Raw genomic sequence first — 57671 nt, forward strand, 5'->3', positions numbered from 1 at the left:
TTGACCGATGACCCCGGTTCAGGTTTCACCACCGTGTGGAACGCGGTTGTCTCCGAACTTAACGGCGACCCCAAGGCTGACGGCGGACCCGGCAATGGCGCTACCCTCACCACTCCGCTGACCCCCCAGCAAAGAGCCTGGCTCAATCTTGTCCAACCGCTGACCATCGTCGAGGGGTTCGCTCTGCTGTCGGTGCCGAGCAGCTTCGTCCAAAACGAGATTGAACGTCATCTGCGTACCCCGATTACCGACGCGCTCAGCCGACGACTCGGGCACCAAATACAACTCGGGGTCCGCATTGCTCCCGCCTCGACCGACGAAACCAGCGACGGCGCGTTCCCGCCAGCCGACCCACTGTCCGAGGATCCCGCCGTCGCGTCACCGGACACAACCAACGACGTCGACGAGATCGAGGACAACGGTGCACCCCTCGATGGTGCTCAGCAGAGTTGGCCGAGTTACTTCACCGAACGTCCGCACAGCACCGATTCAGCCACACCCGGCGGAACCAGCCTGAACCGTCGGTACACGTTCGATACGTTCGTCATCGGCGCCTCCAATCGATTCGCACATGCCGCGGCCCTGGCAATCGCCGAGGCACCTGCCCGCGCCTACAACCCCCTGTTCATCTGGGGTGAGTCCGGGCTCGGCAAGACGCACCTCCTCCACGCGGCGGGGAATTACGCCCAGCGACTCTTCCCGGGCATGCGGGTCAAGTACGTCTCCACCGAGGAATTCACCAACGACTTCATCAACTCGCTGCGCGACGACCGCCGGGTTGCCTTCAAACGCAGCTACCGCGACGTCGATGTGCTGCTCGTCGATGACATCCAGTTCATCGAAGGTAAAGAGGGTATCCAGGAAGAGTTCTTTCACACCTTCAACACGCTGCACAACGCCAACAAGCAGATCGTCATCTCATCCGACCGCCCGCCCAAACAGCTCGCCACCCTCGAAGACCGGCTCAGGACGCGCTTCGAGTGGGGGCTGATCACCGACGTACAGCCCCCTGAGCTGGAGACCCGCATTGCCATCCTGCGCAAGAAGGCACAGATGGAGCGACTCGCGGTGCCCGACGATGTCCTCGAACTCATCGCCAGCAGCATTGAACGCAATATCCGCGAACTCGAGGGCGCGCTGATCCGAGTCACCGCGTTTGCCTCATTGAACAAGACGCCGATCGACAAGGCGCTGGCCGAGATCGTGCTTCGCGACCTCATCGCCGATGCCACCACCATGCAGATCAGCGCGGCCACCATCATGGCCGCCACCGCCGAATACTTCGACACCACGGTCGAAGAGCTCCGCGGGCCGGGTAAGACCCGAGCACTGGCTCAGTCACGGCAGATTGCGATGTACCTGTGCCGTGAGCTCACCGATCTCTCGTTGCCCAAGATCGGCCAGGCGTTCGGCCGCGATCACACCACGGTCATGTACGCCCAACGCAAGATCCTGTCCGAGATGGCCGAACGCCGTGAGGTCTTTGATCACGTCAAAGAACTCACCACTCGCATCCGCCAGCGCTCCAAGCGCTGAACGAGATCTTCTTCCGAACAATTTTCCAAAAAACTTCTCTCTCTCAAGTCACACCAGCCACGCACGCGCGTTGTGGGCACCACTGTGCACAAACCACCCGACAACTCCTACCGCCCGGGTAGTTCCGTGCACACCCGGTTCTCATCCCCACAGTCCCAACACCCACCCCCACAAGCATCTGCACCGTCATCCACAACCGCGACCCGCGCCAACCTGCACCAAGACCGGGTTGTCCCCAGATTGCACATGCCCTAATACGGCTATTGAGATCTCTTCATTGTTTGTTCTTTGAAGCACAGCGCTGGGGAACACCCCGCTACGCATCGCCCGCCAACCTCGCTGCGCCTGACTTGTCACCGTCAACGACTAGCTTTCAAGTTGACGTGAGAAGCTCTACGGTTGTTGTTCGACTGCCGTTGCGGTCGTCGTGGCGGGTCATGCGTCATCGGCGTTCGTCGCTGGGAGTCCCCACGCTAGCGGGGCGCTAGCCACTGGATTCGAACTCATCGTGAGGTGAAGGGGCGCAATGGACGCGGCTACGACAAGAGTTGGCCTCACCGACTTGAAATTTCGTTTGGTCCGAGAGTCTTTCGCAGATGCGGTGTCCTGGGTTGCCAAGAACTTGCCGGCCAGGCCCGCGGTGCCGGTGCTCGCCGGAGTGTTGCTGACCGGCTCGGATGACGGCTTGACGATTTCCGGGTTCGATTACGAGGTTTCCGCGGAAGCACAGATCGCCGCCGAAATTGCCTCTCCTGGAAGCGTTTTGGTCTCCGGCCGGTTGCTATCCGACATTACCAGAGCATTGCCGAACAAACCCGTCGACTTTTATGTCGACGGCAACCGGGTCGCATTGACCTGCGGTAGCGCCAGATTTTCGCTACCCACGATGGCGGTCGAGGATTACCCCACACTGCCGACGTTGCCGGAAGAGACTGGATTGTTGCCTGCGGAATTGTTCGCCGAGGCGATCAGTCAGGTCGCCATCGCGGCCGGTCGTGACGACACGCTGCCTATGCTGACCGGCATACGGGTCGAGATTTCCGGTTCGACCGTGGTTTTGGCCGCTACCGACAGGTTTCGCCTGGCAGTTCGTGAACTGACCTGGTCGGCGTTGTCGCCGGACGTCGAAACAGCGGTGTTGGTGCCGGCCAAGACGTTGGCCGAGGCCGCGAAAGCCGGTATCGACGGCACCGAGGTTCGGCTGTCGTTGGGCGCCGGGATGGCGGTCGGCAAGGATGGGCTGCTCGGTATCAGCGGTAACGGCAAGCGCAGCACAACGCGACTTCTCGATGCCGAGTTCCCGAAGTTCCGGCAGTTGTTGCCGACCGAACACACCGCGGTGGCCACCATGGACGTGGCGGAGTTGACCGAAGCGATCAAGCTGGTTGCGTTGGTGGCAGACCGCGGTGCGCAGGTGCGCATGGAGTTCGCCGACGGCACCCTACGGCTGTCTGCGGGTGCCGATGACGTAGGACGAGCCGAGGAAGATCTTGCCGTCGATTACGCCGGTGAACCGTTGACGATCGCGTTCAACCCGACCTATCTGACGGATGGTTTGAATTCGTTGCGCTCGGAGCGAGTGTCCTTTGGATTCACTACCCCGGGCAAGCCGGCGTTGTTGCGCCCAGTGTCGAAGGACGATGACGGTGTTGCTGGCTTAGCCGACAGCAAGGGCCCCTTCCCCGCGGTGTCGACAGACTACGTCTATTTGTTGATGCCGGTTCGGTTGCCGGGTTGAGCACCGTGGCGCCAGGGTAGGTGTACGTCCGTCAGTTGGGGCTGCGCGACTTCCGGTCCTGGGAATGCGCAGACCTGGAGTTGCATCCAGGGCGGACGGTCTTTGTCGGTCCCAACGGGTTCGGAAAAACGAATCTCGTTGAGGCACTGTGGTATTCGACGACACTTGGCTCACACCGGGTGGGCACCGATGTACCGTTGATCCGGGTGGGCGCTGACCGTGCGGTGATCTCGACGATTGTCGTGAACGATGGCAGGGAATGCGCCATCGATCTGGAGATCGCAGCGGGGCGGGCCAACAAGGCGCGGTTGAATCGGTCGCCCGTCCGAAGCACACGCGAAGTGGTCGGAGTCCTCCGTGCGGTGTTGTTTGCGCCGGAGGATCTGGGGCTGGTTCGGGGGGATCCCGCCGAACGGCGGCGCTACCTGGATGACCTGGCAGTTGTCCGTAGACCCGCTATCGCTGCGGTACGGGCCGACTATGACCGGGTGTTGCGGCAGCGGACGGCGCTGTTGAAGTCGGCGGCCGGTGCGCGGTACCGGGGTGATCGGGGTGTGTTGGACACCCTCGACGTCTGGGACGGCCGGTTGGCGGAACATGGTGCGGAATTGATGGCTGCTCGCATCGAGTTGGTGAACCAGTTGGCCCCGGAGGTGGAGAAGGCATATCAGCTGCTAGCACCGGAGTCGCGGCCGGCGTCGATCGGCTACCGCGCCAGCATGGATGCAACGGGTCATATGGGTGTTGACCGGGAATCTCTGGAAACGGGGTTGTTGGCCGCGCTAACGGCGCGCCGGGACGCCGAACTTGAGCGTGGGGTCTGCCTGGTTGGTCCGCACCGTGATGACCTGGCGTTGCGACTCGGCGACCAGCCCGTCAAAGGTTTTGCCAGCCATGGGGAATCGTGGTCCCTGGCGGTGGCACTGAGGTTGGCGGCCTATGAATTGCTGCGGGCGGACGGCAGCGAGCCGGTGTTGTTGCTCGACGACGTGTTCGCCGAACTGGATGCCATGCGCCGTCGAGCCTTGGCGACGGTCGCCGAGTCCGCGGAGCAGGTGTTGGTGACCGCGGCGGTGCTGGAGGACATCCCCGCGGGCTGGGACGCTAGGCGGGTGCATATCGAGCTGCGCGACGGCGAGACCGGACCGGTGTCGGTGGTACAGCCATGACGGATGCAGCCGACCGGCCCGAGGGTCGAGGTGAGCGATCCGGCGAGCCACCGGGTGTTGACTTGGTCAGGCGCACCCTGGAAGAGGCTCGTGCTGCCGCCCGCGCGCGGGGACAGGACGCCGGTCGCGCTCGGGCGGCGCTCCCCGCACCGCGCCGCGTCGCCGGACAGCGGCGAAGCTGGTCGGGCCCGGGACCCGATGTTCGTGATCCGCAACCGCTGGGCCGGCTGGCGCGTGAGCTGGCAAAGAAACGCGGGTGGTCCCTCCACGTCGCCGAGGGCATGGTGCTCGGTCAGTGGTCGTCGGTGGTCGGCGAGCAGATCGCCGAACATGCGACCCCAACGGCCCTGAATGACGGGGTGCTCAGCGTGACCGCCGAATCGACGGCGTGGGCCACGCAGTTGCGGATCATGCAAGCCCAACTGCTGGCTAAGATCGCGGCCGCGGTTGGCAACGGTGTGGTGCGATCGCTGAAGATTGCTGGTCCGGCGGCACCATCCTGGCGCAAGGGGCCGCGTCACATCGCCGGCCGGGGGCCACGCGACACCTATGGGTAGGACATCGAACCACCGGGACGAGGCCGCGGCGGCCGGGGCCTGAAAGCCGCCAGGACGAAATGGACCCCTATGTCGGACGTCGGGACGCGCCGGGAAGAAAGATATTGAGCGCACGGCGCGCCCAGATGGGTAGAAACGCGCACAGAAGATCGGTCCCAACAGGCGATGACGGTAGAGTGGGGTGCGACCCGCTGCGGTGACTGAACCGCTCGCATGCAACCCCGAGGAGAGTATTCGGACCGTGGCTGCCCAGAAGAAGAAGGCCCAAGACGAATACGGCGCTGCATCCATCACCATTCTCGAAGGGCTAGAGGCTGTCCGCAAACGCCCCGGTATGTACATCGGCTCGACCGGAGAGCGCGGCTTGCACCACCTCATCTGGGAGGTGGTCGATAATGCGGTCGACGAGGCGATGGCCGGTTTTGCAACCACGGTGCAGGTCGTCATGCTCGAAGACGGTGGCGTCGAGGTCACCGACGACGGCCGCGGCATCCCGGTCGCTATGCACGCCTCCGGGATACCCACCGTCGACGTGGTGATGACGCAACTGCACGCCGGTGGCAAATTCGACTCCGATGCCTATGCGATATCGGGTGGCTTACACGGCGTTGGTGTTTCAGTGGTCAACGCGTTGTCCACGCGGCTCGAGGTCGAGATCAAGCGCGATGGGTACGAGTGGTCGCAAGTCTATGAAAAGTCGGAGCCCCTGGGCCTCAAGCAAGGGGCGCCGACCAAGAAGACCGGGTCCACGGTGCGGTTCTGGGCGGATTCCGATGTCTTCGAAACCACCGAATATGACTTCGAAACCGTGGCTCGCCGGTTGCAGGAGATGGCATTCCTCAACAAGGGGTTAACCATCAACCTGACCGACGAGCGGGTGACCCAAGCCGAAGTCGTCGACGAAGTGGTCAGCGACGTCGCCGAGGCACCCAAGTCGGCAAGCGAACGGGCAGCCGAATCCGCTGCACCGCACAAGGTCAAGAGCCGCACCTTCCACTACCCCGGTGGCCTGGTCGACTTCGTCAAGCACATCAACCGCACCAAGAACGCGATCCATGCCAGCATCGTGGATTTCTCCGGCAAGGGGACCGGGCATGAGGTCGAGATCGCGATGCAGTGGAACGCTGGGTATTCGGAGTCGGTGCACACCTTCGCCAACACCATCAACACACACGAGGGCGGCACCCACGAAGAGGGATTCCGCAGCGCGTTGACTTCGGTGGTCAACAAGTACGCCAAGGACCGCAAGCTGCTCAAGGACAAGGACCCCAACCTCACCGGCGACGACATCCGGGAAGGTCTGGCCGCAGTCATCTCGGTGAAGGTCAGCGAACCGCAGTTCGAAGGTCAGACCAAGACCAAATTGGGCAATACCGAGGTCAAGTCGTTCGTGCAGAAGGTCTGCAACGAACAGCTCACGCACTGGTTCGAGGCCAATCCGTCGGACGCGAAGGTGGTCGTAAACAAGGCGGTGTCCTCGGCACAAGCCCGGATTGCAGCCCGCAAAGCGCGAGAGTTGGTGCGGCGTAAGAGCGCCACCGATCTTGGTGGGTTACCCGGCAAGCTGGCCGACTGCCGTTCGACCGATCCACGGAAGTCGGAACTGTATGTCGTAGAGGGTGATTCGGCGGGCGGTTCGGCAAAGAGTGGCCGTGATTCCATGTTCCAGGCGATTCTTCCACTGCGCGGCAAGATCATCAACGTGGAGAAGGCCCGCATCGACCGGGTGCTGAAGAACACCGAAGTTCAGGCAATCATCACCGCGCTGGGCACCGGGATTCATGACGAGTTCGACATCACCAAGCTGCGCTACCACAAGATCGTGCTGATGGCCGACGCCGACGTGGACGGCCAGCACATCTCCACGCTGTTGCTGACGTTGTTGTTCCGGTTCATGCGCCCGCTCATCGAGAACGGCCACGTGTTCCTCGCGCAGCCGCCGCTGTACAAGCTCAAGTGGCAGCGCAGTGATCCGGAATTTGCCTACTCAGACCGCGAACGCGACGGTCTGCTCGAGGCGGGGCTGAAGGCCGGCAAGAAGATCAACAAGGAAGACGGTATCCAGCGTTACAAGGGGTTGGGCGAGATGGACGCCAAGGAGTTGTGGGAAACCACCATGGATCCGTCGGTGCGGGTGCTGCGTCAAGTCACCCTCGACGACGCCGCGTCCGCCGACGAGCTGTTCTCCATCCTGATGGGCGAAGACGTCGATGCGCGGCGAAGCTTTATCACCCGTAATGCCAAGGATGTTCGGTTCCTGGATGTCTAACGCGTCTTGCGTTGCGATTGCGAACGAGGAATAGATGACAGACACGACGCTGCCGCCTGACGACTCGGTCGATCGGATCGAGCCGGTCGACATTCAGCAGGAGATGCAGCGCAGCTACATCGACTACGCGATGAGCGTGATCGTCGGCCGCGCGCTACCGGAAGTGCGGGACGGTCTCAAACCGGTGCACCGCCGGGTGCTGTATGCGATGTATGACTCCGGGTTCCGCCCGGATCGCAGCCATGCCAAGTCGGCCCGATCGGTGGCCGAGACCATGGGCAACTACCACCCGCACGGTGACGCGTCGATCTACGACACCCTGGTGCGCATGGCGCAGCCGTGGTCGCTGCGCTACCCGCTGGTCGACGGTCAAGGAAACTTCGGCTCGCCGGGCAACGATCCACCGGCGGCGATGAGGTACACCGAGGCCAGGCTCACCCCGCTGGCGATGGAGATGTTGCGTGAAATCGATGAGGAGACGGTCGATTTCATACCGAACTACGACGGCCGGGTGCAGGAGCCGACGGTACTGCCCAGCCGGTTCCCCAACCTGCTGGCCAACGGTTCGGGCGGGATCGCGGTCGGGATGGCCACTAACATCCCGCCGCACAACCTGCGCGAGCTTGCCGAGGCGGTGTTCTGGGCCCTGGACAATCACGACGCCGACGAAGAGGCGACGCTGGCCGCCGTCATGAAGCGGGTCAAAGGCCCCGACTTCCCCACCGCCGGGCTGATCGTCGGGTCCCAAGGCATCGCTGATGCCTACAAGACGGGTCGCGGTTCCATCCGGATGCGCGGAGTTGTTGAGGTGGAAGAAGATTCGCGCGGCCGGACATCGCTGGTCATCACCGAGTTGCCGTATCAGGTCAACCACGACAACTTCATCACGTCGATCGCCGAACAGGTTCGCGACGGCAAGCTGGCCGGCATCTCCAACATCGAAGACCAGTCCAGCGACCGCGTCGGTCTGCGAATCGTCGTCGAGGTCAAGCGCGACGCGGTGGCCAAGGTCGTGCTCAACAACCTCTACAAGCACACCCAGCTGCAGACCAGCTTCGGCGCCAACATGCTGTCAATCGTCGACGGGGTGCCGCGCACGCTGCGGCTGGACCAGCTGATCCGCCACTACGTCGACCACCAACTCGACGTCATCGTCCGGCGCACCACCTACCGGCTGCGCAAGGCCAACGAGCGGGCCCACATTCTGCGCGGGCTGGTCAAAGCGCTCGACGCGCTGGACGAGGTCATCGCGCTGATCCGGGCCTCACAAACGGTCGACATCGCCCGGGCCGGGCTGATCGAGCTACTCGACATCGACGAGATCCAGGCCCAGGCGATCCTGGATATGCAGTTGCGGCGACTGGCCGCCCTGGAGCGCCAACGCATCGTCGACGACCTGGCCAAGATCGAAGCCGAGATCGCCGACCTGGAAGACATCCTGGCCAAACCCGAGCGGCAGCGTTCGATCGTGCGCGACGAACTCGCCGAGATCGTGGACAAGCACGGCGACGACCGCCGTACCCGGATCATTGCGGCCGACGGGGACGTCAGCGACGAGGATCTAATCGCCCGCGAGGACGTCGTGGTGACCATCACCGAAACCGGATACGCCAAGCGCACCAAGACCGATCTGTACCGCAGCCAGAAACGCGGGGGGAAGGGCGTGCAGGGGGCAGGTCTGAAGCAGGACGACATCGTCCGGCACTTTTTCGTGTGCTCGACCCACGATTGGATCCTGTTCTTCACCACCCAGGGCCGGGTGTATCGGGCCAAGGCCTATGACTTGCCCGAGGCGTCTCGCACAGCGCGTGGGCAGCATGTGGCCAACCTGTTGGCCTTCCAGCCCGAGGAACGCATCGCCCAGGTCATCCAGATCCGCGGCTACGAGGATGCCCCGTACCTGGTGCTGGCCACCCAAAACGGGCTGGTGAAGAAGTCTAGGCTGACCGACTTCGACTCCAACCGCTCGGGCGGGATCGTGGCGATCAACCTGCGCGACAACGACGAGCTGGTCGGCGCCGTGCTGTGTTCGGCCGACGACGACCTGCTGCTGGTGTCGGCCAACGGTCAGTCGATCAGGTTCTCGGCGACCGACGAGGCGCTGCGGCCGATGGGGCGGGCCACCTCGGGTGTGCAGGGCATGCGATTCAACACCGACGACCGGCTGCTGTCCCTGAACGTGGTGCGGGAAGGCACCTACCTGCTGGTCGGCACGTCCGGCGGCTATGCCAAACGCACCGGGATCGAGGAGTACCCCGTGCAGGGCCGGGGTGGCAAGGGCGTACTGACCGTCATGTACGACCGCCGGCGCGGCCGGTTGGTCGGGGCGTTGATTGTCGACGACAACAGCGAGCTGTACGCGATTACCTCCGGGGGTGGCGTTATCCGTACCGCGGCGCGCCAGGTCCGCAAGGCAGGGCGGCAAACCAAGGGTGTTCGGTTGATGAACCTGGGCGAGGGCGACACACTGTTAGCCATCGCGCGTAATGCCGAAGAAAGCGCCGACGACAATGCCGGGGACGGCAACGGCGCGGAGGAACCGGACAATTAGACTCAGCCCGATGACGATGCGGGTCGCATCGCGATCCGAGGAGGAATCGGGCAAACAGACCCAAGCCCGATGACGATGCGGGTCGCATCGCGATCCGAGGAGGAATCGGGCAAACAGACCCAGCGGCCGGGTACACAAGTTAGGAGTCGGGGTTGACTTCACCGAACGAGCCGGGCGCCCTCAACAAGGGCGACGGCCCGAATGGGGATAGTTTGGTCGACCGTGCCGGTGCACACCGGGCAGCGACCGGACCGGGCCGGCTACCGGATGTCGGGGATTCGCCGCCGTGGCAGCGTGCTGGGGCCCGGCCCGCCCAAGCACCACATCGTCAGTCGCCAGAAGCGCACCCGGAGGGGCGCCCAGCCAGCCCACCCGCCGCCGCCGACGCCCGGCTGAACCGCTTCATCTCCGGCACGTCGGCACCGGCGGCCGGCCCAGCCAGCTCCGTCCGGACCCCGCCGCCCGAGCCCGACCCGCCGGTGCGCGGCAACGGTCCCACCGCCGAGGCCTACGCCAGCGAGCTGCCCGATCTGTCCGGCGCAATTCCGCGGGCCGCGCAGCGCCCGCCCGCGCCCGACCGTCCCGCGGATGCTGGATCGAGAGCCGGTTCGGGCACGGGCCGGTCAACCACCTCCGAATCCCGGGATGCCCGTGTTCAGGTGTCGTCGCGGCGCACCCGTGGTCCAGTCCGGGCCAGCATGCAGATCCGGCGAATCGACCCGTGGAGCACGTTGAAGGTGTCGCTGTTGCTGTCGGTGGCGCTGTTCTTCGTCTGGATGATCACGGTCGCGTTCCTGTATCTGGTGCTCGGCGGCATGGGCGTGTGGGCCAAACTCAACAGCAACGTCGGTGACCTGTTGAACAACGCCAGCGGCAGCAGCGCCGAACTCGTCTCCAGCGGCACCATCTTCGGCGGCGCGATCCTGATCGGTTTGGTCAACATCGTCCTGATGACCGCACTGGCCACCATCGGTGCGTTCGTCTACAACCTGACCACCGATCTGATCGGCGGCATCGAAGTGACCCTGGCCGACCGGGACTAGTGTTTTGAGAGTCGGGCGGCGATTGCGGTAATCTCGTCGCTCGGCCGTACGCGAGTACGGGCCTATAGCTCAGGCGGTTAGAGCGCTTCGCTGATAACGAAGAGGTCGGAGGTTCGAGTCCTCCTAGGCCCACGACCATGTGCCCGTCCAGACGTTGGGTGAGAATCGTGTTGCCGCTGGCCGTGATCGCGGTGGTGGCGGCCGTAGCGCGGTCGCGACGCGGTGTCGAAGTCTGGCACGTGGCGGCCGATCCGACCCCTGGTCACATGGCGAGCTGTGAAGAGGGGCCTTAGCTCAGTTGGTAGAGCACCGCCTTTGCAAGGCGGGGGTCAGGGGTTCGAGTCCCCTAGGCTCCACTTCTGTTGCGCCGAACGCCCCGCCAGCGCGACGTTCGGGTCCGAGCGTGACGCCGGTGTGGCGTTTGAAGCGGCAACCGATGAATGTCTAGCGGTGGTGGCCGACGGGCCCGCGCCTAGGGACGTGGTTGCACGTCGACGCTCGGTGGGCGCGGCGACGGGTCCGGGCGCGTCGAGCGCCGCACCAGGCTGAATGCGACGGCGCCGCCGGCCAGGACCGCGACCGCGACGGCGACTGCGGCGATGATCCACGGGCGGTGCTTGCCGCGACGTTGGGTCCGGCGCGCGTCCTGCAGTGCCTGAGGCAGGTTGCTGACCACCTGCTGCGCCGCGGCTAACTCCTGAGCGAGCGTTTCTTGGGCGGCAGCGACTTCACGGGCCAACCGGCCCTCCCGGTAGCGGCGACGAAGCTCCGCCGCGGTCGACTGCCCGGAGTGGACCCCGAGTCCGACCAGGCCTCGGGTCACGTCCGCGGGCCCCACCGCAGAGTAGGTCAGGCCGCGGGTTAGTCGCTCCCGTGGAGTCAACCGGGTTTCCGCCTTCTCGCTCATCTGCCGCCTTCCTGTGTCCGGGCCAAGGTCGAGCTCAGGGCCACTCACGTACCTCCACAGACTGCCATCATTAGCCCGCTAGCGGGACCATCGCGGGTACGGCGTGCCCGGCCGTCCAATCCAGGCACCCGGTGCGGGCAGGCCCGGACGCAATGGCAGACTGTGACTCCGTGACCAACAGCCCCATTGCGACCGCTACCGCCACGCTGCACACCAACCGCGGAGACATCAAGATCGCCCTGTTCGGAAACCACGCGCCGAAGACCGTCGCCAACTTCGTTGGCCTTGCTCAGGGCACCAAAGACTATTCGACCCAGAACGCATCAGGCGGTCCCTCCGGCCCGTTCTACGACGGAGCGGTCTTTCACCGGGTAATCCAGGGCTTCATGATCCAGGGTGGCGATCCGACCGGGACCGGTCGCGGTGGACCCGGCTACAAGTTCGCCGACGAGTTCCACCCCGAGCTGCAGTTCGACAAGCCCTACCTGCTCGCGATGGCCAACGCCGGTCCGGGCACCAATGGCTCGCAGTTCTTCATCACCGTTGGCAAGACTCCGCACCTGAACCGGCGCCACACGATTTTCGGTGAAGTGATCGACCCCGATTCACAAGGAGTCGTCGACACGATCTCCACGACGACCACCGACGGTAACGACCGGCCGACCGACCCGGTCGTCATCGAGTCGATCACCATCTCCTAAAGCGGGCGCCACGACTCCTCGTTTGTTTCACCTTTGGTGGCGACCGGCGTAGCCGGCGGCGGTCAACGCGTCGAGCACGTCCAGCGGATCGGTGCCGAGATCCCAACGGGACAGGATCACGAGCCCCCCGTTGACCGTTTCGATCTCGAGCAGCCGGACCCGGCGGCCGTAGCGGCGAAACTCGGCAATCCGAATGATCTTGATCTCGGGGCGCCGCAATAGCTGCGTCCGGAACCAACCCCGGACGGCCAGGCCGTCGGGGGCAATTGCCAGCTTTGGACGCGCGCGCCATGTGGCGCCCGCAAACAAGATCAGACCCACTGCGGCAATCCCGGTCAGGACCCGCCCAGGCGCGTCTGTGACCAAGGTCACAGACGCGATAGCCATCACCACCCCGGCGGCTGCGCAACCTGCGATTCCGGCCGGGTGAGGTGCCCACTCTGTTTGCTGCATGCTCCCCCTAGACCCTCCGACCACTGCAGACACTGTTATCCACAGACGCTATCAACAGTGGGGATGAATCACACGCATGTGATTGAGTCACCAAAAAGTTGCTGGGGCAGTAACGACCCGACCAGAATATGAATTCATATTTCCGCCGACCGATATCAGTGCCAGCGCATCGTGAGCAACAAACCGGTGATCATGAAAGCGAACGCGATCGCGTAGTTCCACGGACCGAGTTGCGCCATCCAGTTGAGCGCCACGGGGGCCTGGCTGCCGACCGCGGCCAACTGAAACACCATCAACCAGACAAGGCCGATCAGCATCAGACCGATGAACAACGAGACGAACCACACACTCGAAGGTCCGACCTTCACCTTCATCGGAGTGCGGCTCACCGCGGTAACGGTGAAGTCGTTCTTCTTACGGACCTTGGACTTGGGCATTGTTACCTCGGGATATCTCGGGACTAGCTCGACAAGACGGTGAGCGGCATGGGGTGCAACGATAGCGGTTGCAGCTGCAGGCATACCTTGTTTGGGGGCTTGGCTACGAGACTAACCCACCTACCACCCCGCCCGGGAAACGGAGACACGATGATCGATCCACGCCGCTCACCGTGGCGTTTCGGTGTCCCGCTGGTGTGCTTGCTGGCGGGGCTGCTGCTGGCCGCCACACACGGGGTGTCCGGCGGTGCCGAGATCCGCCGCAGTGATGCGCCGCGGCTGGTCGACCTCGTTCGTCAGGCCCAGGCATCGGTGAACCGTCTCAACGCGCAACGCGAAGTGCTGACCAACAGAATCGACTCAACGCACGGCCGATCTCCGGATACCGCGTTGGCGGCCATGCAGCGGCGGTCCGCCGAGCTGGCCGATGAGGCGGAGATGAACCCGGTCCATGGGCCGGGCCTGGTGGTAACCCTTCAAGATGCGCAACGCGACGCCAACGGCCGCTTCCCGCGCGACGCGTCCCCGGACGATCTGGTTGTGCATCAGCAAGACATCGAGGCCGTCCTCAACGCGCTGTGGAGTGCAGGTGCGGAGGCGATCCAGATGCAGGACCAGCGCATCATCGCAACGTCGACAGCGCGGTGCGTCGGGAACACGTTGCTGCTCAACGGGCGTACCTATAGCCCGCCCTACACGATCACCGCGATCGGAGATGCGACCGCCATGCAGGCGGCCCTGGCGGCCGCTCCCCTGGTGACCCTATACAAACAGTATGTGATCCGATTCGGCCTCGGTTATCGCGAAGAGGTCAAGCCGGATGTACAGATCGTCGGCTATTCCGATCCCGTCCGGATGCATTTCGCGCAGCCTGCCGGCCCCCTCGGCTACTGATGCCTATCGCAGCGGCTGAGCGGCTGGCGGACTGGATTGGGCGGTAGCCTGTCACGATGCGGATCCTGGTTGTCGACAACTACGACAGCTTCGTGTTCAACCTGGTGCAGTACCTTGGCCAGCTGGGCGTCGAGGCCGACGTGTGGCGCAACGACGACACCCGGCTATCCGAAGGGGCCGCCATCGCCGCCCAGTTCGACGGTGTGCTGCTCAGTCCGGGTCCGGGCACCCCGGAACGTGCCGGCGCGTCAGTCAATCTGGTCCGCGCGTGCGCCGCGGCCCGCACCCCGCTGCTGGGCGTCTGTCTGGGGCACCAAGCCATCGGCGTTGCGTTCGGCGCCAAGGTCGACCGCGCGCCCGAGTTGCTGCACGGCAAGACCAGCAGCGTATTCCACGCGAATATCGGTGTGCTGCAAGGCCTTCCGGATCCATTCACGGCTACCCGGTATCATTCGCTGACAATTCTGCCGGCGTCGCTGCCGGCGGTGCTGGAGGTCACGGCCCGCACCCGCAGCGGTGTGATCATGGCCGTGCAGCACACCGAGCTGCCGATCCACGGTGTCCAATTCCATCCGGAGTCGATCCTCACCGAAGGTGGGCACCGGATGCTGGCCAACTGGCTCACCTACTGCGGATGGGTGCGCGATGACACCGTGGTACGCCGACTGGAAAACGAGGTGCTCACCGCGGTCCAGCCGCACCTCCCAACTTCAACCGCCAGCAGGGCCGGAACTACTGACCGAACCTCAGCGTGATGATGCCGTCCCGGTTGACCCCGGTCCCGGCCGGCGGGTTCTGATAGACGACCCGGTTGTGTTGGGAGCCACCGGCATCGACGTCGGCCCCTTTATCGAGCATCCCGGTCCAGCCCAGCGCGCGTAATCGCGGTTCGGCGTCGCTCCAGAACATGCCGGATAGGTCGGGCATGACGAACTGGTTGCCCTTGGACACCTGCAGCTCGATGACCGAATCGACTGAAACTGTGGTGCCGGCGGGTGGATTGGTGCCGATCACCTCACCGGCCGGACGGGGGCTGTCCACCGAGGCCTGGCTGAACTTGGCAAAGCCGTAGACGTTGAGGTTTTTTTGCGCCATGTCTACGGTCTGGCCCGCGACATCGGGAATCTCCTTGGTCGCCGGACCGGAGCCGACGATGATGGTGATCACGTTGGTGATGGCCGACGTTTGGTTCGCCGGCGGGTTGGTCCCGATGACCTTGCCCACCAGTTCCGGAGTGGACGGCGAGTTCGCCTGCTTGAAGCGGCCGAATCCGGCGGCAGTGAGCTTCTTGACCGCTTCGGCGTAGGTCAGCGAGGAGACGTCGGGCACCTCGCGCTGTTCGGGTCCGGTGGACACATTGATCGTGATCTCGTCGCCCGCACTCACCGACGTGTTGGCGGCCGGGTCGGTACCGATGACGTGGTCGGGCGGGATCGTCGAGTCGGGCTTCTGCAGCGTACGAGTTTTGAAGCCGCGGTTCTGCAGTGTGGCAATGGCGTCGGCGGACGCTTGACCCCGGACATCGGGGACTTGGACGTCGCGGGTGATGCCACCGAATGTGTTGATGACGATGGTGACGACGACGGTCAGCACCGCCAACACGGCGACCACCGCGACCCAACGGCCCACCGAACCGGTGCCGCGGTCACGGTCGGTGTCGTCTAGGTCCTGGCGCGGTAGCGGATCGGTGCGTGGACCGCCAAGGTTCCCGGTTGCGGACGACAGCAGCGACGTCCGGTCGGCGTCGGTGAGCACCTTGGGCGCCTCGGGCGGTTCACCGTTGTGCACCCGGACCAGGTCGGCGCGCATCTCGGCCGCCGTCTGATAGCGGTTTTCCGGGTTCTTGGCCAGTGCCTTGAGGACGACGGCGTCGAGGTCGGCGGAGATGCCTTCGTGGCGCGCCGAAGGCGGGATCGGGTCCTCGCGGACATGCTGATAGGCAACCGAGACGGGCGAGTCGCCGGTGAAAGGGGGCTCCCCGGTGAGGACTTCGTAGAGAACACAGCCCAAGGAATAGACATCGGATCGGGCGTCGACGGAATCACCCCGGGCCTGTTCGGGCGACAGATACTGCGCCGTGCCGATCACCGCCGCGGTTTGGGTCACGCTGTTGCCGCTGTCGGCAATGGCGCGGGCAATGCCGAAATCCATCACCTTCACCGCGTTGGTCGTGCTGATCATGATGTTCGCCGGCTTGACGTCGCGGTGGATGATTCCGTTCTGATGACTGAAGTTCAGCGCCTGGCAGGCGTCGGCAATGACCTCGATAGCGCGTTTGGGCGGCATCGGACCTTCGGTGTGGACGATGTCGCGCAGGGTAACGCCGTCGACGTATTCCATGACGATGTAGGGCAACGGCCCGGCGGGCGTTTCGGCTTCGCCGGTGTCGTACACCGCGACGATCGCGGGATGATTCAGCGCCGCGGCGTTTTGCGCCTCACGCCGGAAGCGTAGATAGAAGCTGGGATCGCGGGCCAGATCAGCACGCAGCACCTTCACCGCAACGTCGCGGTGCAACCGAAGGTCGCGGGCCAGGTGAACTTCGGACATGCCTCCGAATCCGAGGATGTCGCCAAGTTCGTAGCGATCGGACAGATGCTGAGGGGTGGTCATTACCGTATCTCGTATCGGGCCAGCGCCGCGCGCGAATGCGGTGGCAGCGGTGCCAGCGGGAAAACCCAACTGGCTTCGATCGCCCTGCTCCTCCTCGGGCCGTTGCGGCCCGCATCGTCGACCGGGTGGAGTCCGGGTTGGTTGCGCTGTAGTCCAGAATGACCCGCTTGCCCGTGTTGCGTCCAATCGAGTCGCGGGCCCGGACCACTCCCGCTGGGGGTCTGGCCGGCCGGCGAGGTCCGGGTGTTGGTCACGGTCGACGTAGGCGCCTGCTGTGGGCCGTTGTCCGCACGAGAGTTGATGACGATCAACACGGCGATGATGATCGCCAGTGCCCCGAGCACACCGGCGGCCCAGAGCAATGCGCGCTGCCCAGACGAAAACGTACGCCGGGCGGGCGTCGGTCGGTGATCACCGGTAGCGGGGCGAGATCGACGGGACGGCGTGGTCCGGCCGGAGGGGTTGGCCGCCACTCTGGTCGGTGTTCCCGACGGTATCGCCGCCGGAGCGGCCCGGCCGGGAGGCGGTGTCTGGCTGGGCCGCGGGGGCCGGCGGCCGGCGCGTACCGCGGCCACCGCGTCGGCGAACGGTCCGCCACTGCGATAGCGCATAGCCGGGTTCTTCACCAGGGTTATCTCGATCAGTTCTCGCACGTTGGGCGGCAGGTCGGGGGGCAACGGCGGCGGTGGCTCCTTGATATGTTTCATCGCCACCGTCAGGGCACCGTCGCCGGTAAACGGCCGTTTCCCCGAAACGGCTTCATACCCAACAACTCCCAACGCATAGACATCGCTGGCCGGGCTGGCGTCGTGACCCAGGGCCTGTTCGGGCGCAATGTATTGAGCGGTACCCATCACCATGCCGGTCTGGGTCACCGGCGCGGCATCGACGGCCTTGGCGATACCGAAGTCGGTGATCTTTACCTGCCCGGTTGGGGTGATCAAAATGTTGCCCGGTTTCACGTCGCGGTGCACCAGGCCGGCGGCGTGCGCGATCTGCAGTGCGCGGCCGGTCTGTTCGAGCATGTCTAGTGCGTGCCGTAACGACAGCCGGCCGGTGCGCTTGAGCACCGAGTTCAGCGGCTCGCCATTGACCAGCTCCATGACTAGGTAGGCCGTTCGGCCCTCCCCGTTCATCTGGCTTTCGCCATAGTCGTGCACGCTGGCAATGCCCGGATGGTTCAGCATCGCGGTGGTGCGCGCCTCAGCCCGAAACCGTTCGATGAACTCCGGGTCGGAGGAGAACTCGCTCTTGAGCACCTTGACCGCGACGCGACGGCCCAACCGGTTATCGACGGCCTCCCAGACTTGGCCCATGCCACCGGTGGCGATGAGGCGCTGCAGGCGGTATCTACCCGACAGCGTGACACCAACGCGGGGACTCATGGTCCCCCCTGCAGTGCGGCTTCGATCACCGCCCGCCCGATCGGCGCAGCGAGCGCACCGCCGGTCGCGGACAGACGATCGGCCCCGTTCTCCACCAGCACCGCGACAGCAACCTTGGGAGCCTGTGCGGGAGCGAAGGCGATGTACCACGCGTGCGGTGGAGTGCGACGAGGATCGGTGCCGTGCTCAGCGGTACCCGTCTTGGATGCGATCTGCACGCCGGGAATGGCCCCTTTCTGCTGTGCGACCTTCTCGGCGCCGACCATCAGCTCTGTTAGCTTAGCGGCGACCTGCGGCGACACCGCGCGGCGCTGCTGATATGGGGCGGTGGTCCGGATGTTGGCTAAGTCGGGCCCCTTGAGGCTCTCGACCAGGTAGGGCCGCATCGTGATGCCACCGTTTGCAATGGTCGCAGCTATCTCGGCGTTCTCCAGCGGGGTGAGCGCAACGTCCTTCTGCCCGATGCTGGACATCCCCAGTGCGGCGCTGTCCGCGATGGGCCCGATGGTTGATTCGGCTACCTGCAGCGGAATTGGGCTCGGCGCGCTGTCGATACCGAACGACTGCGCCATGCGGCGCAGGGCGTCGGCGCCGGTGAGGATGCCCAGCTGTACGAAGGCGGTGTTACAGGACTTGGCGAAGGCCTCACCCAGCGACACGGTTGGTTCGCCGCCGCATGGCGCGCCGCCGTAGTTCTCCAGCGTGGCCGTGCTGCCGGGCAACGGAATTGTGGGCGCCGCGGTGAGCTGTTCGGTCTCGGTGGCTCCAGCCGCCAGCGCGGCCGCGGTGGTGATCACTTTGAATGTAGAACCCGGTGGATACGTCTCCGAGATGGCACGGTTTGTCAGCGGGGAGTCGGGGTCGTCACGAAGTTGTTGCCAGGCCTTTGCCTGCGCCTCGGGGTGGTGCGACGCCAGCAGGTTGGGGTCGTAGGACGGCGAGGACACCAGCGCCAGAATCCTGCCCGTTGACGGTTCGAGGGCGACCACCGCTCCCCTACAGGGCCCGTCGCAGCCTTGCTGCATCGCGTCCCAGCCGGCTTGCTGAACGCGCGGGCTGATCGTCGTATCGACATTGCCGCCGCGCGGATCACGACCGGTGAAAAAGTCGGCCAGCCGGCGGCCGAACAGGCGCTGGTCGGACCCGTTCAATAGCGGATCCTCGGCCCGCTCCAGGCCGGTACTGGAATAGCGCAGCGAGTAGAAGCCGGTCACCGGGGCATACACGTCGGGGTTGGGATAGACCCGCAGGAAACGGAATCGGCTGTCGGTGGCCACGGAGTAGGCCAGCAGTTGCCCACCAGCGGTGATCTGGCCGCGTTGCCGCGAATACTCGTCGAGCAACACGCGCTGGTTGCGGGGATCGGCACGCAGCCCGTCGGCGGTGAACACCTGTGTCATTGTCGCGTTGAGCAACAGCAACACGATCAACGCCATCACGGTCACCGAGATTCGGCGTAGGGAGGCGTTCATACGCGCTCGATTACCTCGGTGCCAGCCGCCGCGATCGGCGACTTCCTTCGTGGGCGGGTGCGCAGTGGCCGTCGCGCGCCATGCGAGATGCGGGCCAGGATGGCCAGCAGCATGTAGTTGGCCAGCAGCGACGACCCGCCGTAGGACATCCATGGTGTGGTCAACCCGGTCAGCGGAATGAGGCGGGTCACGCCGCCGACGACAATGAACAGTTGAAGGGCCAGCGTCGACGCCAGCCCAGCGGCCAGCAGCTTGCCGAAGCTGTCGCGGATGGCGATCGCGGTGCGCAATCCGCGGACGATGACGATGGTGTAGAGCATCAATATGCTGGCCAGTCCCACCAGCCCGAGCTCTTCGCCGAACGCGGCGATGATGAAATCGGTCGACGCCGCGGGCACGGTATCGGGTTGGCCGTTACCGAGCCCGGTGCCGAAGATGCCGCCGGTAGCAAAACTGAAAAGTGACTGCACGATCTGATATCCGCTGCCGTCGGGATCGGCGAACGGGTCCAGCCAAGTCTGCACCCGGACCCGGACGTGATCGAAAATGAAGTACGCCACAACGCTTCCCGCCGCGAACAGAATCAGGCCGATGACGACCCAACTGAACCGCTGGGTGGCGAGGTAGACCACCACCAGAAACGACGAATAGAGCAGCAGCGAAGTGCCGAGGTCTTTCTCGAAGACCATCACACCCACCGAGATCACCCAGGCCGCCAACAGTGGCGCGAGGTCTCGCGGGCGGGGCAGGGTCATGCCCATCAGATGTTTACCCACACTGGTGAACAGGCCGCGTTTGGCGACCAGTACCGCCGAGAAGAAGATCAGCAGCAGAATCTTGGAGAACTCGGCCGGCTGAATCGAGAAGCCGGGCAAGCGGATCCAAATCTTGGCGCCGTTCTGCTCGGACAGCGCTGCCGGTAGCAGGGCGGGAACAGCCAAGAACACCAGACCGGTGAGTCCACATACGTAGCCATAGCGCGCGAGCTGTCGGTGGTCCTTGAGCAAGGTCACCACGAGCGCGAAGGCGGCCACGCCGACCAACGTCCACAGCATCTGCTGGTTCGCGCTGGGGTGCCGATGCTGGCCGATCTCGCTGTCGACCAGGTCGAGACGGTGGATCATCACCAGGCCAAGTCCGTTGAGCAGCGCCACCACCGGCAGCAGTAGCGGGTCGGTGTAGGGGGCGAAGCGCCTGAGGGCCAGGTGCGCGGAGCCGAACAGGGTTAGGAAGGCCAGGCCGTAGCTGGTCAGGTCCCAGTTCAAGCCACGCTCTTGGTTGGCCTCCACGATCAGCAGCGCAGCGATCGTGATTACCGCGGCGAAGCACAACAGCAGCAGTTCAGCGTTGCGCCGGGTCGGCAACGGGGGTGTCACTGCCACCGGTGCCTGCAGCTGTGTCGTCATGCCGCCGCCCGGCAGTCGATGCCCGGCTGGGGTGGGGGTGGCGGCAGTGCGGTCACCGTCGGCGAACTGGTGGTGGGCGGGGTCGGCGGTGGCGACGCGGGCGCTGTCGGAGAGGTATCGGCGGGGGTGGTCGGCGTAGTGCCGGTGGCAGGGGTGGGGGCCGACGGGGAGGTGGTGGGTGATGTGGTGGCAGGTGGGGCGGTGGTGGCTGGGGAGGACGTGACGTTTGGTTTGGTTGTCTCGCTGGTGGTGGGCGGGGCCGAGGGACCGGGCGGAGACGTGGCCCGAGGCGCCGGGCAGGGCGGCAACAGCGAGTTGGCGGCCAGTTCGCGCAGCTGCCCGATCGCGTCATCGAGGGTGCCGGCCGGGAGGCCGGCCTGAACCTGCGCGCGCTCCGGGGGGCGCAGATCCTCCAGCTTCATCAGGTGACAGTCGAGCTGCCCTCCGGATTGGCTGTAGCTGATCTGCGATAGTTCATTGCGCGCGCTGAGGCAGCCCATCAAATAGGGCTGGTGCAGGGACATCCCCAGCAGCGACCCCTGAATCCCCCGCATGATGGACACGGTGCCGTCGTACTCGGCGACATAGTAGTTGTCGCGAATGATCGCACGGCCGATGAGCAGGCCCGCGATCACCAGCACGGTCACCAGTGCGATGACGAACGCAAGCCGTCGGCGCGACCAACGTGGTCGACTGAGTGTATCGGCTTGTGGCGGAACGCGTTTGACGACCTCTTTGCGCTGGCTGATGGCAGAGGCACGGCCGGCAGCGGTGTTGGGCAGGGTCAGTTGGTCGTCGTCACCGGATACCGCCCCGGCCAGAATCGGTTGGGTCTGGCCGTAGTCGTAGTCAACGACGTCGGCCACAACGACAGTCACGTTGTCGGGGCCGCCGCCGCGCAGCGCCAGTTCGATGAGGCGGTGGGCGCTCTCGGCAACGTCGGGGATCTGCAGCGCCTCGAGGATGGTTTCGTCGCTAACCGGATCGGACAACCCGTCCGAGCACAGCAGGTAGCGATCACCGGCTCGGGCTTCCCGCATGGTCAGTGTCGGTTCGACCTCATGACCGGTCAACGCCCGCATGATTAACGAGCGCTGCGGGTGACTGTGCGCCTCCTCCGCGGTGATCCGGCCTTCATCGACCAGCGTTTGGACGAAGGTGTCGTCTTTGGTGATCTGAGTGAGCTCGCCGTCGCGCAGCAGGTAGCCGCGTGAGTCTCCGATATGCACCAACCCGAGCCGGTTGCCCGCGAACAGGATTGCGGTGAGCGTGGTGCCCATGCCCTCGAGATCGGGTTCCATCTCGACTTGGGCCGCGATGGCCGAGTTACCGGCCCGCACCGCGGCTTCGAGTTTGGCCAGCAGATCGCCGCCGGGCTCGTCGTCGTCCAGATGGGCCAATGCGGCGATCACCAACTGGGACGCCACCTCGCCGGCCGCGTGGCCGCCCATGCCGTCAGCCAAGGCCAGGAGGCGTGCACCGGCGTAGACCGAATCTTCATTGTTGGCGCGCACCAGGCCGCGGTCACTGCGGGCCGCGTATCGCAGGACCAGAGTCACGAGCGCCACTCTCCCCCGCAAGCGGGCGGTACCCCCACGATCCCGGCTCGAAAACCTACCGAGCCGGCATCATCGTCGTCGGCTGCGGTTGCGGCGCCGCACCTCCTCACCCGCTGCGCGGCAGCATCGTCGTCGGTGCGGGTCACGGGCGCAACTCGATTGCAGTCTTGCCGATCCGAACCGGCGTTCCGATAGGAACTCGTACCGCAGTCGTCACCTTCGCCCTGTCAAGGTATGTGCCGTTGGTCGATCCTAGATCTTCGACATACCATTCGGATCCGCGCTTGGACAGCCGGGCATGCCGCGTCGAGGCGTAGTCGTCGGTCAGCACCAGGGTCGAATCGTCAGCGCGCCCGATCAGCACCGGCTGCCCGCTCAGCGTGATACGTGCCCCCTTCAATGCGCCTTCGGTCACCACCAAGTAGCGCGCAGCGTACCTGCGCTGGCGCGACGGCAAGATCGTCCCTCGCAGCGCCAGGCCGCGGCGCACCATGACCGCGCCGGTCGGCGCATAGATGTCGGTCTTCAAGATCCGCAGCACGGACCAGATAAACACCCATAACAACATCAAGAATCCGGCACGCGTCAGTTGCAGTACCAACCCCTGCATCTGGCGTCCTTTCCGTCCTGCATGTCCCGCCCCCGGCCCGTGCTGCCGAGTACCTCAGCGAAGTCACGATACTTTGACGGTGATCGCGCGGGGTCAACCTCGGCAGCTTCGGGCCCAGTGGGGTCAGTGAATGCGGACGATGATCTCGGAGTGGCCCAGGCGGATCACATCGCCGTCGGCCAATTGCCACTCCTGTACCGGTGCGTTGTTAACAGTGGTGCCGTTGGTGGAGTTCAGGTCCGCGAGCAATGCGACCTGCCCATCCCACCGGATCTCCAAGTGACGGCGTGACACGCCCGTATCGGGCAAGCGGAACTGGGCGTCCTGCCCGCGACCGATGACGTTGGAGCCCTCCCGGAGCTGGTAGGTGCGTCCGCTGCCGTCGTCGAGCTGCAAAGTGACCGACGTTCCGGCGGACCCATAGCCGCCCTGTCCGTAGCCGCCGCCCGCCGGCTGACCGTAGTCGGGAGCGCCCGACTGGCCGTACTCGTAGTCGCGGCCGACGGGCTCGCCGTACCCGCCGCCCTGAGGGGGGTATCCCGGGACCGGAGGCGATTCGGCGTAGCGGGTGTAGTCGGCGCCCCCGCCGTAATCCTGGCGGCCGTAGGCCGCGGCGCCCTGCTGGTAGCCCTGGTCGTAGCCGCCTTGGTCGGGGTAAGCCGGTCGTTGTTCGGGCGGGCCGGCTGGGGCCGAGGGGGCGTAGCCACCCTCATCCTGGCGAGCCGGTCCACGCCCGTACTCCCCGTACCCGCCGTAGCCGGGCTGACCGCCACCGGGCGGCGGGCCGTAGCCGCCGCTTTGGCGGTAGCTCTGGTCGTAGCCTGCGGGGCCATACCCGGCGGGAGGACCGGGAGGAGCAGGAGGTCGTTGCTCGTAGGGCGACGGGTAGCCCCCCTGCCCCTGGTCGGGGTAGCCGCCCTGGTCGGGGTAGCCGCCCTGGTCGGGGTAGCCCCGTCCCTGGTCGGGGTACCCGCGCTGGTCGGGGTAACCGCCCTGGTCGGGGTACCCGCGCTGGTCGGGGTAGCCGCCCTGGTCCTGATACCCGCCCTGGTCCTGATACCCGGCTTGTTCTGGGTAGCCGCCTTGTTCTGGGTAGCCGCCCTGGTCCGGGTGGCGGGGCGGCGGGTAACCGGGCTGGGGCGGATAGCCGCCCGCCTCCGGCGGATACCCACCACGGGGGTCAGGTCCGCCTTGCGGGTCCGGGCCACCACGCGGATCCTCCTGCGGACGCGCGTAGCGGTCGTCGTAATACTCGTCGGGACGCCCCTGCCCCTGACCGCCGCGGTAGCTCGAATTCTCAGTCATTGGTGCTACTCCTGGTTCTGCGCCAAACGCGTAATTTGATTGTGGCCCGGCGCAATCGGTGACTGTCGGGCGGGGCTCGACGTCGGGGTTAACAGTCCCGCGGGCACGGAACTGGCCAGTATGCAGGTTCGACGACCGTTCGAACCGGACGACCACATCACCATACGTTTGCCACCCCTGTTCTTGGATATAGTCCGCCAAGCCCCGAGCAAAACCGCTCGACATCAGCTCCGGGTCGGCACCCAACTTCTCAAAGTCGTGCACACTGAGGGTAATGATGTATTCGTTGGGCGCCAAAAGGCGATTTCGCTGCAGCGACTGGACGCCGTCGGCGGCCTCGCGGCGCAGCAGGGCTTCGACCTCTGGCGGCACGATCGATCCCCCAAACATCCGGGCAAACGCGTCGCCGACGGTCTCCTCGAGTTTGCGCTCGAAGCGCTGAACTAGCCCTTTCTGGCTACCCATCCGTCAGCGCTCGCCTCACTGTTCTGGTGCATCGTCGGCGCAAGGCAAACGACTCGCCCGCGTGTCGTGTCAATCAAGCATGCTATCGGGACAGTGTGATCCTGCGGCACCTTGGGAATCCTGAGAATTGCATCGAGACTGTTCAGAGACCTTGGCGAACACCGGCCTTGCGGCGGACGGCCGCACCGGCGGCGGCTGAGCCCGCCATGGCCCGCGGCAGCGGCTGGGGCACGCGGCTACTACAGTGGTATGGTCCTCCGGTTATTGCGGGCGAGTGGCGGAATGGCAGACGCGCTGGCTTCAGGTGCCAGTGTCCTTCGGGACGTGGGGGTTCAAGTCCCCCTTCGCCCACCGTGAGCGGTTCTACGGGCCGCAACGCTGAAGGTCAGGATCTAGATAATGGGTCGTGACCTTTATGTTTGAGTGAGCGAGGCTGCGGCCAAGGACAGAACGAGCAGAAGGGGATTTCCGCTGCCAGATCCCGCTGATGGCGGTCGTGGAGTAGCCGGAGCGGGCGGCGGTTAACCGCGCTGTGGGAGCCTCGGCCACGCAGGCGAGGTCGGGGTCTTCCTCTTCTTTTTAAGCAACGCATCGAACATCCGCTGCAACCGGTCGGCTTCAGCGGTGATCGCAGAGCAAGCGCCGTCAAGGTGGATGACGGCCGCCGGTTTCAGCTGGCGGCTCTCGGCGCTGCCAGGCCGTGTGGCGGTGGCCGTCGCCCCGGCCGAGTCCCCGGCGCCACGGTGTAGGGCGGAAGCCGACCGGCCAGATGTTCTGGCGGCCAGAAAGCTGTCCGCCGGCACCCCAGGTGCGCAGCAATCGAAGCCGCGACGGTTGCAGACACCGGCGATGGCGAAGACACGCATTGTGATGACTCGGGGACGTTGCGGCCAGCGGATCTGGTCGGGCGAATCGACGCGGACTCTCACGATCGGCGAAAGTGGATCGCCGGGGTTGCCCGCGAGGTCGCCAAGCGTTCGGCGAGCTAAACGGACCCACGGCGATGTCCTAGAGGGTTCTGGCGTAAAGACGGCGCGGCTTGGTTCGGAGGCGGTGAGGTCTGGTGGCCAATCCCGCGACTCGCGGCCGAACACTGAACGAGGGGTCGGGAATTCTGCTTTGGTGAGGAATATGGGTCGCTTCATCTACAACTTGTCTCCCGATACATTTACGGCGGCCAATTTGTCGAACAATCGTCCGTTCGGCTATCTACTGGCACCCAACAACGCCAGCCCGCAGTTGGTGGAGTTGGCGGGGCAGGTGCGCGGGGCTGGTCTGGCCCTGATGGCTGACAACGGAAATTTCGCGTTCATCGGGAAGGTGCGGGGTGCCCTGCGTGAACGAGCTGCTGTGCTGCGTGAGCACTTGGTTCGGGTCGAAGATGACCTGGGCAGGTCGGTGCGGGCGGGTGAGGTTCCCGAGGATGTGCAGAAGTCGTTTCTGGGTCTGTCGGTAGAGGCGCGCGAGCTGGCCAGGCAGTTGGCCTCAAACGGCGAGAGCAGCCTGGGGGAACAGGTAGCTCTGGGTCCCACGCACCTGATCGGCGTCGAAGACATCACCGCTGCATGCTGGCTGGCTCTGGATCTTGAGCGCGTTTACATGGGCCGCCGGAGCCGCGATTGGCGGCGGATGAATGAGTCAGTGGCCCGTCGAGCTAGCCGGCGGTTACGTGATCTGCCGGCCAGCGTGCGGTCCTCCTACTACCCGGTTGCCTCAGCTGAGTCCTATAACACTGCTTACGACGCTGGCGTTGCCTTCGCAGCGCAGGGTGTGGCGCGGGTTTCCATGGGCTTTGGCGCATACATGGCCGACGCGAACTACCGAGACTACGTTGTCATCCGCCGGCGCCGCATCGACTTTGCCGGCAGGTTGCCGAACCGCTACACCCGCACGGTCCTTGTGGCACGCGGCTTTTGGGATGGCTACCGTGCGATCAGCGGGGGTGCCCCCGCTGCGTTTCACTGTCTCGGCCTGGGTGCACCGATCATGCTCCCGCTGGTTGCGCTGGTGGCGGGCGGAGCTACGGAACTGAGCTTCGACGCGACCAGCCCAATCAAGGACGCATTGCGGGACGGCATCCTCTATGTCACCACCCCTGCCTACATGAAGATCCGGATCCGGCGCAGTGCCGGATGGCTCGCATCGGATGCCACGCGCACCTGGGATTGCCCGTGCGCCTTCTGTCGCGCGTTCGCCAAGAAGTTTCCTTTCAACTACGCGATCGGTCACGCTTGGCGGGCGGCCAATCCCGATCGGGAGCCGAAGGCGGCGGACCTGCGCGAAGGCGGGGCGCTCTACGAGGCCTATCCGCTGTTTTCTGAGCCGCCCGGGGGACCACGGCGTGACGCCGTTGATCACGCCCGGATCGGCCATAATCACTGGGCCATTGAACAGATCCTCGGTGCTGTCAGTTGCGCCGCCGGCATCGCCGCGTTGGCCTCCCACGTTGAACGAGTGGTGGATGACTACGCCGCCACGACAACGCCACCGTTTGCGCAAGCGGTTGCACAAGGGTTGGCGTTTGCGCTCGACCCGAAGCTGTGACTGGTTCTAGCGGTGGGGTGGGCTCAACCGTGCAGCGCCTACCGGTGTGTCGTCATCGCGTCATGCAGACACTTCAGCCAGGCCGCCTCTGCGGCATCGCGGCGGTTCCGCTCGATTTCAAGCCGCTCTTCGAAGTTGGCGATCTCGTGCAGCGTCTGTTCCCAGACCCCGAGTGCGTGTGTGCATTGTGCAATCTCGATCGCATCCTCGATCAGGCCCGGGATCCACAAGTTGCCGATGATGGAGGCCAACTGGTCGCCGAAGTCGTCCCAGCTGTCTTCGAGTTCGCCGCACTCTTCGTCCATGTCTTCATACTGCTGTGCAAGTCGGTCGCGAAGCGTTTCCAGAATGCTCTCAGTCTCATCCATGAATCCCTGCTGACGGTTCCTCTCGTTCAGCAGAGACTGGCAGGCCGTCAACGGGTCGGTCACCGCCATTCACCCCCTGTCCAGCAACTCGAGGAATACCAGCTCAGAGGCGCCGGCCACTTCGCTGTCAGCCAGAGAAACCGCCTCTGTGTCGTGCGGGCCGAGTGACCAGATCATGTTGTGACCGTTGCGGTATGGCTCAAACCATCGCTTGGCGGAGCGAAGAAAACGGAACCGCCAGGATTGCTTCTCGAGCTGATTCTGGGGAAGCCGATCGATGAGGAGACCCGCTACACCGCCCAGCGCTGCCAACGAGGATCGAAACTCGGCGCTAAAGGAGCAATAGCTGCCCCGTGTGAGGCCGACGTGGCGCCAATCGACGAATATCGCCGCCGCCGCCGCTCGTGCTCCGCTGGACGGGTCGATCAACTCGAGGCGACCTATCAGCTTGCCATCACCGTCCCGCGAGGCACTCAAGCCCGCCACGCGCGCACTGACTTCGACAAAGTCGCTGTCGGGAACTTCGTCAAGTCGATGTAGCGACACGTTGCGTCCGTTGGGCAAAGTCATCTCGAACGCCTGCGTGCGTGCGGCCTCCGCCACTTCGATGCCCTCGTAGCTGTCTGTAGAAGCCAGGTCCAGTGAGAGCTTCAATCCTGCAGCCAGGCTGGCGATCGCCTGCCGGGTGAGGCCCCCGGCTGTGGCCGCAATCAGGCCGATCCGCTCCGCTGCGCCGCCACGGCCGTCCTCGTGTAGTGCGTCCACTGCCCAATACGCCGCCGCCTGAACACGAGCGAAGTACCGGGTCCGGGAGACGACGAAATCCACCAGCGCGGCGATCTGATTCTGGGCGATGCGATCAGTGGGTGCCTGCACGGCCAGCGCGGCGTAAACCGCGGCCTGATGGTGGCGCAGATCCCGGGAGAACTCGGCAACGAGTTTCTCCAATGCCGGGGCCAGTCTGTCCTCATCTCGCAGGTCGTCGCGGCGGGCATCCCAATGGGCAAATGCCGCAGCAAAGTCGGCGTGTACCAGCCCCAAGGCTCCGCGCACCATTGCGGCGACCGACTCGTCTCGTCCACCCAGCGGCAGAACCAGCGGTCGGCGCGCAGCCAACGTCGCCCAAACCGGCGCCGACGAGGCCTTTCCATCAGCGATCGCGTCGAACGAGTCCTGCATGCGTACGACCGCTTCGTCGCCTCCGGCCTCGGCGGTGGCCGAGCGGAGCTTGTCGACCAGCTCATCACGGTTCGCTGAGTCGGCAATGCTCTGGTATGCCCGCTGCAGAACACCGGCCGCGATCACCGGAGCGATCGAACGTCGTCGAGGTGCCTCTGCGCGAAGTAGAGAATGGGTAGCCATCCCAAATCCCAAACTGGACAGGCTGTTTCGGCGAAGTGCATCCCAATCCCCGTCAACAACCGCGCGGCCGACAGCGTGAGCCTGCAGGAGTAGATCGGTGGGCAATTCCGAGTCCAGGCCCACACTCGCAAGTCGCTGCAGACGGTCTTCGAAAACTGCGAGTCGGTTGACGACACTCACTGCACCACCCCCGCCAGAAACAGTACGCGGACACAACTGCCCGCGGAAGTGAGCAATCGGCGACGACGGGAAAGGTCTTCCGCTGGCGGCTGGAGGCATCGGGGCCGTCGGGTTCGTTCGTTTCGTCGCACCTGCCTATCGCGAACGGCGGACCGCCGTGCGTGGGTTGTCGTCTCAATCCGGGGCCGTCAGTTCACGCCAGACCCATTTGCCAGGGGCGCTCCAGCGGCAGTGAACCGCCGGCAGCAGCTCGCCGCCTTCCCGGGTCAGGCCCATCCCGATCGAGCCCGGTTGCAGCTGGGCTGCCAGGCGCTGGCCGGTGAGCCCCAAACACGGCTCAGCTCGGCTGGGTCTTCGCCCACCCCTCGACCTCGGCGGTGACGGGGTCGGTGATGTCGTCGAATTCGGGATGCTTCTTGAGCACCGAGCCCACCATGGAGCACACCGGAACGATGCGCTTGCCGTGGTCGCGCGCGGCGTCCAGTGCCTCTTCCACCAGAATGGTCGCCAGGCCCCGTCCGCCGAATTCCGCGTCGATCTCGGTGTGATAGAAGACTCGCTGGTCGCCACGGTCGGCGAACTCGGCGAGGCCGACGGTCTTGCCGTCGACGGCGATCGTGTACTTCTGGTGCTCCGCCGTGACCGTGGTTTGTGCGCCGGTTTTGTCGCTCGTCATGTTTGCTCTCCTCTATTCTTTCCCGGTCTATCCGGCATCGGTCGAGGCCGCAGCCGGGTGGTGGGCAGTGGCGGGGCGGGCAGTCGGGTGACTGAACCCCGGTACCCCTGGACGGCGCCGAAGCGCTCGTCGGCGTCCTCCCACAGCTGGCGATAGTCGAGAATGTCGTCGTGGCTGCGCCCGACGAAGTTCCACCACATCACCAGCTGCCCGGTGAACGGGGTGCCTCCCAATAGCAGTACCCGCGCGGGCCGATCCCCAACATTGCATAACCGCAGTGAGGAATGACCCGAACCCTGGTAGCCGAGATCGGCGACCCGGAGCGGAACACCACACAGCTCAATATCGCCCACATCGCAGAGCACACCGTGCTCGAACGCCGGATCGACTCCGATCTTTAGCGCGGCGTTCGCGGCGAGATCGAGCTGGGCGCCCAGCAGCGGAGTGAAGGTGTGCACCGGCGAACGGCTTCCGGCCAGCTCGCCGAGAAATTCGCGCGCCTGCGCACCCGGCAGCCGGATCGGTGTGGGCACGTAGTGGGCGAAGTCGCGCCCGGTGTGGCGCGCCGAGTCGGGCAGTGCGACCCACAGCTGCGCGCCGTGCAGAACGGCGGACGGATCTGACTCGAGCGACACTTCGGAGTGGCAGATCCCGGCTCCCGCCGTCATCAGGTTCAGTTCGCCGGGCCGCACCACGGCATGCACTCCCCCGCTGTCGCGATGCTCCACGGTTCCGCTGAACAACCAACTCACCGTTTGCAGTCCGGTGTGCGGATGAGGCGGGACGTCCATGCGCGCGGACACCGGGCCGTAGTGGTCGACGAAGCACCACGCGCCGATCAGCGAGCGCTGCCGTTGCGGAAGCGTGCGTCGCACCCGGATCGCCCTGGGTCCGCCCAACGGAACCTCGCGCGGACCCAGCACTTCCACGAGCGGCGCGGCACCCGAGGAACGGGACGCGCTGCAGGCGACTTCGGCCGGCGCGGCCTCGAGGTTACTCATCGTCCACCGCGATGGGACATGTGCGGCGGTCCTCCTACGTGACGCGCATCGCCGTCAGCGCGGTGGCGGCTTGTTGCGCCATGCCGGTTACCACGGCGGCGGCCGACACGACGGCGTCGACCAGTCCCGCGGCTTGACCGGCGGTGACATTGGCGATGGTGTAGTCGTGCGCGGTGACAGCTTGCCGGTATTTGGTGATGGTGTCGTCGTCGTGGCGCAGGTCGAGTTCAGTGCCCTCGAATCGCTCGGTGAGGGCGTTGCGTAGCACGCTCATCGTGTGTCCGTCCGGCCAGGGATAGCCCCGAAGCTGATCGTAGATCGTGGTGCGGCACATGTCGTCGCCCGTGGCCGCCACAAGCCGGTCCCGCGCTTGGGGTGTGGACAGCGCCTCGATCGTGGCGTAGAAGCGGGTGCCGACCAATACCCCCGCGGCCTCCAACATCAACGCCGCAGCCAGGCCGCGGCCATCGGCGATGCCCCCGGCGGCGACCACCGGAGTGTCAGCTCCGCGGGCGGTGACCAGGTCGACGATCTCGGGTACCAGGGTCAGGGTGGACCGTGGCCCACAACCGTGCCCGCCGGCCTCGCTGCCCTGAGCCACCAACACATCCGCGCCTACCTGCAGGGCCCGTTCCGCCTGGGCCCGGTCTTGAATCTGGCAGACCAACCGGGCTCCAGCGGACTTGATCCTGTCGGCGAAGGCAGCGGGATCACCGAACGACAGCATCACCGCCACCGGCTCACGTTGCAATGCGAGGTCGAGCAGCTGGGGTTGTCGCGCCAACGACCAGGTGATGAACCCGCACCCCACCGGTGTTCCGGCAGCTAGATCGAACTGCTGGGCCAACCAATCCCGGTCCCCGTAGCCGCCCCCGATCAGGCCGAGCCCGCCCGCGCGACTGACTGCGGCGGCCAATTCGCCGCCGGCGATCACGTCCATCGGCGCGGAGACGATCGGATAGTCGATTCCGAACATCCGGGTAAGGGCCGTCGATAGCGCCAGAACAACCTCCTGGGCGAGAACCTCCTGGGCGAGGGTCGCGATGGCACGCGGATCCTGGCCGATGGTACGCAACCAGACGGAGCAGTTCCTCGGCGAACTGCCGGGCGTGTCGACGGGATGTCAGGCGGCGGGCCGGGGACCAACCCGCGCGGCGGGCAGATGCACCACGACCGCGGGCACGGAGACGACGTCGAGCCTTTCGTTGCGCGCCAGCAGCGCCGCATTTTCGGGCAGCTGCCTGGAGTTGATCTCGCCGGCAGCGATCCGACGCAGCACGTCGTGGGCCGCGGCGAGCTGGTCACGCTTTCGATACTGGCCGCCGGGAAGCTTGATCCCGGCCCATACCCCGTACTCCTCTCGGTGCTCGATGGCGTGCTGAGCACATCGACGTTGCTGCGCGAGCGGACACCGACGCAGGCATTGGATGCGCGCCTGGGTGGCCGACCGCTCATAGGTGCGCGCCTTCGCCGCGCCGTCGCTGCCGTCGTCATCGGGGTAGCCGAACCATAGTTCCGGATTTGATGTGCAGGGGTGTGCCATGTGCCGGTCTCCTTGTCGGACGAAACGTAGGCGAAAGCGTATACACAATAACGCGCAGCTCGCAAGAGAACCGTGATGAAAACGTATATACATAAGTGGGCAATCGCGGCTGTGTAATATCCGGCCTATGGCCGGAGCGTGCGCGTGAGCCGTGAGTCGGCTGGCGCGGCTATTCGCGCACTTCGCGAGTCGCGCGACTGGTCTCTGGCGGAGCTGGCGGCCGCGACCGGCGTGAGCATCATGGGCCTGAGCTATCTGGAGCGCGGTGCTCGCAAGCCGCACAAAAGCACAGTTCAAAAGGTTGAGAACGGCCTCGGGCTGCCGCCCGGCACCTATTCGCGGCTGTTGGTCGCCGGTGATCCCGACGCGGAGCTTGCCCGGCTGATCGCCGCGCAGCCGCCCGACCCGATGGCGGTGCGCCGCGCCGGCGCAGTGGTCGTCGACCGCCACAGCGACACCGATGTGCTGGAAGGCTACGCCGAAGCGCAGCTGGACGCCATCAAATCCGTCATCGACCGGTTGCCCGCGACAACATCAAACGAATATGAGACGTATATTCTCTCTGTGATCGCGCAGTGCGTGAAGGCGGAGATGCTGGCCGCCAGTTCCTGGCGGGTGGCGGTGAATGCCGGCGCCGACTCCACCGGGCGGTTGATGGAGCATCTGCGGGCGCTGGAGGCAACGCGCGGCGCCTTGCTGGGGCGGATGCCGACCAGCTTGGCCGCGCGGTTCGACCGGGCCTGCGCGCAGTCGTTGCTACCAGAAGCGGTAGTCGCGGCGCTGATCGGCGTGAGCAGCGACGAAGTGTGGGATATCCGCAATCGGGGTGGCATCCCGGCGGCGGCGCTGCCCCGCGTTCGGGCCTTCGCCGACGCGGTCGAGGCTGTCGCAGACGACCAGGGCCAGGCAGATCAGGACAGCGGGGAGGAAAGCCAATGACGCAAAGCGAAATCGACACGTTGCGCCGTGCCCATCAACTGTTCACCGGCGATCATCGGCAGCCGGTGTTGGATGCGAGGACCGCGCACTACACCGACCTGGTGCGGCGAGCCGCCGGACTGAATATCGGTGCCGGACCGGATCGTTACCAACTCGCCGCACGGCACAGCAATGCGGCTCTGGTATCGGCGGCGGGTACCGACGCAGCGGCGGCGGCCGTCATGGCCGGTGCGCACCAGGATCGGGCCGCAGCTCGTGACCTGACCGGACACGTGCTCGGTGCGGCCCGCGTCGACGCCACTGCCACTCCGGTGACGCCACTGGCCCAGCGTGAAGCGATACGGCGGCGGGTGGCGAGGCTGCGTGCTCAGCGGGCGCATGTCTTGTCGGCGCGCAGGAAGGCGCGACGGCGCTGCGCGGCGCTGCGCGCGCTGCGTTACCGGACCTCGCACCATCACGGCAGGCCGCTAACCGGACGGCGGTTACCATCAGTGACCGGCCGTGCCGGGATCGCAGTTCGGGCCGCGCTGTCCCGACTGGGCCGTCCGTATGTCTGGGGCGCCACCGGGCCCGACCAATTCGACTGTTCCGGGCTGGTCCAATGGGCCTATGCGCAGGCGGGAGTCCATCTGGACCGCACCACCTATCAACAGATCAACGACGGGATCCCGGTACCGCACGCCCACGTCCGGCCAGGGGATCTCGTCTTTCCGCATGCCGGACACGTGCAGCTGGCGATCGGCAACAATCTGGTCGTCGAAGCGCCCTACTCGGGCGCAACGGTGCGGATCAGCCAGCTGGGCAGCAACGTGGCGATCCGCCGTCCCGTTTGACAAACCGATGATCGCCCGGTCGGGTGGGCGGGATGAGAAGGTTGAACCAATGTCGGAGCAAGCCGGATTTTCGGTAGCCGCCGTTCGGGCGCGGCAGGCGGCGCTGGCGGGACAACACAGCGCGGCCGCCGATGCCGACGACGTGCTGGCCGATGCGCTGGCCAGCGCGCATGCGGTGCTGCGGGATGGCATTCGCCGGTTGGATACGATCGCCGCCGAGATCGACCGTGCGGTAGCCGACCAGGCTGCACTAGCCATCGATACGCCGTTGGGGGCGCGTGAGTTTCAGTCGTTTCTAGTTGGCAAAGAACGCGAGATCGCGACGATCGTGGCGGATGCCCACGAGCTCGATCGCGCGAAAAGCGCCTTGTTGGAGGCGCTACGGGCGCGGTACGCCGGCCCCGCGGGCTAAGGCTCCCGACGCAACCAAAGAAGGTGAATTGTCGGCGTGGTCGTGCCTGGGTACTGTCGCCCGGTATGGAGGGGTTGCGACCTAGCCCGCTGCGGGCCGTCGCGCCGTTTGCCTAGACGATGTCGACGCTTACCGATCTTCTCGCCGCCGTCGAAGCCGTCCGGGACGCCACCGGCGATCCGAACGAGTGGCAGACCGGTCTGACGCCGACAGAGGTGGCTGCCGTCCTCACGCCCACGACGCGTTCGGAGCAGCTGGACGCGATCCTGGCCAAAATCCGCCAACACCATCCCACCGTTTTCAACCCGGCGACCGCAACGTTGCCAACGCATCCCGGGAAGCAAGAGGTGCCCGGCGCCCCGACGGATCGACAGCACGGCGACGCCGCCGAGGCGATCGCAGCTGCGGAAGCGGCTCTAGCACACCAGAATTCGGCAAGCGCTCAGCTCGACATGCAGGTGATCTCGGCAATCCTGAATGCACACCGCAACGCCGTCGAGGGTGGCGAGACGTTGAACAGGCTGCAGCAAGAGACCGAAGCCGCGGTGCGAACGCGTTCGGATCTGGATACGCCGGCGGGCGCACGCGATTTCCAGCGGTTCCTGATCGGCAAGCTCAGGGACATCCGCGCGGTGGTCGCGACCGCAAGCCTCGACGACACGTCGAAGGCGGCCCTGATGGCAGCCTGGACGGCGCTGTACGGCGCCGCCAAGACCGGACCGAACGGCGCCGATGAACGTCCGCGGGCATCGGTTGCGCCCGATCCCGCACCCGTGCGCGGCGACACCCAGTTCCCGACGTTGTGCCCGGACGCCGGGTGGGATCCATCGCTCGATTCGCTGCTGTTCGACGATCCTGGCCCGCTGGCTGGAGACTTGCCGCCGCAAGGACCCACCTCGCCGGCGATGCCGATGATGCCGGCGATGCCAAGCATCCCCAACATTGGTGCGGGACCGGTGCCGAGCTCGGCGATGGGTTCCATGCCCGGTGGGCCAGGTGGTTTTCCGCTTTCCGGCCTGCTCCGGGGAACCGGAATCGAGCCGGGCGGCCCCGACGATGGGCGACTGGAATCCACCGACCCGAATCCGCAAGACCACGCATCCGACGACGAGCCCGACGAGCGCACCGGCGATGCGCAAAAGGACGCGGCATCGGAGAATCCGGAGTCGCCGCCGGCAGGTCCCACTACCGTCACACTTCCCAACGGCGATACTGTGACGGCCGCCAGCCCCCAGCTGGCCGCCGCCATCAAGGCCGCGGCGGGCGGAGCGCCGATCGCAGATGCGTTCCAACGACAGGGAATTACCATTCCGCCGCCGGGAACCGCGGTTGCCAACCCGATAGACCCGTCGCAGGTCGTTCCGGGTGACATCGGTATGTTGACCGATCGCCACGCGCTTGCCCTCGGTCGTAGCAAGGCCCTGCTGGATGGCCAGATTCAACACATCTCCACCGTGAGCGGGCCAAGCTTTCTAGGCTGGGAGCATCCGCCAACGTCGGCGACCGCGACCGCGCCCGCCAGAACCGAAACACCGACACCAACCCGGCCGGCCGCCACGTCGACCGGCTTGAATTAGGAAGCACGCCGGCCTCGCCGCCGGGGCGTTAGGAGGAGACAGCTGATGGCAGATCAAATCCATGTGGTGCCGGCGCATTTGCGTGAGGCCGCTGATCATCACCAGCAGACCGCCGACTACTTGCGAACCGTCCCGTCCTCGCACGCCGCGATCCAAGAGAGCCTGGACTCACTCGGGCCGATCTTCGGCGAGCTGCGCGACGCCGGACGGCAACTGCTCGAATTGAGGCGACAGTGCTACGAGCAACAAGCCGATGACCACGCCGACTTGGCGAATCACCTGACGATGTCGGCGGCGGTGTGGGAGCAGCACGAGCGAGACGCGGCAGAAAACCTCGGCCGCATCGTTGACGGTGGCCGATGACGGGTCGATGACTGACGCCAATCCCGCCTTCGACACCGTTCACCCCAGCGGCCACATCCTGGTCCGTTCCTGTCGCGGCGGATATATGCATAGCGTCGCGCTGGGCGAGGCGGCGATGGAGACCGACGCAGAAACTCTGGCGGAGGGCATTTTGCTGACCGCCGACGTGTCGTGCCTCAAGGCACTGCTGGAAGTGCGCGACGAGATCGTCGCGGCCGGACACACCCCGTCGGCGGAGGTTCCAATGCCCGGCGATCTCGATGCGGCGATCGAAAAGCTGCTGGCGCATCGGCTGCGCCGGCGCGGCCGCTAATGGTCTACAGCGGCCGGGGTTTGGCGGTATCGGGATCGGGCGCGATATCGGTAGGTGGCTCGATCGGGTTGGCGCCGAACAACTCTCGTGCGCGTCGCAGCAGATCGCGCACTTCATCGAGTTGCTGCTGCAGCGCAGAATCAGCCATGTCCACACGCTACCCAGGTCGTGGCGGGGCGCACAAGTCAGCGTCCGCGCAGCATCGGGGGTGCCGGTAGGCTGAGCCGGTGGCGATCTTCGGTTTCAGGACAGCGCGCCAACGCCTCCGGAGAGCGACGCGGCAATCCCTGACGGTTCCGCCCTTCAGCTCTCCCCTAGATTGCACCCCCTGGGTTACTGGAGGGCTCTGGCCCGCCGAGCTGTCTGCGGCCACCGGCGAAACGGCAGCGCTCGCAGAGTATCTCAAGGCCGACTTGGACCGGATCGCCAGCGCGGCCAACGACAAGCTGAGCAGCATCAGGCGAGCGGGAATCGCGGCTGCGGTCCGGCGGGCCGAGGAAGCTGCGGTGATCGACGAAGCCCGTGCACTGGCCGTGCGGCGAGTCGACTCGACAGTTCGTCAGCTGCGCCAGGTGATGCCGGACGTGCCCGCGGGATCCCCGCCCCCGGAGGCCGCCGGAGCCTTCGGCGAGGCCGCCGAAGACGAAGCCACCGAGGAAGCCGCCACCGCACCGGAATCCGACGACGAACGTTTGCAGCGGCTGACCGTGTTCGTGGCCCGGCAAGAACCACGGCTGAATTGGGCGGTCGGCGACTACGCGGACGGCACGACAATGCTGGTAACCGATCTCGCACACGGCTGGATACCGCCGGGTATCACGCTTCCGGAAGGTGTGCGGCTGCTGGGGCCCGAGCGGCGCACCGGCAAAGTCGCTGTGTTACTCGGCGACGCGATGCGCTCGGTGAGCTACTCGCCCGGAGATTCCCTGCGCTGGTCGGATAACCTCGACGCGCCGAAGGCCGCGACACAGCCGCGCGAGCTGTCGGCGGTTGACGATCTGGGCGCGGTGTTGACGGCAGCGACGCACTGTCGTGACGGATTGCCACCGATGGTGCACACCCTGGCCCGGGCTGCTGCCGCGGGAACCGGCGTCGCCGAGGCGGAAATCGATCTGCTACGAGTCCATCTCGATACCGCGCGATACCAGATCTTGGACCAGTATCCCGATGTCGACCCCGCGCTGCTGCTCAACTGCATGTTGTTGGCCACTACCGAGGGCCTCGTCGCCGAGGAACGGGTATCGGCGAACTATCACCTCGCGTGGTTTCGGAAACTCACTGCGCCCCAACAGCACGGCGCATTCGTATGAATTGACGCTGGTTGAGGGCGTCGACATACTGTCATGGTGTCGGGGTCGGGTAGTCGCGCGCAGCTAAGCGACCGAGATCTGGTCGAATCCGTGTTAAAGGAACTCAGCGAGGCAGCCGACAGGTGGGAAGCGCTTGTCGCGCAGGCCCAGACCGTCACCTACACCGTGGATCTCGGAGATATTCACGCCGTTGCAAATTCTGACGGACGGTTGCTCAAGTTGACGTTACATCCCGACGTGCTGACCGGCTATGGCCACAACGAGCTGGCCGACCGGTTGAACCTCGCCATCGCAGCGCTGCGCGACGAGGCAGAGGCCGAGAACCAGGCACGGTACCCCGGCCTGCAGTGACATCGATTCCGCACCCGGATCCGTAGCGGCCACCGGAAGGAGAATGACTGTGCCACTGAATCTTTCCAACCGAGATCAGAACTCGGGGCACCTGTTCTACAACCGGCGCTTGCGAGCGGCCATTACCCGATTTTCTGTTCGCATGAAGCACGACGATCGCAAACAGCAAGCAGCGGTGGCACTGTCGATCGTGCTCGTCCTGATCGGCGTTGGCTGGATGGCCCTGCTCAATATCATGAAGCCCGCGGGATTGATCGGCCGGTCGGCAATCATTGGCAACCGCGACACCGGTGCGGTCTACGCAAAGATCAACGGACGGCTCTACCCAGCACTCAACCTGACCTCCGCGCGATTGGCGGTAGGCACCGCAGCGACCCCTACGTGGGTCAGTGCCGGCGAGGTCGCCAAGTACGCGACCGGTCCACTGATCGGTATACCCGGTGTACCCGACAGCCTGCCCATCACGCCCAGTGCCATCTCGGCATGGTCGGTCTGCGACACCGCGGCCACCACCGGCAGCCCGGCGGCGCCGACGGTGACGTCCATCGCCGGCCAGCTCTCGCCGATCGGCCGGGCCGCGGCGATGCGGCCGGGGCAAGCCATCCTCGCAACCCACGACGGTGCAACCTATGTGATCTGGGGAGGGCAACGGTCGCGCATCGACCCAACTGACCGGACGGTGACGTTCAATCTCGGCCTCGATCCCGGCGTGACGTATCCGATCGAGATCTCCAATGCGCTCTTTGACGCCATGCCGTCAACGGAACCGATTGTCCTACCGGCGATTCCGGAAGCGGGTTCACCGTCGCGATGGTTGCCCGGGTCGACGGTGGGTGCCGTGCTGGAATCCCGCGACTCAAGCGGTTCGGTCAACGGATTCTATGCGTTGCTGCCGGGTGGAGTGCAGAAGATCACCAGTTTTGTCGCCGACCTGTTGCGTACCGGGGATTCGCAGGGCTCGCCGACGCCGACGTTGGTCACCCCGGACAAGCTGATCCAGATCCCGCTAGTAGACGTGCTCAATGTCGACTACTACCCGACGGCGGATCTGGAATTCGTTGACCCATCGGCAAATCCCGTAACGTGTGTCAGTTGGGAGAAGCAGTCCAGCGACCCGCAGGCCAGGATCACCATCTTCAGCGGCCGCGGCCTGCCGGTTCCGATCGGCATGGATTCCCGGTTGGTGCAGCTTGTCCGCGACAACCGTAACCCTGATTCCTCCGAGGCACACCAGACGCTGGTGTTGCCGGGGGCGGCGAATTTCGTTGCGACGACGAGCGGTGTTGCCACGGCCGCCAGCCGGGAAAGTTTGTATTGGCTTTCACCGCAGGGTGTTCGGTATGGCGTCCAGTCGGATCAACGGACCCTGCCGGCACTGGGGCTGGATCCACGCTTTGCCGTCCAAGCGCCCTGGCCGATCGTCCGCACCTTCGCACCGGGCCCGGCGATCAGCCGCGAGGCTGCTCTGGTTGCGCGCGACGCGATCCCCGGAGGCGGTGCGGTGGCGCCGATTCCCGAGTCCAACGAGCAGAGTGTCGGGGGTTAGTGATGTCCAAGCGAGGATATGTGCGTGGCACCCGCACGCCACCGCCGAATGTCCCGCCGGTGCGAGTCGCGGTAGCCGCTCCGCTGGCGTTGCCGGAACGTGAACCGCGAAACATTCTGCTGATGATCGCGCTGCCCGCGCTCCTGGTTGGGATCATCGGCACGCTGGTGGTGATGTATGCCTCCGGGATTCGGTCGTTGCAGTCGGGGTTCTTCCCGATGATCGGCCTGGTCGGGTTCGGAGCGCTCATGTTCGGTGGCCGGTTCGGGCGCGGGCGCCGGATCAGCTGGGGAGAGCAAGAACGCCAGCGCCGCAGCTACCTGCGTCAGCTTGACGAGGACCGCGACGAGGTACAGCGCGGCGCCCAAGAACAGCGCCGTAGTCAGCTTCTCGTACACGGTGATCCGCGGCAGTTGGACACGATCATCGGCGGTCCGCGGATGTGGGAGCGGCGCACCAGCGACACGGACTTCCTCGACGTCCGCCTGGGGATCGGTGTGGAGCAGGCCGGCGAATCGGCGGTTTCGTTGCAGTGGCCCGATGTGCCGGTCGGCGAAGAACTCGAACCCGTAACCGGCGGTGCGCTTCGGGATTTCATCCTCGAACAGAGCAAGATTCGCGGGATGGGTAAGGTGCTGTGCCTGCGATCCAAACCTGGATTCAGTTTCATCGGTGAGGATCCGAGAGAGCTGCACGGTCTGGCGCGGGCGATGCTGTGTTCGCTTGCGGTCTATCACAGCCCGCGTGATTTGAAGCTCATGGTGGTCACCCGTCATCCCGAGCTGTGGTCATGGTTGGTGTGGCTACCGCACAACCAGCATGATGAGATGTTCGACGCGTGCGGACTGCGTCGGCTGGTGTTTGCATCGCCGACCGAGTTGGAGGAGGCACTCGACGCAGAGCTGCACCGCAAGGGCCGCGGACCGTGGACGCCACCGGTGGGGACCAGTCCGAGTTCGATGCCGTCGCCCATCGAGTCGACCACCGGCTCGGGGCTGGGTCCGCACTGGGTGATTGTCGACGACAACCTGGGCACCCCGGAGCAATGGGAAGGGGTAACCGGGCAGAAGGGCATGGCTGGTATCACGGTGCTGCGGTTGGCGACCCGGGTCGGTGTCGGTGTCGGCTTCGCCGACGAGAGTCAACGCTTCGCCCTGCACGAAGGCAGGGTCACCCACCGCAGCACCTTCTATGCCAGGGCGGACTTGCTCCCCGAGAGCACGGCGAACAGGTACGCGCGGGCGCTGGCCCGCTGGTCGCCGATGAGTGCCGGGGAACTGTCCGAAACCGACAGTCAAGGCGGCGAACTACTAAGGGCGTTGGGTATCACCGATCCGCGGGAACTGGATGTCGACAGGCTCTGGGCCGAGAGCCGTGGTCGGGGGGATTCGAAGTGGGCGATGGTGCCCGTCGGCATCAAGCAAGGCGGCGATCTGCAGTATGTCATATTGCGCGCCAAGGACTTTGGTGGCTATGGCTTCCACTCGGTGGTGATCGGCACGTCAGGTTCGGGCAAGTCGGAGTACTTCCTATCGTTGTGCAGCGGGATCGCGCTGACCCATTCGCCAGAAACGTTCATCGTGATCTTCGTCGATATGAAGTTCGAGTCGGCGGCCCAGGACCTGCAAGGATTTCCCCATGTCGCCGGCTCGCTGTCCAACCTTGGCAAGGACGAGCGCCACCTGGCGGAGCGGATGCGCAAATCCATCAACGGCGAGATCGCGCGGCGTTACCGGCTTTTCAAGGATGCCGGGGCACGTGACGCCAACGAGTACGAAGAGATGCGGCTCGCCGGAAGGGAGCTGGAGCCCGTTCCAATTCTGCTGGTGATCATCGACGAGTATCTCGAGTTGTTCATTCACCATCCGGAGTGGATCGATTTGGTCATTCATATCGGGCAGGAGGGTCGCGGCTGCAACGTGTTCTTCACCCTCGGTGGTCAGCGATTGGATCTGTCGTCGCTGAGCAAGGTAAAGAGCAACATAGCTTTTCGGGTGGCTCTGCGTGCTGAGACGGCGGAGGACTCCCGCGACGTGATCGGCAGTGACTCGGCGCTGCATCTTCCGTCGAAGGAGAACGGCTACGCGCTACTCAAAGTCGGGCCGCGAGATCTCGAGCAGTTCCGCTGCTTCTACGTGTCGGCACCATTCGTGGTGCCGAAGCGGGTCGCGAATACCGACAAGACTGTGGCCGTGAGCTTTTCGAAACCCCGCGCCTATACTTGGGCGTATCAGCCGCTCAGCGAAGCCGATAGCGCCGCTTTGGCCGTCGCCGACGAGCCCGAACAGCCCGACGAGTTTCTCTTCCACTCCGACGGGTTCCGGAAGAAGAAGCTCGTCGATGTCATCCGGGAGTCGCTGGTCTCGCATCCCGCGCGCCCCCCACACCAAATCTGGCTCCCGCCTTTGGAAGTCAGTGAGCCGATCGATGCGCTGGTGGCCCGTTGGCGCGGCCGGCCATGGGATGTCGGCTATGGGCAAAACCCCGGCCTGATATTCCCGGTTGGAATTGTCGACATTCCCGAAGAACATGCGCAACGGGTGCACGTGATCCACGCCGAGATGGACAACATCATGGTGGTCGCGACGGCTCAGCGTGGTAAATCCACCACCTTGATGACGTTGATGACCTCGGCGGCCTTGATGTATCGGCCGGACCGGGTGACGTTCTTCTGCATCGGGGCGTCGCTGTATCCGGTCGAAGAGCTCCCGCACGTGGCGTCGGTGGTCAGCCAGACCGACGGCGAGGGAGTGTCTCGGACCATAGCCTCGATCGAGGGGTTGATCCGCGCCCGCGAGGCGTCGTTCAAGAAGTACCAGATCGACATCTCGGAGTTCCGGGAGCGACGGTTCGGCATGGACGCCGGGGCCGGGACCGATCCCGACGACAAGTTCGGCGACGTCTTCCTGGTCATCGACAACTTCAGCGACATGCACGACAAGGACGCCGCCATGGGCGAGCGTGCCATTGCCATCGCTCGCCAAGGCCTGTCGTACGGAGTGCACATCATCACCAGCGCCACAGCGTGGCTGGTCGGACAGAAGCAGCAACTGGTCAACGTGTCCAACGCTCGCATCCAACTGCGCTTGAGTAATCCCGATGAGACGCAGATGGGCGACAACTTTGAGCGAAAAAAGGCCGCCCGCAACACATTGAACCGGCCTGGTTTCGGCATAACCCGGGATGGCTACGAGTTGTTGGTCGGAGTGCCGGAGATCACCGGGATCACCGGCGAACGGTTGACGACGCGCGAGATCGGCCGGCTCATCGCCGAGCGAACCGGTATCGGCAGGCTGGAGAAGTTGGCCCGGCTGCCCGAGCGGATCGAGATCCGCGAAGTACACGCCGCGTTCGAAGGTGCCGCGGCAGCGGCGGATCCACTGAACATCCCATTCGCGCTCGGCGAGACCGCGCTGCAGCCTGCGATCCTGCCGGCCCGAGTCGCGCCGAACATGCTGGTGGTGGGCCGCCAGTTGTGTGGGAAGACCGCGACTTTGGCGGTATTCGGGCAAACGATCAGCACGCGGTTCACCCCCGAGCAAGCCCAGATCACCATCATCGATCCCAAGACCTCGCTCATCGGCAAGATCGTAGGCCCGCACGTGCGGGCCTACGCTTATACACCCGACGACATCGACGAGGTGATCGGCGAGTTGGCGCAGACCCTGCGTGACCGCCTTCCCCCTGCTGGTCTAAGCCAGGAGGAACTGCTCGAGCGGAGCACCTGGGAAGGCCCGCACCATTTCGTCTTGATCGACGACGAACACGAACTCCGACCGACCGGTGTCGTCGGCAAGGCCGCGGCCACAATGCCGTTGTGGGGATTGATCGAACGCAGCCGCGAAATCGGTTTGCACGTCATCGCCTCGCGTCTGCCCGGCAACTGGGCGGGTGTCTCGGTAACCAATCCGTTCCTGCAGAAGATGACGGGCTCGCGCGCGCTCTCACTGTTTATGGACAACGACCCGGCGGCGGTGAAAGTGTTCGGCAGGATCAGCGCCCAGCAACTACCTCCCGGGCGTGGCTTGCTGGTCACCACCGACGGCGTGATCGAAGGAGTGCTGGTGGGAACACCGCAATAGCAGGTGAGTCGACAGCAACGACCGACCACCTTAGACTCAGGCGATTCCACCGAGATCTCCGGGTGGATGCAACAAGGCCGGTCACCGGCCCGTGGGGGCACCCTGGTTCGTGAAGGTGCGCTGTGCAATTGGACGGGGAGGTAGATATGGGCGGTTTGTTCGATATCGATCCGGGAGCCGTTGATGTGTCGGCGGCTGCGGAGACTGGAATCAGCGAGGAGATGGCGGCCACCACCGCGGCCGGCGCGGCCGCGCTCACCGGTGTGCTGCCGATGGCGCCCGACGCCGATTCCGCGGAGTTTGCCGCCGCGTTGAACGCCGCAGGTGCGGCCTACCTTGCCAGCGCCGCCGAACATGTCGGGCAGCGGGTTGCCTTCGCCGGCGCGCAGGGCCTGGCCGCTGCCACCAGCGTCGCCACCGAAGGACTTCGCGCGGCCAACTTGGGGCTGTAACAAGAATGCCCGACCCCAGGTGGACAGGTCCGCCGGAAGCCATCGCGGCGACCCTGGAAGCCGGTTCGCCAGCGACGGTGATCGCTAACAACACGGTGTGGGTCACCGAGACCGCCAACAAGGCACTGTCGGCAGGCCTTTCGGCGGTCAACGCGTTGGCCACCGCCGCGCAGTGGCAGGGATTCGGTGCGGTCGCGTCGATGCTGGCCGCCACCGGCCTCAATGCCGGATTGCAGACATTGGTGGGCTGGACCGCGGAGAAGATCACCATCACTCAAGCCGCCGTGGAGGCCTTCACGATCGCGAGGTCATCGGTTATCCCGTCGGCGGTCTCGCAGACCAACCGGGACGAGTGGACCGCGTTGAATGCGACCAACTTCTTCGGCCAGAACACCCCGGGCATCGTCGAACGTGACACGGAGTATTTCGGCGAACATTGGCCGCACAATTCGAGCGTGGGCTGGGCGTACTCGGGCGCACTGAGCGCGTTGGTGGCCGCGTTGGCCGTTCCGCCGCCGATCGCGCCGCTGGGCGCATCGCCCGCGGCACCCGCCGCGGCGGGCGAGGCGGTGGCCCAAGCGGCCGCGCAGACCGGCATGAACAATGCGGCGCAGGTATCGGGTCAGGCAACCCAGGCCGTGGGGCAGACGGCGTCCTCACCCGCGGATGCGACGGGCCAGCTCGGTTCGCTGATGCAGCAACCAATGCAGCTGGTTTCCAGTGCGACCGAACCGCTGAAGGAGATGGCCCAGGCGCCGATGCAGGCGTTCCAGGGCTTCACTAGCCTGCCACAGAGCATGATGCAGTCGCTGGGCGGGATGTTTCCGGCCGCCGCAGCACCGAATGCCGCCACGGCAGGGGCGATCGCCGAGCCGGTGGTGACCGGCGGTGGCGCGGCGGCTGGCAGCGCGGGCGGAGGGGGCGGGTTCCCCGGTGCCGGACTGACCAGCTATACCCGGCCCACCAGCAGCTTCGAGCCGGAAGCCGGTGGTAGACCGACCAGCTTGCGCGCCGGTGTCCTCAATGCCGCCGAAGTGCGTGGCCCCACCGCCTCGACGGGGATGGGTGGTACACCGATGCCGATGACGCCGGCGGGAATGCTGGCGCGCGGACCCGGCAGCGATGCCGACCGGGAGGCCGTGGCCTGCGCGCGCGTCGTTGTCGACCGCGACCCGATGGACCCGAGGTAGGGGTGTTTCAGATCGGTCCGGCGCACTGGATACGTGCAGCGACCCAGGTGAGCGGACGGTGCGAGGGCCTGGCAGCGGAACATTTGTTGTCCGACAATCGAATCCAAGCTGACGCGACCCGGGCACGCCGGCGCGCGCACCAACCTCTCGCGTAGCGTCCGCACGGGTGCATCCCGGCTATGGTGGGCGCGATCTAGCCGGCCGGCAGTTTCACCACCCGATTGTTGTCGATGTCGGCAACGTAGACGTTGCCCGCGCTGTCGACCGCGACCGCTTCTGGGCCTTTGAGGCCAGTGAATGGCAGTTCCACTTGGGTGCTTGACCCCGCCGGTAGTTTGAGCACCCGGTTGTGGTGGCTGTCGGTGATGTAGACGTTGCCTTCGGCGTCGACCTCGACACCCTTCGGAACATCGAGGTCGGTGAATGGCAGCTTGACTTGGGTGTTGGAACCCGCTGGCAATTTCAGCACCCGGTTGTTGCCGCCGTCGGTGACGTAGACGCTGCCGATGGCGTCCACCGCCACCCCGTAGGGAACGTTGATCCCGGTGAACGGCAACTTGACCTGAGTGTCCGACCTCACCGGGAGTTTGAGCACCCGGTTGATGCCGTCACTGACGTAGATATTGCCGGCGGCGTCTACTGCCACATCCCAGGGACTTGTCAGCCCGGCTAACGGCACCTCGGTTTGGGTGTCAGACCCGGCAGCGAGCTTGAGCACCTTGGGGGAACCGTCAAGGCCGCCGTCTGCGAGGTAGACGGTGCCGCCGCTATCCACGGTAAGACCGTCGGGATCGGTCAAACCCGTGAACGGCATTGCCGTCGGGGTGTTCGAGCGGGCCGCGAGCCTAAATACCTGGTTGGTGCCGTCGTCGGTGACATAGACGTTGCCGGCTTTGTCCACCGCGATTCCGTCGGGAATGCTGAGATCGCCGAACGGCAGCTCGACCTGCCTCGGACCATCCGCACTGGGCGACAGGGCGGAAGGCGGTGTGGTCTGTTGCCTTGACCCGCGTCCAACGACGACAGCGGTGACCGCGGCCACCATAACGAGCGCAGCGACTGAGCCCAGTGCGATCGCCACCCGACGGTACTTCCGGAGCCACGGCAATGTTGACGATGCGCTCGGCGTTTGCGGGTCGGATGGTGGGGGCCGACATCGGAGCCGGGGCGGAGCCGGAGGGGTATCCAATAGCTCAGCGCTGGGCAGGCCGGCGCCGGGCACGGTTTTCGCTGGGGGTATGCCGGCGGATTGGGTATCGGCGACCACAAGTTCGGTGTGGTCGTGCGTGGTCAGAGCCTCGTCCGCGGCTTCGGCGAGGTCTCCGGCGGTGGGGTAGCGGTCGGCAGGGTTCTTGGCCATACCTCGTGCGATGACGTCGTCCAAGCCTGGCGGGATCTGTGGGCGGTGCTGGCTCGGGCGTGGGATCGGCGCGGTCAGATGCGCGGTGATCAGCGCGGGAACATTGCCCCTGCCATAGGGCGGGAAGCCAGTCAGGCATTCATACAGCACGCAGGCCAGCGCATAGACGTCGCTGCTCGGTCCCACCTCTGCGATCTGCAGCCGCTCGGGCGACATATAGGCAAACGTTCCGATTGCGATGCCGCTACTGGTCAGCGGGGCGTCGGCAGCGGCGTTGGCCAGACCGAAGTCCACCAGGCAGGCGAAATCGTCGTCGGTAAGCAGAATGTTGGCCGGTTTGACATCGCGGTGGGTCACCTGGCCGGTGTGGGCGGCATCCAGCGCGGCGGCGACCTGGCGCACGATCGCGACGGCTTGCGCCGGATCCAGCGGACCCGCTCGAGCCAGCATGGTCTGCAAATCTGTGCCATCGATAAGCCGCATGTCGATGTAGAGCTGACCGTCGATCTCGCCGCATTGGTGGATGGGCACCACATGGGGCTCATGCAACCCACCCGCGGTGCGCGCTTCCCGGTACAGCCGCTGCCGGAATACCGGGTTCTGCGCGTAGGGCACCGCGATCAGCTTCAGCGCTACCGCGCGGTGCATGAGTGTGTCTTCGGCCTCGTAGACCTCGCCGTGGCCGCCCCGCCCCAGCAGCCGTTTCAGCAGGTAGTGCCCAAATCTCGAACCCGCACGCGAACCCGGCGCGGTCTGGCTGGCCCTTGGTTCCTCCACTACACCCCATCACTCGATCAGCGGCGCGACGTCGAAAACCCCAATAAGGGATCACGGTAAACCACGTGGTGGCCGGACGACGTGCATATCCCCGGGCTGACGTCGTCTATGTCCAACAACAAGGTGGGGTCCGGTGAACTGACGTGTCGACAGCGTTACCAGGGGCTGGGAAAGGGCGACGATCCTCGTCGATCCTGGTTTGCCGCAGTTGGGGGGCAACCGGTGTCGCAGCAAGGCCGAGCATGGTCGCTCCGGGTCGGGCGATCCGACGCGGGGACTGCCGGTTTCGGGCGTCTTCGGGTTCACATTCATGGATTGGCGCAACGCCGCGGAATTGCGAGCGGCACAGTGTCTCCACACAGCTACCTGCCATCGCGGCGCTAGTGCCCGGACTGACGTGGTCGATGGACATCGACAGCCGGCGCGGGTGCGCCGGCAAATACGTATGGACCAGGACGAAGGCGGCGTACTTTGTGGCTGGTTTCAGTGGACCGATCCCGACAACAAGTCGCCACAGGCCGTGCGGATTGTCTAGGACAACGCGAAACAGTTGGGCGCCAACAACTTCGGCGTTGTGAAGGACGGACCCGGCGACCACGATGCCTACGTCTCTGGTCCCGGCGGTGTCGAATTCAAGCTAGGAAGCCAGGTCGCGTCCTCGCTCACGACGAAGTCGGGGTGTCGGATCAGCCAAACCGACCCGGCTACGCAGACATCGACGTCACACCCGTAGGCGCGCGTTCACGCGCTCATCGACCGGGGCTTGAGTTGGTGGGCCCGGCTCTCTTCGCGCCCTCACGCGCTCATCGACCGGGGCTTGAGTTGGTGGGCCCCGGCTCTCTTCGCGCCCTCACGCGCTCATCGACCGGGGCCCGGTGGTCCGGCGAAGGCTTGCGCGATCTCGAGCCACCGTTGCGCCTCCTCCCCTACCGCCTTGACGTCTAGCGTGCGCAGCGCGCGTCGCTGGGTGACCAGAAAGCAGAAGTCCTCGGCGGATCCGGTGACGCGCTGGACCGCATCGGATGGCCCCCAGGACCAGGTGTCACCGCCGGGTCCACGCAGCTCGACCAAAAACGACCCGGCCGGCGGGGCCAGGTTGTTGACGGCGAACGCGTAGTCGCGGGTGCGTACCCCAAGATGCGCGATCGACCGTAGTCGCTCGGTGGCGGGCCGGGTGATGCCGACGGCGTCGGCGACGTCTAGCCCATGCGCCCAGGTCTCCATCAACCGCGCGGTTGCCATCGACGCGGCGCTCATCGGCGGCCCGAACCAGGGCAATTTGCGGCCGTCGGCAACCGCCAGCAATGCCTCGTGCAGCCGCCCGCGGGTAACCCGCCAGTCGGTGAGCAGTTCGGCGGGCGCTACGGCAGCCAGTTCCTCGGCGGCGGCGTCAACGAAGCCGGCGGGATTGGCCCCCGCGGCGGCCAACGTCTCGGCGAACCCGGCCTCGTCGGTGACCGCCGTCAACGCGACTCGGTCGGTCCACAACAGGTGTCCGATCTGGTGCGCGATGGTCCATCCCGGCGCGGGCGTCGGGTCCGCCCAGCGATCCGCCGGCAGGGCCGCCACCAGGGTATCGAGGTCGTCGCTTTCGGCACGTAGGTCAGCCACGAACGGCCCTGGATCGGCCATCATCGCCTCCTGAAGGGACACTGGGCCCGGGAAATCACTATGTACCTTAGCGATCGATCGCGGGTTGGCCGCGTCGGCCGACGATGCTATGAACCGCCAGCCCGGCCAGATAGAGCACCGACCCGAACAACAAAAACATGGGGGCGTGCCCGTCCCCGGGAATCAAGACCGAGGCCACGGTGATGGCGAGGATGTAGGAGACCCAAAACAGCGCGTCCTGCACGGCGAAGACATGCCCGCGTAGCGCGTCGTCGACGTCCATCTGCATCGCCGAATCGGCAGCCAGTTTGATCACCTGGCCGGCTATGCCGAGAAAGAAGCCGCACACCACCATCACCGGCAGCAGCAACCCGGCGCCGGCGAACTGGACGGCCGCCGCCGCCGCCAACGCACCATTGACGGTGGCGTAACGCCCCCAGTGCCGTATCGCGGCCGGGGTCAGCACGTTGGCCAGAAAGGCTCCCAGACCGGTGGCCGCGAAGAACAGCAGTGCGGTACCCAACCCCCCGATCGCCGGAGCGGTCACGTGCCGGACCAACAGCAACATCACCAGCGAGTTGATGCCGACCACCATCCGGTGCGCTGCCAATCCGGACAGGCAGGAGGCGACCGACGGAAGCTGTACCACGGTGCGCGCGCCGTGTAGCCAGCCGGTGATGACCGCATACACAACCGATCCGTGGATCGCGCGCTGGGAGTCGTCCGGGCCGAGAACCCGCGGGCCGAACCGCAGCGACCCCAGCAGCGCGATCGACACGGGAATCGCCACGAGGAACACGATCACGGCGGCCCCCTCGTCGCCGCCGCCGAGGAGCCAGCGGGGCAACAACATGAAGTTGGCGCCCAGGAACGCCGAGACCGCGCCCGACGCGATGGCCACCGAATTCATCGTGACGACCTGTTCGCGCGGCACCACGTGGGGCAGCGCCGCAGACAGTCCCGAGGCGACAAATCGCGCCAAGCCGTTGGCGACCAGCGCTGCAATCAGCAGCGGCACATCACCGGCTCCGACCGCGAGAATCGCGCCGACCCCGGCGATCAGGACCAGTCGGCCGGTGTTGGCGCCGACCAGCACCCACCGCCGATCCCACCGGTCCATCAGCGCGCCGGCGAAGGGTCCCAGCAGCGAGTAGGGCAGAAACAGCACCGTGAAGGCCCCCGCGATGGCCATCGGGTCGGCCGCCCGGTCCGGGTTGAACAGCAACGCTCCGGCCAGCCCCGCCTGAAACAGGCCGTCACCGAACTGACTAGCAATGCGCACCTGCAGCAGGCGCCAGAAGTCAGGCAACCCGCGCACCGACCGCCAAACATCAACGGGTGCGCGCGCGTGCATCCGGGAGCGAATCACCAACCCACTTCCAACCCTGGGCACCGGCGAGGTTCGGTCCGCCGTGTGCCGCCCCAACCACAGTACAAATATTCGCTGACCCTGCTTGTTTGCCCCGGGCGATGCGACAGCGGGTGCGATGATGGTCAGGTGGCGCCGCACGAAGACCCCGAGGATCATGTCGCACCCGCCGCACAACGGGTGCGAGCGGGCACCCTGCTGCTGGCCAACACCGATCTCCTCGAACCGACGTTTCGCCGCAGTGTGATCTACATCGTCGAGCACAACGAGGGCGGCACCCTGGGTGTGGTACTCAACCGGCCCAGCGAGACCGCTGTCTACAACGTGTTGCCGCAGTGGGCCAAACTGGCGGCCAAGCCGAAGACGATGTTCATCGGCGGGCCGGTGAAGCGCGACGCGGCTCTGTGTCTGGCGATACTGCGGGTCGGCGCCGATCCGGAGGGCTTGCCTGGCCTGAGACACGTAGCGGGCCGGATGGTGATGGTCGACCTGGACGCCGAACCCGAGATGATCGCGGCGGCGGTGGAAGGGGTGCGGATCTACGCCGGGTATTCCGGCTGGACTATCGGTCAGCTCGAAGGTGAAATCGAACGCGACGACTGGATTGTGTTGTCGGCGTTGCCATCTGACGTTCTAGTGGGGCCGCGAGCCGACCTGTGGGGGCAGGTGCTGCGACGGCAGCCGCTCCCCCTGTCGCTGCTGGCCACCCACCCGATCGACCTCAGCCGGAACTAAGACTCCGCCCCCACCTGCCGCCTTGGCCCCGTCGAGCGGGCTTGCGGGTTGCGTTCTCGCGCAAGCCTGTTCGCGATCAGCGCACACGCGACCAATTGGACCTGGTGAAAGATCATCAGCGGCAACATGATCAACCCGACTGTCGCGGGGTCAAAAAGCACCAAGGCCATCGGAAGGCCGGAGGCGAGGCTTTTCTTCGAACCGCAGAACAGCAGCACGATCGCGTCACCGCGGTCGAACCGGGCGAACCGGCCGACCCCGGCGGTCCAGATCAGCACCACAGCGAGTAGCACGATGGCGACACCGGTCAGCGACACCAAATGCCACGGGTCGACGCTGGCCCAAACTCCCTTGACCACTCCCTCCGAAAAGGCCGTGTAGACGACCAGCAGGATGGACCCTCGATCGACCACCTTGAGCGCCATCGGATGCCGGTCGACGATCGATACCAGCCTTGGTCGTGCCAACTGGCCCAACCCGAACGGCAACAGCAACTGCAGCACTATCTCGCCAATCGAGCTGCCGTTGACGCGGACGCCGGTGCCGGTGTGCATCAGCAGCACCACCAACAGCGGGGTGAGCACCAGCCCGAGGATGTTGGACAACGATGCGCTGACCACGGCTGCCGAGACGTGACCCCGCGCGATCGCCGTGAACGCGACACAGGACTGCACCGTCGACGGCAGGAGACACAAAAACAGCACCCCGTTGTATAGATCGATGGTCAGCACCGAGGGCACCAGTGCTCGAGCGGCCAGCCCGAGCACCGGGAAAACCACGAAGGTGGTGGTCAGTACCAGCAAATGCAGCCGCCACTGACGGAAACCGTGCCAGGCCTGCTGCGGCGACAACCGGGCGCCGTAAAGGAAGAACAGCAACGCGATTGCCGCTTTGGCGGCGATGGACACGACCTCTGCAGCCGTGCCGCGAGCCGGCAGCAGTGCGGCAACGGCCACGGTCGCGGCCAGGGCCAACAGAAACGCGTCGACCGGGATCGCTTTCAGCCGCTGCAACACGTCGTTGGACGCACGGCCGTTTAGTGGCAGGCCAGGGTGCAGGCCGCGCAGTCGCCGCCGCAGTTGGCCTGGGGGCGGGCGGGCACGCGGCGCAGCGCGTATTGGGCGCTCTGCCACGAGCCGGCGGCCAGCGTGCCGACCGCGCCGGCAATGCAGACGATCATCACCATCAACGCGGTGTGCTCGGGCGCGGCCAGCGCCACCGCTCCCCCGGCGGCCAGCATTACCGCGGCTGCCAACTGGGTGGGCGCCATCGCGCGCAGCGCCAGCGCGGTGGGGTGGGCGGTGGGGGCATGGGAAAGGGACCAGCTGCCGAACATGGCCGACGCCGCTGCCGCACACACGCACAGCACACCCGCGATGAACATTCGCTCACAATACGAGTCCGTCGGCGAATCCGCTCGCCGGGCTCCACTGCGGCCGGTGTCGTCGATCGGCCTCGTCCCGAACTAGCGCGGTGGGATCGGTGTCACGATCCCCAGGGGCGGATGACCAGGCGTTGGCTGCCCGGGCAGCCCCACGGGTGCCGAACGGGGCGCCTGGACGGTCCCCGGAGTGGGCGCCACATGCGCGGCCACCTGGAATCCATTGATGATCGCGTTGGTAGCCGGCCCGTCGGCGACCGCCTGCGACAGCGCGGTGGTCACCGACAACGACACCAGGTACCTATCAGCTCCGGCAGTGGCGATGGTGTGGCGTCGCGAGGTGTTCAGCGTCATATCGTTTTCGCGGTAGGTGCCCTCGATGATTGACGAGGGGAAACCGCCGAAATTGGCCATCGAGGCGTTTGTGGTCTGCCATGCGAACAGTTTCTGGCTGTCGACGTAGCCGTGTGTGATGGCCTCCGCGGGATCGAAGTCACCGACCAGTTTGTATACCACTACCTGCGCATTCGACGTGTAGACGCTGTTGCCCAACCGGTCGGCGATCACCGCGAATGCGTCGGGCACGTTGGGGTCGGGCACCTGGGTCCAGCGCGGCGGCACCGGCAGGGTGATGTCGAGCGCAGTGAACCCCTGCGGGCGCTGTGCCTCCAGCTGGACGCCTTTCGTGTGCAGGTAGTCCCGCAGTGTGCCGCTGACCGCGGGAGTCGCGGTCGACGGCATCGGGGCCACCGCGGTCGACCCGGGCACGCCGATCGGCATCGGCGACGCGATCGGTGCGGGTGCCTGTGCCGGCGTGAACCTGTTGTTGCCCCCTCCCGGAAGTACCGTGAGGTTCTGCGCAGGAGGGCCTGCCACCTGCACCGGGACCGGCGCCGGGACCGGTGGTGGTGGCGGCAGGGGATCCGCCGACGCAGTTCCGGCGGCAACAAGCACCACGCCGATGAAACCGGCGGCCATGCCCCCTGCAAATACCCGCCAGGTGCGCGCGGTCTGGATCATTTGCGTCGGTCCCTCCGAATGCCTCGCGCGACGGTGTTCGTCGTCGAGGCTGAATGTAACCAGCGTTCGATGGCGGTGCACAGGCTTGAAATGGAGCTGGGATGAACCTCTGATCGCTGTGCAACGGAACCGAGACCAACCCGTGGCCGGGGGCTCGGACCCCGAGCCTGGTGGGCAGCCCTTATACCCTGTTGGGCGTGACCGAAACGCCGACCGCTCCGCCTGGCAGCATGCGCCATGCCGACGACGCGGATTCCGACGCGCCGCGGTACCGTTACACCGCCGAGTTCGCGGCCGGGCTGGAACGGACCTGGCAGGACAACTGGGCCCGGCTTGGGACGTTCAACGTGCCCAATCCGGTCGGTTCGCTGGCCCCGACGGACGGTGCCTTTGTGCCCGACGACAAGCTCTTCGTGCAGGACATGTTCCCCTACCCGTCGGGTGAGGGACTCCACGTCGGTCACCCACTCGGCTACATCGCGACCGATGTCTACGCCCGCTACTTCCGGATGATGGGCCGTAATGTACTGCATGCGTTGGGGTTCGACGCCTTCGGGCTGCCCGCTGAGCAGTACGCGGTGCAAACCGGCACCCACCCGCGGGCTCGGACTGAGGCCAACGTCATCAACTTTCGTCGCCAGCTGGGCCGGCTGGGTTTTGGCCACGACAGCCGACGAAGCTTCTCGACCACCGATGTCGAGTTCTACAAGTGGACGCAATGGATCTTCCTGCAGATCTACCACGCGTGGTTCGACACCACAACCAACAAGGCGCGCCCGATATCGGAACTGATTGCCGAGTTCGACTCCGGCGCTAGGAGTCTCGATGACGGCCGGGAGTGGGCCAAGTTGACGGCGGGGGAGCGGGCCGATGTGATCGACCAGTGTCGGCTGGTCTACCGGGCGGATTCGATGGTGAACTGGTGCCCGGGGCTGGGCACGGTGCTGGCCAACGAAGAGGTTACCGCCGACGGCCGCAGCGACCGGGGTAACTTCCCGGTATTCCGGAAGCGGTTGCGGCAATGGATGATGCGGATCACCGCCTATGCCGACCGGTTGCTCGACGACCTCGACGTGCTGGATTGGCCGGAGCAGGTCAAGACGATGCAGCGCAACTGGATCGGGCGTTCCACCGGTGCGGCGGCGCTGTTCTCGGCGCGAACCGCCAGGGATGGCGGTTTCGACGTCGACATTGAAGTGTTCACCACCCGGCCTGACACCCTGTTCGGTGCCACGTATCTGGTGCTGGCTCCCGAGCACGATCTGGTCGACGAACTGGTCACCGCCGCCTGGCCGGATGGCGTCAACACCTTGTGGACGTACGGCAGCGGCACACCCGGCGAGGCCGTCGCCGCCTACCGGCGCGCGATCGCGGCCAAGTCGGACCTCGAACGCCAAGAGAGCAGGGAGAAGACCGGCGTCTTCTTGGGCAGCTACGCCACCAACCCGGCCAACGGTGAGCCGGTGCCGATCTTCATCGCCGACTATGTGCTGGCCGGGTACGGCACCGGGGCGATCATGGCGGTCCCCGGCCATGACCAACGGGACTGGGACTTCGCCCGGGAGTTTGGTCTACCGGTTGTGGAAGTCATTGCCGGCGGCGATGTTTCGGAATCTGCGTATGTGGGCGACGGCGTCCTGGTCAATTCCGGCTACCTGGACGGTATGAGCGTAGCGGCGGCAAAGCAGGCCATCACCGATCACTTGGAGTCCGACGGCAGAGGCCGGGCGCGAATCGAATTCAAGCTGCGTGACTGGCTTTTCGCGCGGCAGCGATATTGGGGTGAACCATTCCCGATCGTCTACGACAGTGACGGACGCCCGCATGCGCTTCACGAGGCCGCGCTGCCGGTCGAACTGCCCGATGTGCCGGACTATTCGCCGGTGTTGTTCGACCCCGACGACGCGGACAGCGAGCCGTCGCCGCCGCTGGCCAAGGCCACCGAGTGGGTGCACGTCGAACTCGATCTCGGCGACGGCCTGAAGCCCTACAGCCGCGACACCAACGTGATGCCGCAGTGGGCCGGCAGCTCCTGGTATGAACTGCGCTACACCGATCCGTATAACTCAGAGCGGTTCTGCGCCAAGGAGAACGAGGCCTACTGGATGGGCCCGCGGCCGGCTGAACACGGCCCGGACGACCCAGGCGGCGTCGACTTGTACGTCGGTGGTGCCGAACACGCGGTTCTGCACCTGTTGTATTCCAGATTCTGGCACAAGGTCTTGTACGACTTGGGTCACGTCAGCTCTCGCGAACCCTACCGCAAGCTGGTCAACCAGGGTTACATTCAGGCCTACGCCTACACCGATACGCGGGGGTCTTATGTGCCCGCCGAGAAGGTGATCGAGCGCGACGACAGTTTTGTCTATCCGGGACCCGACGGTGAGATCGAAGTCTTCCAAGAGTTCGGCAAAATCGGTAAGAGCCTGAAGAATTCGGTATCACCCGACGAGATTTGCGATGCCTACGGGGCGGACACGCTGCGGGTGTACGAGATGTCGATGGGGCCGCTGGAAGCATCACGTCCATGGGCTACAAAGGATGTCGTCGGCGCGTACCGCTTTTTGCAGCGAGTGTGGCGCTTGGTCGTCGACGAGCGCACCGGCGAAACCCGGGTGGCTGACGGTGCGAAACTGGACACCGACACGCTGCGGGTGTTGCACCGCACCATCGCCGGCGTGTCAGAAGACTTTGCGGCACTTCGCAATAACACTGCAACGGCGAAGTTGATCGAGTACACCAACCATCTCACCAAGAAGCATCGTGATGCGGTGCCCCGGGCCGCGGTGGAGCCACTTGTGCTGATGCTGGCACCGCTGGCCCCGCACATCGCGGAAGAACTGTGGCTGCGAATGGGCAACACCAGCTCGTTGGCGCACGGCCCGTTCCCCAAGGCCGATCCGGTCTACCTCGTCGACGAGACTGTCGAGTATCCGGTACAGGTGAACGGAAAGGTGCGTGGCCGGGTGGTTGTGGCCGCCGACGCCGACGAGGACACGTTGACAGCCGCCGCCCTGGCTGACGACAAGGTCCAGGCGTTCTTGGCTGGCGCCGCCCCGCGCAAGGTGATCGTGGTTGCTGGCCGACTGGTCAATCTCGTCGTCTAAGTCGTTCGATTCACGCTCGCAGCCAGCTTAAGCAGGCGCCAGACCGGTTGATAGCTAGATGCTTTCACGCTTGCTTGCGAGCGGGGGACTCGCTCGCAGGGCCGCTGACCGGTTCGCCCGAGGCCAGGCGCTCTAGCGGTGCCAGGGCCATCCTCAGGGTGTCCAAGTCGGAGTGGGGGAGTTGGCTGAGCATCGCGGC

Annotated in this window: 51 protein-coding genes and 3 tRNA genes (1 of these 54 running past the window's edge); 30 read left to right on the top strand and 24 right to left on the bottom strand. The window is 65.5% G+C overall.

All coding sequences use genetic code 11. The annotated features are described in order from the left end of the window. The 9 genes from dnaA (at position 1) to AADZ55_RS00045 (ending at position 11219) form a co-directional block, all read left to right on the top strand. Entirely contained in the window at positions 1 to 1536 is a 1536-nt protein-coding gene (gene dnaA, locus AADZ55_RS00005; RefSeq protein ID WP_085326571.1) for a chromosomal replication initiator protein DnaA, read from the top strand. 526 nt (positions 1537 to 2062) lie between these two features. Further along, complete coding sequence (dnaN, locus tag AADZ55_RS00010) at positions 2063 to 3274, top strand: DNA polymerase III subunit beta (protein ID WP_085326572.1); 1212 nt, start codon at positions 2063 to 2065, stop codon at positions 3272 to 3274. Positions 3275 to 3294: 20 nt separating this feature from the next. Next, positions 3295 to 4443: a DNA replication/repair protein RecF gene (gene recF / locus AADZ55_RS00015; RefSeq protein ID WP_085326573.1), complete on the top strand. Its 1149-nt coding sequence runs from the start codon at positions 3295 to 3297 to the stop codon at positions 4441 to 4443. After that, entirely contained in the window at positions 4440 to 5000 is a 561-nt protein-coding gene (locus tag AADZ55_RS00020) for a DUF721 family protein (protein ID WP_085326574.1), read from the top strand. Before recF ends, AADZ55_RS00020 begins: the two co-directional genes overlap by 4 nt. Before the next feature lie 241 nt (positions 5001 to 5241). Continuing rightward, entirely contained in the window at positions 5242 to 7269 is a 2028-nt protein-coding gene (gene gyrB / locus AADZ55_RS00025; protein ID WP_085326595.1) for a DNA topoisomerase (ATP-hydrolyzing) subunit B, read from the top strand. Between the two features lie 34 nt (positions 7270 to 7303). Further along, positions 7304 to 9820 carry a DNA topoisomerase (ATP-hydrolyzing) subunit A gene (gene gyrA / locus AADZ55_RS00030; protein WP_085326575.1) on the top strand — a complete coding sequence of 839 codons (2517 nt, stop codon included), beginning with the start codon at positions 7304 to 7306 and terminating at the stop codon, positions 9818 to 9820. A gap of 152 nt (positions 9821 to 9972) precedes the next feature. Continuing rightward, positions 9973 to 10863, top strand: a complete 891-nt coding sequence (locus AADZ55_RS00035; protein ID WP_085326576.1) for a DUF3566 domain-containing protein — start codon at positions 9973 to 9975, stop codon at positions 10861 to 10863. Positions 10864 to 10921: 58 nt separating this feature from the next. Beyond that, positions 10922 to 10995: transfer RNA gene (locus AADZ55_RS00040), tRNA-Ile, on the top strand. Positions 10996 to 11146: 151 nt separating this feature from the next. Continuing rightward, positions 11147 to 11219 (top strand) — tRNA-Ala (locus AADZ55_RS00045). A gap of 116 nt (positions 11220 to 11335) precedes the next feature. On the opposite strand, the gene cwsA is transcribed toward AADZ55_RS00045, so the two are convergent. Then, positions 11336 to 11770: a cell wall synthesis protein CwsA gene (gene cwsA / locus AADZ55_RS00050; protein ID WP_085326577.1), complete on the bottom strand. Its 435-nt coding sequence runs from the start codon at positions 11768 to 11770 to the stop codon at positions 11336 to 11338. A gap of 152 nt (positions 11771 to 11922) precedes the next feature. Here cwsA and ppiA point away from each other — a divergent pair, with 152 nt between their 5' ends. Then, positions 11923 to 12471, top strand: a complete 549-nt coding sequence (ppiA, locus tag AADZ55_RS00055) for a peptidylprolyl isomerase PpiA (RefSeq protein WP_085326578.1) — start codon at positions 11923 to 11925, stop codon at positions 12469 to 12471. Positions 12472 to 12498: 27 nt separating this feature from the next. On the opposite strand, the gene AADZ55_RS00060 is transcribed toward ppiA, so the two are convergent. Continuing rightward, positions 12499 to 12924 carry a PH domain-containing protein gene (locus AADZ55_RS00060; RefSeq protein WP_085326579.1) on the bottom strand — a complete coding sequence of 142 codons (426 nt, stop codon included), beginning with the start codon at positions 12922 to 12924 and terminating at the stop codon, positions 12499 to 12501. A gap of 155 nt (positions 12925 to 13079) precedes the next feature. Then, a complete protein-coding gene (crgA, locus tag AADZ55_RS00065; RefSeq protein ID WP_085326580.1) occupies positions 13080 to 13361 on the bottom strand; it encodes a cell division protein CrgA in 282 nt (93 codons plus the stop codon). 150 nt (positions 13362 to 13511) lie between these two features. On the opposite strand from crgA, the gene AADZ55_RS00070 reads away from it, so the two are divergent. Together AADZ55_RS00070 and AADZ55_RS00075 are read left to right on the top strand one after the other, a co-directional pair. Then, positions 13512 to 14255, top strand: a complete 744-nt coding sequence (locus tag AADZ55_RS00070; RefSeq protein ID WP_085326581.1) for a DUF881 domain-containing protein — start codon at positions 13512 to 13514, stop codon at positions 14253 to 14255. A 56-nt stretch (positions 14256 to 14311) separates the two neighbouring features. Next, the gene (locus AADZ55_RS00075) at positions 14312 to 15010 is read left to right on the top strand and encodes an aminodeoxychorismate/anthranilate synthase component II (protein WP_085326582.1); all 699 of its coding nucleotides are present in this window, start codon (positions 14312 to 14314) and stop codon (positions 15008 to 15010) included. On the opposite strand, the gene pknB is transcribed toward AADZ55_RS00075, so the two are convergent. The 7 genes from pknB to AADZ55_RS00110 all read right to left on the bottom strand — a co-directional run bounded on the left by pknB (position 14988) and on the right by AADZ55_RS00110 (position 25070). Beyond that, the gene (pknB, locus tag AADZ55_RS00080) at positions 14988 to 16868 is read right to left on the bottom strand and encodes a Stk1 family PASTA domain-containing Ser/Thr kinase (RefSeq protein WP_085326583.1); all 1881 of its coding nucleotides are present in this window, start codon (positions 16866 to 16868) and stop codon (positions 14988 to 14990) included. The two genes, AADZ55_RS00075 and pknB, sit on opposite strands and share 23 nt — an antisense overlap. After that, positions 16868 to 18253, bottom strand: coding sequence for a serine/threonine-protein kinase (locus AADZ55_RS00085; protein WP_085326584.1), 1386 nt, complete (start codon positions 18251 to 18253; stop codon positions 16868 to 16870). Before AADZ55_RS00085 ends, pknB begins: the two co-directional genes overlap by 1 nt. Further along, positions 18250 to 19725, bottom strand: a complete 1476-nt coding sequence (pbpA, locus tag AADZ55_RS00090; protein WP_085326585.1) for a D,D-transpeptidase PbpA — start codon at positions 19723 to 19725, stop codon at positions 18250 to 18252. The genes AADZ55_RS00085 and pbpA overlap by 4 nt, the downstream gene beginning before the upstream one ends. After that, positions 19722 to 21131 (bottom strand): FtsW/RodA/SpoVE family cell cycle protein, encoded by a 1410-nt coding sequence (locus AADZ55_RS00095; RefSeq protein WP_085326586.1) that lies wholly within the window; start codon positions 21129 to 21131, stop codon positions 19722 to 19724. The genes pbpA and AADZ55_RS00095 overlap by 4 nt, the downstream gene beginning before the upstream one ends. Further along, positions 21128 to 22690, bottom strand: coding sequence for a PP2C family protein-serine/threonine phosphatase (locus AADZ55_RS00100; RefSeq protein WP_341286246.1), 1563 nt, complete (start codon positions 22688 to 22690; stop codon positions 21128 to 21130). The genes AADZ55_RS00095 and AADZ55_RS00100 overlap by 4 nt, the downstream gene beginning before the upstream one ends. Before the next feature lie 142 nt (positions 22691 to 22832). Further along, the gene (locus tag AADZ55_RS00105; protein ID WP_085325471.1) at positions 22833 to 23300 is read right to left on the bottom strand and encodes an FHA domain-containing protein FhaB/FipA; all 468 of its coding nucleotides are present in this window, start codon (positions 23298 to 23300) and stop codon (positions 22833 to 22835) included. A 123-nt stretch (positions 23301 to 23423) separates the two neighbouring features. Continuing rightward, entirely contained in the window at positions 23424 to 25070 is a 1647-nt protein-coding gene (locus tag AADZ55_RS00110) for a DUF3662 and FHA domain-containing protein (RefSeq protein WP_085325472.1), read from the bottom strand. Between the two features lie 268 nt (positions 25071 to 25338). Between AADZ55_RS00110 and AADZ55_RS00115 the strand changes: the two genes are divergently transcribed. Then, a tRNA-Leu gene (locus AADZ55_RS00115) sits at positions 25339 to 25421 on the top strand. 780 nt (positions 25422 to 26201) lie between these two features. Then, on the top strand, positions 26202 to 27614 hold the full coding sequence (locus AADZ55_RS00120; protein WP_085325474.1) for a hypothetical protein: 1413 nt from the start codon (positions 26202 to 26204) through the stop codon (positions 27612 to 27614). A gap of 38 nt (positions 27615 to 27652) precedes the next feature. Here the strand turns inward: AADZ55_RS00120 and AADZ55_RS00125 are convergent, their stop codons facing one another. The 6 genes from AADZ55_RS00125 to AADZ55_RS00150 all read right to left on the bottom strand — a co-directional run bounded on the left by AADZ55_RS00125 (position 27653) and on the right by AADZ55_RS00150 (position 32744). Then, entirely contained in the window at positions 27653 to 28045 is a 393-nt protein-coding gene (locus AADZ55_RS00125; RefSeq protein ID WP_165759396.1) for a hypothetical protein, read from the bottom strand. 6 nt (positions 28046 to 28051) lie between these two features. Then, positions 28052 to 29344: a hypothetical protein gene (locus AADZ55_RS00130; protein ID WP_133056429.1), complete on the bottom strand. Its 1293-nt coding sequence runs from the start codon at positions 29342 to 29344 to the stop codon at positions 28052 to 28054. Between the two features lie 517 nt (positions 29345 to 29861). After that, complete coding sequence (locus AADZ55_RS00135) at positions 29862 to 30200, bottom strand: GNAT family N-acetyltransferase (RefSeq protein WP_085325477.1); 339 nt, start codon at positions 30198 to 30200, stop codon at positions 29862 to 29864. Next, positions 30197 to 31201 carry a pirin family protein gene (locus AADZ55_RS00140; RefSeq protein ID WP_085325478.1) on the bottom strand — a complete coding sequence of 335 codons (1005 nt, stop codon included), beginning with the start codon at positions 31199 to 31201 and terminating at the stop codon, positions 30197 to 30199. Before AADZ55_RS00140 ends, AADZ55_RS00135 begins: the two co-directional genes overlap by 4 nt. Positions 31202 to 31235: 34 nt before the next feature. Further along, positions 31236 to 32246 carry an NAD(P)H-dependent flavin oxidoreductase gene (locus AADZ55_RS00145; RefSeq protein WP_278248615.1) on the bottom strand — a complete coding sequence of 337 codons (1011 nt, stop codon included), beginning with the start codon at positions 32244 to 32246 and terminating at the stop codon, positions 31236 to 31238. Positions 32247 to 32324: 78 nt separating this feature from the next. Continuing rightward, positions 32325 to 32744, bottom strand: a complete 420-nt coding sequence (locus tag AADZ55_RS00150) for a WhiB family transcriptional regulator (protein WP_085325479.1) — start codon at positions 32742 to 32744, stop codon at positions 32325 to 32327. A 144-nt stretch (positions 32745 to 32888) separates the two neighbouring features. On the opposite strand from AADZ55_RS00150, the gene AADZ55_RS00155 reads away from it, so the two are divergent. From AADZ55_RS00155 to AADZ55_RS00180, 6 genes are all read left to right on the top strand, one after another. Then, positions 32889 to 33683 carry a helix-turn-helix domain-containing protein gene (locus tag AADZ55_RS00155; RefSeq protein WP_085325480.1) on the top strand — a complete coding sequence of 265 codons (795 nt, stop codon included), beginning with the start codon at positions 32889 to 32891 and terminating at the stop codon, positions 33681 to 33683. After that, entirely contained in the window at positions 33680 to 34516 is an 837-nt protein-coding gene (locus AADZ55_RS00160; protein WP_085325481.1) for a C40 family peptidase, read from the top strand. The genes AADZ55_RS00155 and AADZ55_RS00160 overlap by 4 nt, the downstream gene beginning before the upstream one ends. Before the next feature lie 49 nt (positions 34517 to 34565). Beyond that, positions 34566 to 34928, top strand: coding sequence for a DUF4226 domain-containing protein (locus AADZ55_RS00165; RefSeq protein ID WP_085325555.1), 363 nt, complete (start codon positions 34566 to 34568; stop codon positions 34926 to 34928). 119 nt (positions 34929 to 35047) lie between these two features. After that, entirely contained in the window at positions 35048 to 36505 is a 1458-nt protein-coding gene (locus tag AADZ55_RS00170) for a DUF4226 domain-containing protein (protein ID WP_085325482.1), read from the top strand. A gap of 45 nt (positions 36506 to 36550) precedes the next feature. Continuing rightward, positions 36551 to 36868: an ESX-1 secretion-associated protein gene (locus tag AADZ55_RS00175; protein WP_085325483.1), complete on the top strand. Its 318-nt coding sequence runs from the start codon at positions 36551 to 36553 to the stop codon at positions 36866 to 36868. A 7-nt stretch (positions 36869 to 36875) separates the two neighbouring features. Beyond that, the gene (locus AADZ55_RS00180; protein ID WP_085325556.1) at positions 36876 to 37181 is read left to right on the top strand and encodes a DUF2694 family protein; all 306 of its coding nucleotides are present in this window, start codon (positions 36876 to 36878) and stop codon (positions 37179 to 37181) included. A 4-nt stretch (positions 37182 to 37185) separates the two neighbouring features. Here AADZ55_RS00180 and AADZ55_RS00185 read toward each other — a convergent pair whose 3' ends face one another. Then, a complete protein-coding gene (locus AADZ55_RS00185; RefSeq protein ID WP_165759397.1) occupies positions 37186 to 37329 on the bottom strand; it encodes a hypothetical protein in 144 nt (47 codons plus the stop codon). Between the two features lie 79 nt (positions 37330 to 37408). Here AADZ55_RS00185 and AADZ55_RS00190 point away from each other — a divergent pair, with 79 nt between their 5' ends. The 6 genes from AADZ55_RS00190 to AADZ55_RS00215 all read left to right on the top strand — a co-directional run bounded on the left by AADZ55_RS00190 (position 37409) and on the right by AADZ55_RS00215 (position 46112). Next, on the top strand, positions 37409 to 38491 hold the full coding sequence (locus AADZ55_RS00190; protein WP_085325484.1) for a DUF5631 domain-containing protein: 1083 nt from the start codon (positions 37409 to 37411) through the stop codon (positions 38489 to 38491). Between the two features lie 33 nt (positions 38492 to 38524). Next, complete coding sequence (locus tag AADZ55_RS00195; protein ID WP_085325485.1) at positions 38525 to 38842, top strand: DUF2710 family protein; 318 nt, start codon at positions 38525 to 38527, stop codon at positions 38840 to 38842. 49 nt (positions 38843 to 38891) lie between these two features. After that, entirely contained in the window at positions 38892 to 40388 is a 1497-nt protein-coding gene (gene eccB / locus AADZ55_RS00200) for a type VII secretion protein EccB (RefSeq protein ID WP_085325557.1), read from the top strand. A gap of 2 nt (positions 40389 to 40390) precedes the next feature. Continuing rightward, a complete protein-coding gene (gene eccCa / locus AADZ55_RS00205; RefSeq protein WP_085325558.1) occupies positions 40391 to 44470 on the top strand; it encodes a type VII secretion protein EccCa in 4080 nt (1359 codons plus the stop codon). Positions 44471 to 44616: 146 nt separating this feature from the next. Next, complete coding sequence (locus AADZ55_RS00210) at positions 44617 to 44922, top strand: PE domain-containing protein (protein WP_085325486.1); 306 nt, start codon at positions 44617 to 44619, stop codon at positions 44920 to 44922. A gap of 5 nt (positions 44923 to 44927) precedes the next feature. Then, positions 44928 to 46112: a PPE domain-containing protein gene (locus AADZ55_RS00215; protein WP_085325487.1), complete on the top strand. Its 1185-nt coding sequence runs from the start codon at positions 44928 to 44930 to the stop codon at positions 46110 to 46112. Positions 46113 to 46305: 193 nt separating this feature from the next. Here AADZ55_RS00215 and AADZ55_RS00220 read toward each other — a convergent pair whose 3' ends face one another. After that, the gene (locus AADZ55_RS00220) at positions 46306 to 48249 is read right to left on the bottom strand and encodes a serine/threonine-protein kinase PknD (protein ID WP_085325488.1); all 1944 of its coding nucleotides are present in this window, start codon (positions 48247 to 48249) and stop codon (positions 46306 to 46308) included. A gap of 404 nt (positions 48250 to 48653) precedes the next feature. Here AADZ55_RS00220 and AADZ55_RS23430 point away from each other — a divergent pair, with 404 nt between their 5' ends. Both AADZ55_RS23430 and AADZ55_RS23435 read left to right on the top strand, forming a co-directional pair. Further along, entirely contained in the window at positions 48654 to 48827 is a 174-nt protein-coding gene (locus AADZ55_RS23430; RefSeq protein ID WP_423202411.1) for a hypothetical protein, read from the top strand. After that, the gene (locus AADZ55_RS23435; RefSeq protein ID WP_423202342.1) at positions 48824 to 48982 is read left to right on the top strand and encodes an LppA family lipoprotein; all 159 of its coding nucleotides are present in this window, start codon (positions 48824 to 48826) and stop codon (positions 48980 to 48982) included. Before AADZ55_RS23430 ends, AADZ55_RS23435 begins: the two co-directional genes overlap by 4 nt. Positions 48983 to 49107: 125 nt before the next feature. On the opposite strand, the gene AADZ55_RS00230 is transcribed toward AADZ55_RS23435, so the two are convergent. Together AADZ55_RS00230 and AADZ55_RS00235 are read right to left on the bottom strand one after the other, a co-directional pair. Next, positions 49108 to 49881, bottom strand: coding sequence for a TIGR03084 family metal-binding protein (locus tag AADZ55_RS00230; protein ID WP_085325559.1), 774 nt, complete (start codon positions 49879 to 49881; stop codon positions 49108 to 49110). A 46-nt stretch (positions 49882 to 49927) separates the two neighbouring features. Further along, on the bottom strand, positions 49928 to 51253 hold the full coding sequence (locus AADZ55_RS00235; protein WP_085325560.1) for an MFS transporter: 1326 nt from the start codon (positions 51251 to 51253) through the stop codon (positions 49928 to 49930). Between the two features lie 105 nt (positions 51254 to 51358). On the opposite strand from AADZ55_RS00235, the gene AADZ55_RS00240 reads away from it, so the two are divergent. After that, positions 51359 to 51964, top strand: a complete 606-nt coding sequence (locus AADZ55_RS00240) for a YqgE/AlgH family protein (protein WP_085325489.1) — start codon at positions 51359 to 51361, stop codon at positions 51962 to 51964. On the opposite strand, the gene AADZ55_RS00245 is transcribed toward AADZ55_RS00240, so the two are convergent. From AADZ55_RS00245 to AADZ55_RS00255, 3 genes are all read right to left on the bottom strand, one after another. After that, positions 51961 to 52977, bottom strand: a complete 1017-nt coding sequence (locus AADZ55_RS00245; RefSeq protein ID WP_085325561.1) for a bile acid:sodium symporter family protein — start codon at positions 52975 to 52977, stop codon at positions 51961 to 51963. The two genes, AADZ55_RS00240 and AADZ55_RS00245, sit on opposite strands and share 4 nt — an antisense overlap. Before the next feature lie 23 nt (positions 52978 to 53000). Continuing rightward, on the bottom strand, positions 53001 to 53348 hold the full coding sequence (locus tag AADZ55_RS00250; RefSeq protein WP_085325490.1) for a hypothetical protein: 348 nt from the start codon (positions 53346 to 53348) through the stop codon (positions 53001 to 53003). 81 nt (positions 53349 to 53429) lie between these two features. Next, positions 53430 to 54365 (bottom strand): LpqN/LpqT family lipoprotein, encoded by a 936-nt coding sequence (locus AADZ55_RS00255; protein WP_085325491.1) that lies wholly within the window; start codon positions 54363 to 54365, stop codon positions 53430 to 53432. A 197-nt stretch (positions 54366 to 54562) separates the two neighbouring features. On the opposite strand from AADZ55_RS00255, the gene leuS reads away from it, so the two are divergent. Further along, on the top strand, positions 54563 to 57472 hold the full coding sequence (gene leuS / locus AADZ55_RS00260; protein ID WP_085325562.1) for a leucine--tRNA ligase: 2910 nt from the start codon (positions 54563 to 54565) through the stop codon (positions 57470 to 57472). A gap of 64 nt (positions 57473 to 57536) precedes the next feature. Here leuS and AADZ55_RS00265 read toward each other — a convergent pair whose 3' ends face one another. Then, positions 57537 to 57671, bottom strand: partial view of a MarR family winged helix-turn-helix transcriptional regulator gene (locus AADZ55_RS00265; RefSeq protein WP_165759398.1) — the end only. Its footprint extends 369 nt past the window's final position; 135 of the gene's 504 nt are visible here — the last part of the coding sequence; the start codon falls outside the window, past its right edge — the gene reads right to left on this strand; it ends in the stop codon at positions 57537 to 57539.

This window comes from Mycobacterium decipiens (genome assembly GCF_963853665.1).
Taxonomy (GTDB): domain Bacteria; phylum Actinomycetota; class Actinomycetes; order Mycobacteriales; family Mycobacteriaceae; genus Mycobacterium; species Mycobacterium decipiens.

Bases quoted from the DNA above. Each gene is read 5' to 3' on its own strand.
- dnaN (WP_085326572.1), top strand. From the start codon at position 2,063: ATGGACGCGGCTACGACAAGAGTTGGCCTCACCGACTTGAAATTTCGT.
- AADZ55_RS00020 (WP_085326574.1), top strand. From the start codon at position 4,440: ATGACGGATGCAGCCGACCGGCCCGAGGGTCGAGGTGAGCGATCCGGC.
- gyrA (WP_085326575.1), top strand. From the start codon at position 7,304: ATGACAGACACGACGCTGCCGCCTGACGACTCGGTCGATCGGATCGAG.
- cwsA (WP_085326577.1), bottom strand. From the start codon at position 11,770: ATGAGCGAGAAGGCGGAAACCCGGTTGACTCCACGGGAGCGACTAACC.
- ppiA (WP_085326578.1), top strand. From the start codon at position 11,923: ATGGCAGACTGTGACTCCGTGACCAACAGCCCCATTGCGACCGCTACC.
- AADZ55_RS00060 (WP_085326579.1), bottom strand. From the start codon at position 12,924: ATGCAGCAAACAGAGTGGGCACCTCACCCGGCCGGAATCGCAGGTTGC.
- crgA (WP_085326580.1), bottom strand. From the start codon at position 13,361: ATGCCCAAGTCCAAGGTCCGTAAGAAGAACGACTTCACCGTTACCGCG.
- AADZ55_RS00070 (WP_085326581.1), top strand. From the start codon at position 13,512: ATGATCGATCCACGCCGCTCACCGTGGCGTTTCGGTGTCCCGCTGGTG.
- AADZ55_RS00075 (WP_085326582.1), top strand. From the start codon at position 14,312: ATGCGGATCCTGGTTGTCGACAACTACGACAGCTTCGTGTTCAACCTG.
- pknB (WP_085326583.1), bottom strand. From the start codon at position 16,868: ATGACCACCCCTCAGCATCTGTCCGATCGCTACGAACTTGGCGACATC.
- AADZ55_RS00085 (WP_085326584.1), bottom strand. From the start codon at position 18,253: ATGAGTCCCCGCGTTGGTGTCACGCTGTCGGGTAGATACCGCCTGCAG.
- pbpA (WP_085326585.1), bottom strand. From the start codon at position 19,725: ATGAACGCCTCCCTACGCCGAATCTCGGTGACCGTGATGGCGTTGATC.
- AADZ55_RS00095 (WP_085326586.1), bottom strand. From the start codon at position 21,131: ATGACGACACAGCTGCAGGCACCGGTGGCAGTGACACCCCCGTTGCCG.
- AADZ55_RS00105 (WP_085325471.1), bottom strand. From the start codon at position 23,300: ATGCAGGGGTTGGTACTGCAACTGACGCGTGCCGGATTCTTGATGTTG.
- AADZ55_RS00110 (WP_085325472.1), bottom strand. From the start codon at position 25,070: ATGGGTAGCCAGAAAGGGCTAGTTCAGCGCTTCGAGCGCAAACTCGAG.
- AADZ55_RS00120 (WP_085325474.1), top strand. From the start codon at position 26,202: ATGGGTCGCTTCATCTACAACTTGTCTCCCGATACATTTACGGCGGCC.
- AADZ55_RS00130 (WP_133056429.1), bottom strand. From the start codon at position 29,344: ATGGCTACCCATTCTCTACTTCGCGCAGAGGCACCTCGACGACGTTCG.
- AADZ55_RS00135 (WP_085325477.1), bottom strand. From the start codon at position 30,200: ATGACGAGCGACAAAACCGGCGCACAAACCACGGTCACGGCGGAGCAC.
- AADZ55_RS00140 (WP_085325478.1), bottom strand. From the start codon at position 31,201: ATGAGTAACCTCGAGGCCGCGCCGGCCGAAGTCGCCTGCAGCGCGTCC.
- AADZ55_RS00150 (WP_085325479.1), bottom strand. From the start codon at position 32,744: ATGGCACACCCCTGCACATCAAATCCGGAACTATGGTTCGGCTACCCC.
- AADZ55_RS00160 (WP_085325481.1), top strand. From the start codon at position 33,680: ATGACGCAAAGCGAAATCGACACGTTGCGCCGTGCCCATCAACTGTTC.
- AADZ55_RS00165 (WP_085325555.1), top strand. From the start codon at position 34,566: ATGTCGGAGCAAGCCGGATTTTCGGTAGCCGCCGTTCGGGCGCGGCAG.
- AADZ55_RS00170 (WP_085325482.1), top strand. From the start codon at position 35,048: ATGTCGACGCTTACCGATCTTCTCGCCGCCGTCGAAGCCGTCCGGGAC.
- AADZ55_RS00175 (WP_085325483.1), top strand. From the start codon at position 36,551: ATGGCAGATCAAATCCATGTGGTGCCGGCGCATTTGCGTGAGGCCGCT.
- AADZ55_RS00180 (WP_085325556.1), top strand. From the start codon at position 36,876: ATGACTGACGCCAATCCCGCCTTCGACACCGTTCACCCCAGCGGCCAC.
- AADZ55_RS00185 (WP_165759397.1), bottom strand. From the start codon at position 37,329: ATGGCTGATTCTGCGCTGCAGCAGCAACTCGATGAAGTGCGCGATCTG.
- AADZ55_RS00195 (WP_085325485.1), top strand. From the start codon at position 38,525: ATGGTGTCGGGGTCGGGTAGTCGCGCGCAGCTAAGCGACCGAGATCTG.
- eccCa (WP_085325558.1), top strand. From the start codon at position 40,391: ATGTCCAAGCGAGGATATGTGCGTGGCACCCGCACGCCACCGCCGAAT.
- AADZ55_RS00210 (WP_085325486.1), top strand. From the start codon at position 44,617: ATGGGCGGTTTGTTCGATATCGATCCGGGAGCCGTTGATGTGTCGGCG.
- AADZ55_RS00215 (WP_085325487.1), top strand. From the start codon at position 44,928: ATGCCCGACCCCAGGTGGACAGGTCCGCCGGAAGCCATCGCGGCGACC.
- AADZ55_RS23430 (WP_423202411.1), top strand. From the start codon at position 48,654: ATGGACATCGACAGCCGGCGCGGGTGCGCCGGCAAATACGTATGGACC.
- AADZ55_RS00230 (WP_085325559.1), bottom strand. From the start codon at position 49,881: ATGGCCGATCCAGGGCCGTTCGTGGCTGACCTACGTGCCGAAAGCGAC.
- AADZ55_RS00250 (WP_085325490.1), bottom strand. From the start codon at position 53,348: ATGTTCATCGCGGGTGTGCTGTGCGTGTGTGCGGCAGCGGCGTCGGCC.
- AADZ55_RS00255 (WP_085325491.1), bottom strand. From the start codon at position 54,365: ATGATCCAGACCGCGCGCACCTGGCGGGTATTTGCAGGGGGCATGGCC.